The sequence below is a fragment of the Acidovorax sp. GW821-FHT09B03 genome (assembly GCF_059418305.1).
On sequence record NZ_JBWKPP010000001.1, the window covers coordinates 280331 to 337265 of the forward strand.

Consider the following 56935-nt stretch of genomic DNA (forward strand, 5'->3'; position numbering starts at 1 on the left):
TTCGCTCGACCCGAGCCAGCTGCGCGCCATCGACTGGCTCAACCGCTCGCGCACGCTGTTCCCGCAGGAGGTCTTCGAGCGCATGCAGACCCAGGCGATCGACCGCTACCAGCTCACCGACCTGCTCAAGGACCCGGCCGTGCTGCGCTCCATGGACCCCACGCCGGGCCTGGCCAAGGCGCTGCTGGGCATGCGCGGGCGCCTGTCGGGCAGCATGCGCGACGCCGTGCGCGAGGTGATCCAGAAGACGGTGGACGAGATCACCCGCCGGCTGAAGAACGACTTCGTCAACGCCCTGGTGGGCCGGCGCAACCGCCAGCGCCGCTCGCTGATCAAGAATGCGCAGAACTTCGATGCGCGCGCCACCATTGCCGCCAACCTCAAGAACTACAGCGCCGAGCGCCGCCAACTGGTCATCCAGCGCCCGCTGTTCAACGCCCGCGTCAAGCGCAACCTGCCCTGGGACGTGGTGCTGTGCGTGGACCAGAGCGGCTCGATGATGGATTCGGTGATCTACAGCGCCGTGATCGCCGGCATCATGAGCTCGCTGCCCGCCGTGCGCGTGAAGCTCGTGGTGTTCGACACCGCCGTGGTCGACCTCACGCACCTGGCGCACGACCCGGTGGAGGTGCTGCTCACGGTGCAGCTGGGCGGCGGCACCGACATCGGCCGCGCCGTGCACTACTGCGAGTCGCTGATAGCCAACCCGCAGCGCACGGTGTTCACGCTGATCAGCGACTTCGAGGAGGGCGCCGCCCCCGGCCCGCTGCTGTCGGCCGTGGCGCGCATGGCCGAGGCGCGCGTGAAGCTGCTCGGCCTGGCCGCGCTCGACGAGGGCGCCAACCCGGTCTACGACCGCCAGATGGCCCAGCGCCTGGCCAACAAGGGCATGCATGTGGCGGCGCTCACGCCCACCCACTTCGCCCAGTGGCTCGCCGAGGTCATGGAGTGACGATGGCCGCCTGGTTCGATGGCTACCGCGCCTACGACGACGACACCCTCACGGCCCTGGCCAACGCAGGGCTGCTGCGCCGCGCCGCCAAGGACGTGGAGGCGGGCAAGGTGCAATGGGCAGAGCAGGGCACCGAGGGCGGCGTGGTCGAGGCTGATGGCCAGCGCGTGCAGCTCGACGCCCGGGGCCCGCAGAAGGCGCGGTGCGACTGCCCGGCGCCGGGGATCTGCAAGCACATCCTGGGCGCGGCGCTGTGGCTGCGCGCGCTGGAGCCCGTTGCCGGCACCGCCGCGCCGGCGGCAACGCAAGCGCCCGATGCCCCGGCAGAACCAGGCCCGGCAACCACGGCCGACCCGCTGGCTGAAGTGAAAGCCCTGCAGGCCCCGGCCCTGTTCAAGCAGGCCGGCGTGGCCGCCGTGCGCCGCGCCGTGCAGGCGCTGCCCTGCGGCATCGAATGGCGCGTGCAGGGCGGCACGCTGGTGATGGAGCTGCCGGCGCTGAACGCCACCTGCCGCTACGTGGCAGGCGCGGGCTACGAGGGCATGGTGTCCGAAGTGCCGGCGCGCGAGCGCAAGGCCGTGCACCTGATCGCGCTGGCGGCCCTGCGCGAGGCGCTCGGCGAGCCGCTGGCGTGGCCCGAGGGCATGGCGCCCGCCGCGGCGGCAGAGCAGCCCACGGCCGCACTGGGCGAGCGCGAACGCGCCTTTCTCGCCCAGGTGGAGGCCATGCTGCACGAGCTGCTCACCGGCGGCCTGTCGCACGTGAGCGAGCAGGCCTCGGCACGGCTGCTGGCGCTCAACATGTCGGCGCGCGGCGAGGGCCTGCCCCGCCTGGCCGCGCTGCTGCGCAACCTGGGCGGCATGGTGGACGGCCTGGTGCGGCGCGACCACCGCATGCAGGAGCGCGACGCGCTGGCGCTGATGTCCAGCATCCAGGCGCTGTGCGATGCCCTGCGTGCCCCCGCTGAAGGCCCGGAGGCGGCAGAACGCACTGCCGCCCTGCGCGGCCGGCTGCGCCGCGCATTCGACGAGACCACGGCCCTGGAACTGCTGCCCCTGGGCGCCCATTGGTGGCAGACCCTGGGCGGCGCGCGCGGCCTGACCCTGGCCTTCTGGGACCTGGCCGGCCAGCGTCTGCTGCAGGCCGTGCTGGCGCGCCCCGATGGCAACGACACGGGCTTCACGCGCCACAGCGCCTGGAACATCCATGCCGTGTGGCCCGGCGTGGGCGCCGCGCAGTCCCTGTGCCAGGCCCCGCTGCGGCTGGAGCAGCCGCGCCTGGCCGACGACGACCGGCTGGCCCTGGCCGGCACGGCGCGGGCGCAGGCCCTGGCACCCTGGCCCGTGGGCGATGCGCGCCTGGCCACGCTGGGCTGCGGCCGCTGGGCCGAGCTCGCGGCACAGCTCAGCGCGGCCACCGGCCTCTCGGGCGACGGCGCCGAGCTGGTGCTGCTGCGCCCCACCGCCACGCGCGCACCCATCCTCGACGAGGCGCACCAGCAGCTGCTCTGGCCGGTGCAGGACGCCGACGGCCTGTGGCTGCACCTGACCGTGCCCGTGGGTGATGCCAGCATGCTGCGCGTGGACAACCTCGACCGGCTGGCCGCGCGCGGCGCCCCGGTGCACGCCGTGCTGGTGCGCATGGAGCGCACCGGTACCAGCACGCTGCTGGTGCCGCTGTCGCTGCTCAGCAGCGATGCCAGGGGCCAGGTGCATGCCGTGTCGCTCGACTATGCCAACGAGGCCGCGCGCCCCACGCCGCTGGCCCAGCGCATCCTGCGCCTGGTGCAGTGGCGCAAGGAGCAGGCCACGCCGGCGGCCACCCAGCCCACGCGCGCCCAGCGCCTGCTGGGCCCCGTGCTCGACGTGCTGGAGACCCAGGCCGCCACCGGGCGCATGCCGCTCACCGGGACCCAATCGGAGCGCCTTGGTGCCGCGTTGCCGGGCATCGCCTCGGTAGGCCTGCACACCGTGGCATCGGCCCTGCGACACCACCTGAACGCACCGCAGCCCGCGGGCGCGCTGCGCCTGCAGCAGCTGTGCCAGCGCACGGTGGAACTCGACGGGCTGCCATCTATCGCTGCGTAGCGACTTGATGGCCTGGCCGTGCCCCCGCGCGGTGTTACAAGCCATTACCTTGAAAGCGGGCAAATTGCACGCGGGCGCGGCCTGGCGCCACGGTGGCGCCATGGCGCGCTGACAAAATGCGGGGCTCTATTCAGACCACAGGGGATCGTGCATGGGACTGCTGGACAAGATCGTGGGGGTGGTGACGGGCCGCTCGGACAATGATGGCAACGGACTGAACACCGCGCAGAACAACCTGCTGCGCCAGGCCATGGAGCCGCTGGACAAGGCGGCGCCGGGCCTGGCAGACAAGGCCCTGGCCTTTGTGACCCAAGGCACCCACGAAGCCGTGCTGCTGGAGCTGCAGGCCCCCCATGCCCTCGAGCCGGGCCAGTTGCTCGGCGCGCCCGGCCGGCTGCGCTGGGGCTTCAACCTGTACAACGACAAACCCCTGGAGGCCGCGGGCAAGAAGAGCCTGGCCGGCCGTTCCGGGTTCTACGCCAGCATCCCGGCAGACAAGCCGCCGCTGGCCATGCTGGTGCGCCTGGGCAAGCTGCTGGCCGCGGCCGATGCCGGCAAGTCGCTGGAACACCCCGGCGCGCCCGTGCCCGACTGGCTGCAGTACCTGGTCAACGATGCGGTGCACGCCAGCTTCAAGGACGGCAACAGCAGCAAGCACGAGCTGGGCAAGGACCGTGCGGCCTGGACGGTCGACCTCATCGCGCAGTTGCTGGCCGAGGAGGGCCTGGACGAGACCCTGGCACTGCAGCTGGTGTTCGAGCGCAAGGGCCTGGACAGCTACTACCAGGACCGGCTGGACGGCCTGGTCAAGGCACCGGCCCTGGCCGCGTACATGCTGGCGCGCCCCGAGGCCGTGCAGGCCCTGCTGCAGCAACTCTCGGCCTCCGGCCGCGTACAGCTGGCTTCGCGCATCGGGCCCGACAAGGCGCTGCGCGCGGGCTTCGCACCGCTGCTGGTGGCCCTGGCGGCCGATGGCAGCAAGACCGTGCGCGCCGAGGCCGTTCCCCACCTCAAGGGGATCGACGAGGCCGAGCGACTGCGCCTGCTGGCCGCGCTGCTCAGCGATGGCGATACCAGCCAGCGCACCCAGGCGGCCGAACTGCTGGCACGCCTGCCCGCCGAGGCTACGCGCGACCTGCTCGAGGCCGCGCTTGCCAGCGAGGCCAGCAAGCCCGTGCAGCAGGCCATCCGCGCGGCGCTCAACCGCATCGACGCCGCTGGCGGGGCCCAGGAGCAGGACCTGCCCGAGCCCCCGCCCTGGACCCCGTTCGCCGACAGCCCGCTGGGCGAGGATGCGCTGGCCCTGCTGCTGGCCAACCGCACCGAGGTGATCGAGCGCGCGCGCCGCGCCGCCGAGGAAGAGGCCGAGGAAAACAAGACCCAGAAGCACAAGTACACCTGGCGCCAGAAGAGCTACGCCAACCTGGCCAAGCTGACCGAGGACGACGTGCGCCAGGCACTGGCCCTGCTCAACGGCCAGCTCGAGAAGAAGCAGATGGAGAAGCTGCGCAACAGCGAGGTGGCCCAGGTCGTGACGCATGGCAACCGCCTGTTTGCGCTGCCGTCCTTCGGCCCCTCGCACCTGGTCCGCTGGCTGGGCGTGTCGCGCTACAGCCGCAGCTTCTGGTTCGACGACGGCTTCCACAAATGGCTGGGCGGCCAGCCACACGGCAGCGTCGACCTGCGCGCCCTGGGCGACCTGCTGCAGCGCTCGGGAACCCCGCTGATCGAAGTGGCCCGCACGGCCCTGTTCGACTACTGGAACACGCCCAGTGCCACCGACCTGCTGCCACCCGAGCGCGTGTGGCCGTTCTTCGCCGAACACCCCGAGTTCCTCGACCAGGCCCTGGGCCTGGCGGCGCAGCAGAACACCGGCGACCGCTATGCGAGCACGCTGGAGCTCGGGCCGGCCTTGCGCACGCTGGCCACCTTTCCGACCATTCCTGCGCGCTGGCTGCCGCGCGTGATGGAGCTGGCCCTGGGCGAGGGCAAGACCCACCGCCCCATGGCGCAAAAAGCCTTGTCCACGCTGCCGGGCATCGGCCGCCAGGTGGTGGAGTCGCTCACCCACACCAAGAGCGAGGTGCGCATCGAGGCCGCCAACTGGCTGGCCGAGCTGAAGTATGCCGACGCCGTGCCCGCCCTCACCAAGGCGCTCGAAAAGGAAAGCCGCGAGACGGTGCGCGCCGCCTTCCTCACGGCGCTCGAAGGCCTGGGCGAGGACATCTCGCCGCGCCTGGCGCCCGCCATCCTGCTGGCCGAGGCGAAGAAGGGCCTGAAGGCCAAGCCCCCCGCAGGCCTGGCCTGGTTCGCGCTGGATACGCTGCCGGCGGCGCGCTGGGCCGGCAGCACGGCCGTGGAGCCCGAGATCCTGCGCTGGTGGGTGGTGCTGGCCTGCAAGCTCAAGGAGCCCGGCGGCAACGCCCTGCTCACGCGCTACATGGGCCTGCTCGATGCCGCCAGCCGCCAGGCCCTGGGCAGCAGTGTGCTGCGCCAGTTCATCGCGCACGACACGCGCCACCCGCCGCTGGAGGAGGGCATTGCCTACGCCCAGGCCCATGCGCCGCAGCGCTACCAGTCCTACCAGAAGGGCTGGCAGAACGCCAAGCCCGAGTACCGCCAGTACTACGAGGCCGACTACGCCAAGTCCGAGGACCAGGTGTTCGAGGAGTGCAAGCGCGAGAAGATGTCCGAATACCTGGGCAGCGCCATCGGCGAGAAGGGCATCCTCGCGCTGGCCGCCTTTGCGCCGGGCCACGAGATCGTGACCTTGCTGCAGCAGTACATGCGCGACCACTACCAGCGCCGCTCGCAGATCGAGGCCATGCTCGAAGGCGTGGCGCCAGGCAACGACCCGGTGGTGATCCAGCTGATGCTGGGCCTGTCGCGCCGCTACCGCACGGCCTCGGTGCAGACCAAGGCCCGCGCCCTGGTGCAGGAGATCGCCGACCGCAACGGCTGGACCCAGGACCAGCTGGCCGACCGCACCATCCCCACGGCCGGCCTGGACGACAGCGGCACGCTGGCGCTGCCCTATGGCGAGCGCATCTTCACCATGGTGCTCGACGCGGCCATGAAGCCCGAGCTGCGCAACCCGGAGGGCAAGGCCATCAAGACCCTGCCCGAGCCGCGCCAGAACGACGACCCGGCCCAGACCAAGGAGACCAAGGCGCTGCTCTCCACGAGCAAGAAGGAGCTCAAGCAGGTCATCGACCTGCAGACCGCGCGCCTGTTCGAAGCCATGTGCACCGGCCGCCAGTGGCCCGTGGCCGAATGGCGCGAGTACCTGCACCGCCACCCCGTGGCCGGCCGGCTGGTGCAGCGCCTGGTGTGGCTGGAGGTGGACGCCGAAGGCGCCGCACTGCAGAGCTTTCGCCCCACCGAGGACGGCAGCCTGATCAACACCGAGGACGACGAGGTGGAGCTCGGCGACGGCGCCCAGGTGCGCCTGGCCCATGCCTCGCTGGTCGATGCGGCCACGGCCAGCGCGTGGACGAAGCACTTCAAGGACTACAAGCTCGCCCCCCTGTTCCCGCAGATGTCGCGCCAGTCGCCCACCCTGGCCTTCACCGACGACAAGGGCCTGGCCGTCACGGAGATCCGGGACCGCCAGGGCTGGGTCAGCGACAGCTTCACCCTGCGCGGCGCCTTCACCAAGCTCGGCTACCAGCGCGCGCAGGCCGAGGACGGCGGCTTCTTCTACGAATACACCAAGGACTTCTCCAGCGTGGGCGTGCGCGTGTCCATCGAGTTCTCGGGCAACACCCTGCCCGAGGAGAACGTGGCCGCGGCCTTGAAAACCCTGTCCTTCGAGGACAGCCGCTCGCGCAGCTGGAGCGAGAGCACGCTGCCCCTGGCCAGCGTGCCCCCGGTGCTTCTGGCGGAAGCCTATGCCGACTACCTGGCCATCGCGAACGCCTGCACGGGTTTCGATGCGGACTGGGAAAAGAAGATGCCCTGGTAGCACAGGTTGACGGCGCCCGTGCGCCCGCGTTACAACCTCAGCCGATGATGATCCACGGTGCGCTGCCTTGCCTGAAGCCAGGTGGCCGCGGCGTGCAAACACGACAAAGCAGGCGGAGGGAATGCGAATGGGATGGCAGGACATGGCAGGCGATGCGGCGGCCGGCGGCACCGGAATCACCAACGGCCCCCCGGGAACGGATGGCCTGACGCAGGCGCAGCACGGGCTGCTGCGCGAAACCATGGAGCCGCTGGAGATGGCGCGGGCGGGCCTGTCGGACAGGGCGCTTGCCTTCATCACGCAAGGTACCCACGAATCCGTGCTGCAGGAGCTGCAGGCCCTGCAGGCACCGCTTGCGGCCGGCCAGTTGCTGGGGCAACCAGGCCGGCTGTATGCGACCTTCGACGCCGGGGGCGACCCTGCCATGGCGGCGGCTGCGGACAGGAGCCTGGTCCCCCGGGCCGCGTTCTATGCCAGCCTGCCGGACGGCACCACCGCGCTCGCACCGCTGGTGCGCCTGGGCAAGGTCCTTGCGGCCGCCGACCGGGGCCTGTCGCTGCTGCGCCCGGGAGCCCCCGTCCCCGACTGGCTGCAGTACCTGGTCAACGACGCGGTGTTCGCAACCATCCAGTGGCGGTACCCCGAAGTGCGTGGCCTGGCGAAGGACCGCGCGGCATGGACCGTCGAGCTGGTGGCACGCCTGCTGGCCCATGAGGGAATGGACGAGGACCTGGCGCTGCAGCTGGTGTTCGAATGCAAAGCCCTCGAAAGCTACCAGCAGGCGTCGCTGGCCGGACTCGTCCAGTCGCCCGCCGTGGCGGGCGTCCTGCTCGCCCGGCCCGAGTCGGCGCGCACGCTCCCGCGCAAGCTCTCGGCCTCCGGGCGCGTGCAGCTCGCGGCGCGCATCGGCAAGGATGCCCAGTTGCGAACGGGCCTGGCCCACGTCCTGATGGCACTGGCTGCCGACAGCGCCAAGGCTGTGCGCGAGGCGGCGGCGCCCCATCTCGCAGGCATGTCCGAAGCCGAGCACCTGGATGTGTTGCGCTCGCTCCTGCAACACGGTGACACCAAGCAGCGTGGCCAGGCCATCGAACTGCTGGGGCGGCTCTCGGCGCAGGTCTCGCGCGGCATTCTCGCCACGGCCCTGGAGCGGGAAACCAGCAAGCCCCTGCAGCAGGCCCTGCGCGATGCGCTGGCGCGGCTCGATGCGGCGCAGGATGCCCAGGAGATGACCCTGCCCGAGCCGCCCGCGTGGACACCGATTCCCGACACGCTGCTGGGCGGCGATGCCCTGGCGTTGCTGCTGGCCAACCGCGCGCAGTGGATCGAAGACGCGCGCCTTCTGGCGCAGGAAGAGATCGACCAGAACGAGGGCCGCGTCCAGAAGGATTTCTGGTACCAGCAAGCGCTTGCGCGTGCGTCCAGGCTGAGCGAGGACGACATGCACATGGTCCTGGCGGTCTTCAACGGCCAGGCCAGCGCGCAGGACGCAGAGCGTTTGCGCAGCGGTGACGCAGCAAAGGCCCTGGCGCTGGGCCAGCGCATCCATGCCCTGCCCGCTTTCGGGCCACTTCATCTGTTGCGTTGGCGCGGTCCCTGCCCGCATGGGCGCAGTTTCTGGTATGACGAGGCTTTCCAGGACTGGCTCGCCCGCCAGCCGCAGGGCACGGTGGACCTGCGCGCACTGGCCGACGTGGCGCAACGGGCCGGCGTGCCCCTGGTCGAGGTGGCACGCAGTGCACTGATCTCCGACTGGAACCACAGCAGCGCCAGCGAGCTCCTGGCGCCCGGATGCGTGTGGCCGTTCTTCATGGAGCACCCCGGCTTCATCGACGAAGCCCTGGGACTGAGCCACCGGGCCAAGGACGGCGCCCCGTACAAGGAGCTGGAGCCCGGCCGCGCACTCAAGACCCTGGCCCTGTTCCCCTGCATCCCTGCGCGCTGGCTGCCGCGTGCGCTGGAGCTGGCCCTGGGTGATGCCAGGGCCCTTCGCTCCCAGGCGCAGGACGCACTCCGCGGTGCTCCCGGTATCGGCCGCGCCGTTGCCGGAGCGCTGGCGCATACCCAGCATGAAGTGCGCACCGAAGCCGCCGCCTGGCTGGCGCAATTGCAGTACGCCGAAGCCATTCCCGCGCTGCGCACCGCGCTGGACAAGGAAAGCCGCGAAACGGCGCGCGCTGCCTTCCTGAGCGCGCTGGAAGCGCTGGGGGAGGACATCTCGGCCTGGCTCTCTCCCTCCATCCTCCTGGCCGAGGCAAGAAAGGGCCTCAAGGCCAAGCCACCTGCCGGCCTGGCCTGGTTCACCATGGACGCTCTGCCCGCCGCCCGGTGGGAACAGGGAACCCCGGTGGAGCCGGAAATCCTGCAGTGGTGGGTCACGCTGGCCTGCAAGCTCAAGGAACCAGCAGGCAACGCACTGCTGACCCACTATGCGGCCCGCCTGGATCTGCCCAGCCGCCAAGCGCTCGGCAGCTGCGTGCTGCACCAGTTCGTCGGCCACGACACGCGGCGCCCAACGCTCGCACAGGCCACTGCGCATGCGCAGGTCGAAGCGCCCTTGCGCCAGCAGCAATACGCGCGCGCCTACCACGGCGCGGCAGAGCAGAACCGTCCGTTTTACGAAGCCGACTACCGCAGAACCCTGGAGCAGCTGCTGGAGGAATGCAAGCGCGAGAAGCTTGCTGAATACCTGGGTACTGCGATCGGAGAAAAGGGCATGCTGGCCTGGGCAAGCCATGCACCCGGCCACGACATCGTGGACGTGCTGCGCCAGTACATGCGCGATTACCCGCAGCGCCGCGCTCAGATCGAAGCGCTGCTCGAAGCGGCGGCCGCCAGCGACGATCCCGCAGTGCTCCAGCTGCTGCTGGGTGTGTCACGCAGCCACCGCGCTGCATCGATCCAGGAAAAGGCACTGGCCCTGGTGCAGGAAATCGCCCGCCACCGCGGTTGGACACCTGACGAACTGGCCGACCGCACCATTCCCAGTGCCGGGCTCGATGACACCGGAAGCTTGGCACTTCCCTTGGGCGACCGGGTTTTCACCCTGTTGCTCGGCCCCGGCATGGCGCCCGAGCTGCGCAATCCCGATGGCAAGGTCGCCATGGCGCTGCCCGAACCACGCCAGGACGACGACCCGGGACAGGCCAAGGAGACCAGGGCATTGCTGTCCCAAAGCAGGAAGGCCTTGAAGGAGGTGGTCGAGCAACAGACCGCCCGCCTGTTCGAAGCCATGTGCACTGGCCGTTCGTGGCCCGTGGCCGGCTGGAGCGAATACCTGCACCGCCATCCTGTGGCCGGCCGTCTGGTCCAGCGCCTGGTATGGCTGAACATCGACAGCCAGGGTACGGTGCTCCAGAGCTTTCGGCCTGTGGAAGATGGCAGCCTGCTCGATGCCGAAGACCGGCAAGTGGACTTGGCCCGCGGCTCCCTGCTGCGCCTGGGCCATGCGGCACTGGTCGATGCCGCCACTGCAGACGCCTGGCTCCGGCATTTCGAGGACTACCGGGTCAGCCCGCTGTTTGCGCAGATGTCGCGACGCACCCCTGCGGTGGCCCTGGCCGATGCCACAGGCCAGGCCGTCCATGGGATTCGCGATCGCCTGGGCTGGACGAGCGACAGCCTCACGCTGCGCAATGCGTTCACCCGGCGTGGCTACCAGCGCGCACCGGCCGAAGAGGGTGGGCTGTTTACCGCATACACCAGGAATTTCGCGGGCGCCGGAGTACGGGTGGTCATCGACTTCTCCGGCAACGTGCTGCCCGAGAAGAACGTGCCCGCAGCGCTCAAGGGCCTTTGGTTCGAGAACACGCGCGCACGCGGGCGCAGCAACCCGGCCCTGCCCCTGGCCAGCGTGCCGCCCGTGCTGCTGGCCGAGGCCTACGCCGACTATCTGGCCGTGGCCCTGGCCTGCACCGGCTTCGACGCCGATTGGGAAAAGAAGATGCCTTGGTAGCCGGTATGCAGAGCACCTCAGGGGACTGTTCTGCGAAACATCAAGCCGTAACTGTTTGAATCGAGCGACGAAACCGGAACGAATTCACGTTTTTTTGGTGAGGTCTCTCCATTCTCACAATTTGCGACATCTTGCCAGCGCAAGTCCCGCGATGATCCAGCCCTCGCACCGCAAAACAGCCCATGAGCTGGCGGGATTTTTAGTGAATGTGAATGATTGAGGGAGGTATTTTCATGCCGGGTTTTGTCCGAAAGATTCTGATTTTCATCACGGGCTATGCATGGCTCATCCTGCTGGCGGGCCCGGGCCTGGCCGGCCTGGCCATCTGGAGCAGCTGGAAGGCCGATGGCGACCACGCCTACACGGCGCGCGAACAGCTGCAGACAGTGGCCGGCAAGGTCACCGGTGCCAGCGAAGTGACGGTCAAGCGCAAGCGCCGCTCCACCAAGCAGTACTACGAGATCACCGTGGCACCCGACGCCGGCGGTGAAGCCCGCAAGCTGCGCATCGCGCACAGCACGCCCAAGGACACCGTGGGCGGCATCATCGACGAGAAGATCACCGCACTGTACGACAGCAGCGACAGCGACATCGTCTATGAAGTGGTGACCGGCGGCAAGGCCGTCATCAGCTACGAAGACACGCGCAAGCGCATGCAGGCCGAAGCCGCGTCGACGGCACAGTCCTTCAGCGGCGCCGGCATCTGGATCCTGGCCGTCCTTCTGACCCTGGTGGGCGCCGGTGGCGTCTGGTCCAACCGCAAGCTGCGCCGCGCCGACGAACTGGCCGCCGCCTGAGCCAACAACAGATAGAGAGGCAAGGGGCGGCCCACGAGGCCGCTCCTTGTGTGAGAAGTAGCAACCCAACCGAGGAGCATCCTTGTGAATACCAATGTCCTGACCCCTGAAGACCCGTCCGGCTCCCCCATGGAGCGGCGCGAGTTCATCGTCTCCACCTACAAGCACCTGGGCGCGGCCATCCTGGCCTTCGTCGTGCTGTCGACGGTGCTGATGGTGAGCGGCTTTTCCAACACCACGGCCAAGATGCTCATGGCCAGCGGCAACAAGTTCATCTGGCTGGGCGTAATGGGCGCCTTCATGCTCGTGGGCTGGCTGGCCTCGTACCTGGCCGACAACGCCGAGAAGCCCCAGACCCAGCTCATGGGCCTCGGGATCTACGTACTGGCCGAAGGCCTGATCTTCGCGCCGCTGTTCGGCATCGCCCAGATCGTGGCACCGGGCGCCATCGGCGCCGCAGGCTTCATCACGCTGCTGATGGTGGCGGCACTGACCTGGACGGCCTTCACCAGCAAGTCCGACTTCTCGTTCCTGGGCGGCATCCTCAAGGTGGGCGGCCTGGTGGCCCTGGGCACCATCGTGGCCGGCGCGATCTTCGGCTTCAAGCTCGGCATCTGGTTCTCCGGCATCATGGTGCTGTTCGCCGGTGCCTGCGTGCTGTATGACACCTCGCGCATCATCCACGACTACCCGACCGACCGCCCCGCCGGTGCTGCCCTGCACCTGTTCGCGTCGATCGCGCTGATGCTCTGGTACGTGCTGCGCATCCTGATCAGCCTGGCCTCCAGCGACGATTGAGCCGATGGCTGTGGCGGTGCCCCGCGAGGGGCATCCACCAGAAAGAAGAACACCGGGCCATGCCACAGCATGCCCGGTGTTTTTTTTGGGGGAGCAGGCAGCGGGTCAGTCCGCCACGTCCACCGTGACCTGGCCCAGCTCCTTGCTGCCCTGCACGCGTGCCGTGTTGGCCGTGCGGCCCCATTCGAAAGGCACGCGCAGCAGCTCGCGCTCGCCCTGCTCGCGCACCGCCTCCACCACCATCTGGTAGCGCCCTGGAGGCAATTGGGCCAGCGGCCCCTTGCCGCCAGCAAAGTGCAGCGCATGCGTGCCCACGGGCCGCGTGGCACCTGTAATGCCGTCCACGGGCAGCGCGAGCTGCTCGCCACCCATGCGCCACCAGGTGCGCAGGTTGCGCAGCCAGCCCTTGCCCAGGCCGTCCTTGAGGCGCGTGTCGTACCAGACGGCGAGGGTGCCCACCACCGCCTTCTCGTCGGCCTTTTCCACCCAGGCCGCAAGGTAGGGCCGGTAGTAGGAAGCGGTCTTGATCTCGGGCAGCGTGATCTGCAGCGTCAGCGACGCCGCAGCCGCCGGCGCAGCGGCCAGCGCCAGCGCGGCTGCCAGGCAGCTGCGCGATGCTGCAGTCCTGGCCTCAGTCGTCATTGGCGCGGGCCTGGGGCGGGCGCTGCGGGTCGTCCTTGGAGACGATGCCATCGCCGTTGGTGTCGAGGTTCTTGAAGGTCTTGTCGGCGATGGCCGCGTCCTCGGCCGCAGTGAATTGGCCGTCGCGCGCGCGGTTGACGATGGCAAAGCGCACGTGGGCCTGCTTGATGCTGTTCTCGTAGGCCTTGTCGGGCTGCTTGCCTTCGTCGAAATACTGGCGCTTGAGGCGGCCCTCGAACTCGGCCACGTACTCGGCTTCGCTCAGCACGCCATCGCCGTTGGTGTCGGCGGCGCGAAAGCGCTGCAGGCGCACGGCATCGAACTCGGCGCGCGTGACCTGGCCGTCACGGTTCGTGTCGTAGCTGCCCAGGAAGGCCTGCAGGCCGTGGCCACCGGCCGGGCGGGCCGGCTGGCCCGGGGCTGCCGGGGCGCTGGCAGGGCTGCTTGCACAGGCCGACAGCAGGGCGGCTGCGGCGAGTGCCGCCAGCAGGGAAGAGGTCTTGTGGATCGTCATGGTCATCGTTGCCTTTCGTTGGCTCAGGTGGGAAGGAGGGAAAGAATCGCCATCAGAAGTCCACGTTCAGGCCCAGCGCATAGGTGCGCCCGGGTGCCGTGGACAGCGCGATCTGGCGCCGGTCCTGCGCGGACTGCGGCTGCAGGTTGCGGGTGCTGCTGTAGGCCCAGTACTTCTTGTCGGCGATGTTGAAGATGCCGGCGGTCAGGCGCACGTTCTGGCTGACGCGGTAGTAGCCTGCCAGGTCGAAGCGCGCGAAGCCCGGCACGCGGAACAGCTCGGTGGTGGAGTCCGTGAGCGTGGCGCCCGGGTCGTTGCTGAAGGCCAGGCGGTTGGTGGAGATGGCCTGCTTGCCCTTCACGAAGGTGCCGGTGAGGTTCAGGCCCCAAGTCTTCTGCGGCGCATCGAAGCCCAGGCCGATGATGGCCTTGCCCGGTTGCACCGAGTCGAGGTCGACCTTGCGGTCACCCTTGAAGTGGGATTGGGAGCTGCCCTGGCTGTAGCCAACGGCCCAGGTGCTGTACAGGCCCTTTGCGGCCGGCGTCCAGGTGCCGTGCTCCAGGCGGGCGCTGAACTCGGCGCCCGAGATGTGGGCCTCGTCGCGGTTGCTGACCTGGTAGAGGATGCTCAGGCTTTGCTGGATGTGGGTGAACAGCTCGGGGTTGTTGGCCCGTGTGTAGCGGGTGTAGGAGATGAAGTCCTTGTAGCGTGTGTGGAACACCGAGCCGTTGAACACCACGCCCTCGGTGGGCGATCCCTTGAGCCCGAGGTCGAAGGCGTTGCTGGTCTCCTTGCCCAGGTCCTTGTTGCCGACCAGCGCATAGGTGCCGCCGCCGCCGTTCCAGTAGCCGAAGACCTCGCTGTTGGTCGGTGCGCGGCCGCTGCGCTTGTACTGGGCATAGGCGGTGAGCGCGGGGGCCACGTCGTAGAGCACGGCCAGGCTCGGGCTGACGATGGTGGTGGCCGCGGTGCTGCCGTACATGCGGTCGAGCTCGGCCGCCGTGATGCGCTCGTTGGCAAAGCTGGCAGCGTTCTCGATGCGGGGCCGCACGCGGTCCACGCGCAGGCCGGGCACCAGGGCCAGGCGCCTGCCGCCCACCTGCCACTCGATGGTGTCCTCGGCGAACAGGCCCATGCGCACCGTGTTGGTGTCCGGGAAGGGCTGGCGCCCCGCGAGCGGGTCGGTGGAGCTGAACGGGTGCGCGTTGTCCGCCGTGGAGTAGTTCACCCCGAACTTGAGCGCGTGGTTGCCCACGCGCTTGTCGGCCACGCTGGAGAAGCCCAGCTGCCGCGTGGTGTTCTTCGAGATGTCGCGCTCGCTGGCGCGCGTGGCCAGGGTCACCGTGTCGGTGACGTCGTTCATCTCCGTCTCCTGGAAGTGGATGCGCGTGTTGAGCTGGTCCAGCAGGCCACCGCCGATGGGCGCCCAGGTGTGCGCAGCATGCAGGGTGCTGCGCTCGGTCCTGGCGACCTGGTGCGAGTTGCCGGTGACGGCGGTGGCCGCCGTGTTCCAGGCCTCGAAGCGGGTGTCGCCCTCGCGGCGGTACAGGTCGGCGCCCACCTCCAGCTTGTGCTCGGGGTTCACGCGCAGGCTGCCCTTGAGCAGCAGGGCGTCCGAGTGCCAGTCGTCCGGGTAGCTGGGCACGCCCAGGCTGTTGTTCTTCGTCTCCTTGCCGTCGCGGCGCACATAGCTCACCAGCGCGCCGAAATCGCCCGACAGGCCTGCCGCCGTCATGCCCTTGGTCCAGGCGCTGTTGGCCCCGCTGTAGCCCAGCTTGGCGCCCAGGTAAAGGGGTTTGCTGGCGCTCACATAGTCTTCGGGCGACTTGCTGCGAAAGCTCACCGCGCCACCGATACCACCGGCCGTGCGCTGCGCATTGGTGGTGCCCGACTGGATCTCGACCGCCGAATAGATGTCGGGGTCGATGAAGTCGCGGCCCATGCCGAAGGTGCCGTCCTGGGCACGGTTGGTCAACGGGGCGCGGCTCACGGCGTCGGGCATTTCGATGCCATCCACGTCCAGGCCCACGCGGTTGCCTTCGATGCCGCGGATGTTGTAGCCCGTGGTGCCGCTGCGGTCATAGCGGCTGGCACCGCGCGTGGCGCCGCTCACCGTGCCGGGCGCTTCCACCAGCGGCTGGTAGCGGATCACGTCGGCAATGCCCGTGGCACCGGTCTTCTCGACCTCTTCCTGCGTAACCACCACCTTGGCACCGGCCTCGCGGCGCAGCGCCTCGGCGCTCACCTTGACCTCGGGCAACGACTCGCGCTCGCGCGCCTGGGCCAACAGGCCGCTGTCGGCAGGCGTCTGCGCCGCGGCGGGCGCTGCAGGCCACAGCAGGGCCTGGATGGCCAGCGCGATCAGGCTGGCACGCCATGGCGGGGTAGCGAAGAAGACAGCGGGGCGAAGGAAGGCGAGCGCATGGGCGGTATCGCCAGGCACGTGCCTGGCCAGGGCCTTGCGGCCGGACTGGGTCATGGAGGTTTCCTCGGGATTCAAGGGGGTTGCTTGCTGGACCCCTTTGAACTCAAAGAAACATCTGGCTGTGGAGTAGCCAATTGTATCGATGCGAGTGATACGCATTCATCAATCAGTTGCACACCCGCCACGGAGGCTGTGTAAAGCTGGTCCAAAATAGCCCTGAAGGGTGGGGCCCCGCCCCGCCGCCCACTCCCCCAGCCATCCATGAGCACCACCCCACCTTCCGCGAACCAATCCGTGCGCCTGGCGCCCGAGCAACGCTGGGCCGACGAACTGGCCCGCCTGGCCGCGGCAGACAGCCACGCCCGGCCGCCGGGCTGGAAGCTCTCGCCGCGCGCGGTGCGCCAGTTCATCCTGGGCGACGCGAAGCTGCAGGTGACGCAGAAGTTCTTTGGCGACGACCCGATGGTGGACCGCGCCATCGTCACGCTCATGGGCCACCAGGGCCTGATGCTGGTAGGCGAGCCGGGGACGGCCAAGTCGCTGCTGTCCGAGCTGCTCTCGGCGGCCATCAGTGGCGACTCGGGCCTTACGGTGCAGGGCACGGCCGGCACCACCGAGGACCACATCAAGTACAGCTGGAACTACGCGCTGCTGCTGGCCGAGGGCCCGAGCCAGCGCGCACTGGTGCCCTCGCCGCTGTACCAGGCCATGCGCGCGGGCAAGCTGGTGCGCTTCGAGGAGATCACGCGCTGCCCGCCCGAGATCCAGGACGTGCTGATCTCGCTGATGAGCGACAAGCAGCTGATGATCCCGGAGCTTGGCGACGACGCGCGCCTGTTCGCGCAGCGCGGCTTCAACATCATCGCCACGGCCAACCTGCGCGACCGGGGCGTGCACGAGATGTCGTCGGCGCTGAAACGCCGCTTCAACTTCGAGACCGTGCGCCCGATCCGCGACCACCAGTTCGAGGTGGACCTGGTGATGGCCCAGTTGGCGCGCGAGCTGGCTGGCAACGAGGCGCCGGTGAACGTGCCGCGCGACGTGGTCGCGCTGCTGGTCACCACCTTCCAGGAGCTGCGCGCCGGCCAGACGCAGGAGGGCACGGCCATCAAGGGGCTCGATGCCGTGATGTCCACCGCCGAGGCCGTGAACGTGGCCTATGCGGCCGCACTGCAGGCGCGGCATTTCAACGGTGGCGAGCTGACCCCGCGCGAGATCGCCGGCCAGTTGCAGGGCGTGGTGCTCAAGGACAGCGCCGACGACGCCAAGCGCGTGCGCCACTACTTCGACACCGTGGTGCGCGAGCGCGCGCGCCGCGATCCGCAGTGGAAGACTTTTCACGACGCCGCCCGGTCGCTGTGGCAGTGAGCATGGACGCAGCCGTCGCGCAGCCCGCGGGCCTGCCGCCGGAGATCGCGGCCCTGCTGCCGCAGCTGCTCGGTGACGAGGGCATCTTCTTCGTGCCAGTGCGCCACCACAGCCCGGCCTGCGCCTGGGCGCTGCGCCACCTGCTGCGCGAAGTGCGCCCGGCCGCCGTGCTGATCGAGGGGCCGGACGATCTCGACAGCCTGCTGCCCCTGCTGCAGGACCCGAAGACCCGCACCCCGGTGGCCTGGCTGTGCCAGGCCACGCGCGAAGCCCGGGCCGAGCCGGCCCCGCCGGGCGAAGACGGCGCCGAGGCAGAGCCCGAACCGGCCGGGCCGCGCACGGTGACCAGCAGCTCCTTCTACCCCCTGTGCGACTACAGCCCCGAATGGATCGCCGTGCGCGAGGGCGCAGCCCTGGATGCGCAGATCGCGCTGATCGACCTGCCCTGGCGCCACAAGGCCTGGGAGCGCCGCTACGGCGGCGATGGCGATGGCGAAGACGGCACCGAAGCCCCCGACACCGCGCGCAGCCAGATGGAGGAACGCCACTTCGCCCACAGCCGCTACCTGAACGCCATGGCGCGCCAGCTCGGCTGCGTGGACCACCACGACCTGTGGGACCGGCTGTTCGAGCTGCGCACGCCCGAGGCCCTGGCCGACTGGCGCACGCTGTTCGCCGACGTGTTCAGCTGGTGCGCCATGGCCCGGCAGGACTACGAACCCGAGGTGCTCGAGGCCGAGCTGAGCCTGCCACGCGAGCGCCACATGGCGGCGCACATCCGCCGCTGGCGCAACGACGTGAAGGGCCCCATCGTGGTGGTGACAGGGGGCTTTCACACCGCCGAGCTGCTGCGCAGCTGGAAGGCGGCTCCGCCCCTGGCGGCGCCCGCCAAGGCGGCAGTGAAAAAAGGCAAGGCCACCGAGCCCGATGCCTGGCTGATCCGCTACAGCTTCGAGCAGCTCGACGCGCTCAACGGCTACGGCGCGGGCATGCCCTCACCGGGCTACTACCAGCGCACCTGGGAAGCCCTGGAGGCCCAGGACCTGCGCGCTGCGCCCGCGACCGGGGCGGTGCACCCCCTCACGGTGGTGGCGCTGGACCTGCTGGCCCGCTTTGCGCAGCAGACGCGGACACAGGACCAGACGGACGCGGTCTCCACCGCACTGGTGCAGGCCGCCGCGCTGCAGGCCGTGCGCCTGGCCGAACTGCGCGGCAATGCCGGGCCGGGCCGCCAGGACCTGCTGGACGCGATCCGCTCGTGCTTCGTCAAGGGGGCGATGGACGAGGGCACGCGCGGCTTCACGGCCGACCTGCGCGCCTTCCTCGGCGGCACGCGCATCGGCGACGTGCCGCCCTCGGCCGGCTCGCCACCGCTGATCGAGGATGCGCGCCGCCTGGCCCGCGCCGCCGGCGTGCGCCTGGACGACAGCACCGCGCGCACCGTGCGGCTGGACCTGTACCGCAAACCCGCGCACCGCGAGCGCAGCCGCTTCCTGCACGCCATGGCCTACCTCGATGCGGGCCTGGCACAGTGGGTGGCCGGGCCCGATTTCATCGCCGGCAGCAGGCTGAACATGCTGTTCGAAGAATGGCGCGCCGCCTGGTCGCCGATGGTCGAGGCGCGCCTGATCGCGCTGGCCAGTGATGGCGCGAGCGTCGAGGCGGTGTGCCTGGCGCGCCTGCTGCGCGAAGAGGCGGCCCTGTCCGACCAGGGCCGCGGGCGCAGCGCCAGTGCCGCCGTGGCCCTGCTGCAGCGCGCCTGCCTGGTGGGCCTGCACGCGCGGTTGCCGCAGCTCCTGGCCATGCTCTCGGCCCACCTCGACGAGGATGCCTCGCTCGGCTCGGTCGTGGAATGCGGGCACCGCCTGGTCACGCTGTGGCGCGCGCGTGAGCCGCTGGGCGTGCAGCAGAACCCGCAGCTCGCCGGCCTGCTGCAGCGCGTGTGGCCTGCCGCCCTGTACCTGCTGCCGCCCCTAGCGCAGACACCGGTGGACGGGCAGGAGCAGGCCGTGCGCCTGCTGCTCTCGCTGCGCGAGCTGGGGCGCCTGCTCACCAGCCTGGGGGCAGAAGACAACACCAGCACCATCGATGCCGGCCTGCTCGTGGAACACCTCACGCGCTTTGCCACCGGCGCTGGCTGCGCGCCCGGCGTGGCCGGTGCCGCCACCGCGCTGCTCTACCTCGACGGCCACTGGGACGATGCGGCGCTGGACGCGGTGGTGCGCCAGCGCTTCGGCCCCGGCGCCCTGCCGCAGGCGGCGGTGCAGTTCCTGAACGGCATGATGACCGCCGCGCCCGAGCTGCTGCTGCGCCTGCCGGCCCTGCTGCACGGGCTGGACACGCTGGTGCGCCAGTGGGACGACGCGGCCTTCGTGGCCCACCTGCCGGACCTGCGCCAGGCCTTCACCGGCCTGCGCCCACAGGAAACGGCCGACCTGGCCACGCAGGTCGCGCGGCTGCATGGCACGGACGAAGCCACCGCGGCATCACTGGCAGGCATGCACTACGAGACCACCGAAGAGGACCTGCACGCCGGCCTGCGCCTGCAGGCCTTGCTCGAAGCCAGCCTGCAGCGCGACGGGCTGGCGCACTGGATACGCTGACTGGACCTTATTCGGTCGCGCTGGCGATGACCCCGCCGCCCAGGCAGACTTCGCCGTCATAGAGCACGGCCGACTGGCCGGGCGTGACCGCCCATTGCGCATCGGGGAACTGCAGGGACAGGCCCGCGCCATCGGCGGCCAGCACGGTGCAGGGCGCATCCGGCTGGCGGTAGCGTGTCTTGGAGCCATACACGCCCGGCGCAGGCGCATGGCCCGCCGTCCAGCTCACGTCCTGCGCCGTGAGCGCGTGCGACAGCAGCCAGGGATGGTCGTGCCCCTGCACCACGCGCAGGGTGTTCTTGGCAATGTCCTTGCGCGCCACGAACCAGGGCTCGTGCTCGCCACCGCCGCGCTGCGCGCCCTTTTCCTTGATGCCGCCGATGCCCAGGCCCTGGCGCTGGCCCAGGGTGTAGAAACTCAGGCCCACGTGCTTGCCCAGGGTGCGGCCGCGGTCGTCCTGGATGGGGCCGGGTGCATGGCTGATGTAGCGGTTCAGGAACTCACGGAACGGCCGCTCGCCGATGAAGCAGATGCCGGTGGAGTCCTTCTTCTTGGCATTGGGCAGGCCGATCTCCTCGGCAATGCCCCGCACCTCGGTCTTGTGCAGCTCGCCCACGGGGAACAGGGTCTTGGCCAACTGCGCCTGGTTCAGGCGGTGCAGGAAGTAGCTCTGGTCCTTGGCAGGATCGAGCCCCTTGAGCAGCTCGAACAGGCCCGAGCCGGGGTTCTGGCGCACGCGCGCGTAGTGGCCCGTGGCAATCTTCTCGGCACCCAGACGCATGGCATGGTCGAGGAAGGCCTTGAACTTGATCTCGGCATTGCACAGCACGTCGGGGTTGGGCGTGCGGCCGGCCTGGTACTCGCGCAGGAACTCGGCGAACACCCGGTCCTTGTAGTCGGCCGCGAAGTTCACGTGCTCGATCTCGATGCCGATCACGTCGGCCACGGCGGCCGCGTCTACGAAGTCGATGTTGGACGAGCAGTACTCGCTGTCGTCGTCGTCTTCCCAGTTCTTCATGAAGATGCCGACCACCTCATGGCCCTGCTGCTTGAGCAGGTGGGCGGTGACGGCCGAGTCCACGCCGCCGGAGAGGCCGACGACGACGCGGTGCTTTTTGGGTGCTGTCATGGCCTGGATTGTATTTTTTATGGGTTCCGCACGCTGCGCGGGCGCGCAGTACGCGTAGCCACCAGCAGGTCATACAGCTGCTGGGCCGCGGGCGACAGGGAGCGCCCGCGGCGCTTGATGAGCCCCATCTGCCGCGTGACCACCGGGTCCACCAGGGGAATGCTGACCAGCGTGGGGTGGTCCTTGCCCGGCATGGCCAGGCGCGGCACGGCGGCCACGCCCAGGCCGGCCTCGACCAGGCCGAGCAAGGTGGTCACGTGCTTGGCCTCGTACAGGCACTGCGGGCGGTCGGGCACGTTGGCCAGCGCCAGGTCCATCAGCAGGCGGTTGCCCGAGGTCTTGCCCACCGACATGAAGTCGTGCTGGCCCAGCTCCGCCCAGGTGACCTTCTTGCGCCGCGCCAGTACATGGTCGCGCCGGCAGGCGGCGACGAAGCGCTCGGCCAGCACGGGCTTGAACTCGATCTCGGCCTCCTGGCTGCCGATGAAATTGAGGCCGAAATCCGCATCGCCCTGGGCCACGGCCACCAGCACCTCGTTGGCGCTGGCATCGTGCACCTTGACGCGGATCTTCGGAAAGCGCTCGTGGTAGCGCTTGACCACCTGCGGCAAAAAGTAATACACGGCCGAGGGCACGCAGGCGATCGTCACCTCGCCCATGCGCCGCGCCGCCACGTCGCCCAGGCCCATGAGCATGCCGTCCAGGTCGTCGAGCCACAGCCGCGTCTTGCGCGCGAAGTCGCGGCCCACGGCGGTGAGCGTCACGCGGCGCGTGGTGCGATCGAGCAGGCGCACGCCCAGCGCCTCTTCGAGCTTGTCGATGCGGCGGCTGAAGGCCGGCTGCGACAGGTGGATGGATTCCGCCGCGGCGCGAAAGCTCTGCAGCTCGGCCACGGCGGCGAAGGCCTGGATATCGGCCAGATCGAATTTGGTGTGCATGGCGCAAGCCCGGTGAAAGGGACCAAGGGAAGTCGGTGGCGTGCATTGCGTGCGGTGCATCAATGCTTCGCAACATTGCAATTCACAGGCGCCATTTCATCACGTACAAGCGCCGGACATCTATTGCGCCGCATGCATCAATCATTGTCAACAATGCAATTCACAAACAATCCGTGGCGCCGCACCATGCGGTCCCATGAGCTACCACTTACCTTGCGTCCTGATGCGCGGCGGCACCTCCCGGGGCCCCTTCTTCCTGGCCGACTGGCTGCCCACGGATCCCGCAGAGCGTGACCGCACGCTGATCGCGGCCCTCGGCTCGCCGCACGAGTTGCAGATCGACGGCCTGGGCGGCGGCAACTCGCTGACCAGCAAGGTGGCCATCGTCTCGCGCTCGGCGCATGCCGGCTGCGACGTGGACTACCTGTTCGCCCAGGTCAGCGTGGACGAGGCCCGCGTGGACACACGGCCCAACTGCGGCAACATGCTGGCCGGCGTGGGCCCCTTCGCGATCGAGCAGGGCCTGGTGCCCGCCAGCCGCACCGGCGACGTGACGCGGGTGCGCGTCTACAACGTGAACACCCGCTCGCGCATCGACGTGCAGGTGCAGACCCGCGGCGGCCGCGTGCACTACGAGGGCGATGTGCGCATCGACGGCGTGCAGGGCACGGCCGCCCCGGTGCTGATGAATTTCCTCGACGCCTGGGGCGCCGTCACGGGGCAGATCTTCCCCACCGGGCAGCGCATCGACAGAATCCAGGGCCTGCCGGTGACCTGCATCGACGCCGCCCAGGTGATGGTGCTGGTGCGTGCGGCCGACCTGGGCCTGCGCGGCGACGAGAGCCCTGCCGAGCTCGATGCCGACACGGCCTTGCTGGCACGGCTCGAAGCCTTGCGCTGCGAGGCCGGACTGCGCATGGGCATGGGCGATGTCTCGGGCAGCGTGCTGCCCAAGCCGGTGATCGTCTCGCCCGGCACGGCGCCCGGCAGCATCGTCTCGCGCTACTTCACGCCGCGGCGCTGCCACCGCTCGCACGCCGTGACCGGCGCCATCGGCGTGGCCGCCGCCCTGGTGCTGCCCGGCAACGTGGCCAGCGACGCACGCACCCTGCCCAGCGCCGGCATGCGCCGCGTGGAGGTGCTGCACCCGGCCGGCCGCATCCACGTGGATGTCGAACTCGCCCTGGTGGACGGCCAATGCACGCTGGTGCAGGCCGCGCTGGTGCGCACGGCCCGAAAGATCCTGGAAGGCACCTTGTTCGTCGCAGAGGCCGCGGCACAACAGGTCTGACTTCCCTTTTTCTCATCCATTCACAACGACATGACAGGAGACAAGACCATGACCCACCCATCCCCATCGCGCCGCCGCACGCTGGCCGCCGCACTGGCCCTCGCCACGCTGGCCGGCGCACCGCTGGCGGCACACGCCGCCTTTCCCGAGCGCTCCATCACCCTGGTCGTGCCCACGGCCGCCGGCGGTGGCAACGACGGCATGGCGCGCGTGGTGGCGCAGAAGATGTCGCAGCTGCTGGGTCAGTCGGTGATCGTGGAGAACAAGGCCGGCGCCAACGGCGCCATTGCCGCCGAGTACGTGGCGCGCGCCACGCCGGACGGCCACACCATCCTGTTCGGCTACATCGGCACGCACGGCATGAGCCCGGCGCTGCAGAAGCTGCGCTACGACCCCATCACCCAGTTCGAGCCGATCGGCATGGTCTGCTACTCGCCCACGCTGATGGTCATCAACCCCAAGGTGCCCGCGAAGACGGTGGCCGAGTTCGTGGCGCTCACCAAGGCCCATCCGACCTCCTACAACTACGCCTCGGCCGGCAACGGCACGGCGCCGCACTTCTCGGCCGAGATGTTCAAGCTCGAGAGCGGTGCGCAGATGGCGCATGTGCCCTACCGCGGCTCGGCCCCGGCGATGAACGACACCATGGCCAACCAGACGCAGGTCATGTTCCCCAGCCTGTTCTCGGCCTCCTCGCATGTGAAGAACGGCAAGCTGCGCGCGCTGGCGCTGGCCGGCCCCAAGCGCTCCTCGCTGATGCCCGACGTGCCCACGCTCGAAGAGGCCGGCATCAAGGGCGTGGAGATCACCCAGTGGTACGCGCTGTTCGCCCCGGGCAAGACGCCCAAGGCCGTGGTGGACCAGCTCAACAAGGTGCTCAACACCGCCCTGGCCGACAAGGACGTGGCCCGGCGCATCGAGGAGCAGGGCGCCGTGGTCGACAGCAGCACACCCGAGGCCCTGGCTCAGACCGTGCGCCAGGAACTCGCGAAATGGCGCGGCGTGGTGCAGAAGGCCCAGCTGACCGCCGATTGACCCCGTCGAACAAGAACACCCACCGAGGAGACCGCATGAAGAACACGACCGGCGCCCTGTGCGCCTCATTCGCCCTGCTGGCCTGCGCGCCCGCCTTCGCCCAGACCGCATCCACCCAACTCACGCTGTATGGCGTGGTGGACCTGGGCCTGCGCCACGCCAGCGGGCTCACCGCCGCCAACGCCCCCGCGCCCGGCTCGCACCACAGCCTGGGCAGCGGCATCCACACCACCAGCCGCTGGGGGGTCCGCGGCAGCGAAGACCTGGGTGGCGGCGCCCGCGCGCTGTTCAACCTGGAGAGCGGCCTCAATGCCGATACGGGTGCGCCCGCCAACAGTGCGAAGTACTTCGACCGCGCCTCCTGGGTCGGGTTGCAGAACGCCTGGGGCAGCATCGCACTCGGGCGGCAGACCATGCTGCTGGCCGACGCCATCTCGCCCGTCGATCCCTTGGGCATGCGCTTTGCCAGCTTCAACCCCAACATCGGCGTCACGGCGTTGAGCCAGCACGGCCTGGGCATCGAGTACGGCAGCGCGGGCGCCAACACCGGCTCCTACCGGCTGGACAATGCCGTCAAGCTCACGGGCCGCTGGGGCGGCCTCACGGCGCGGGCCATGCTGGGCGTGGGCGAAGTCGCATCCCAATCGTCCGCCTTGTCCTCGCACGGCCTGGGCCTGGCCTATGCCGATGGCGGCCTCACCGTGTCCGGCGCCTGGCAAACCTTCAAGGACAGCAACCTGCGGCCGCTCGATGCCGCCACGCTGGGCGCAGCGTACCAATGGGGCAGCGTGCGCCTGGCCGCGAACGCCGGGCGCAGCAAGGCGAAGACCGGCGCGGCCACGCACACCGAACAGCGGGTATTGTCCACAGGCGCCACCTGGGCAGCGCTGCCGCTGCTGGACCTGACCGCCACCTACTACAAGATCGACCGCACACGCACCGCCGCAGCAGACGATGGCTACGGCCGCATGGTGGCCTTTGCCGAATACAAGCTGTCGCGCCGCACACGGGTGTATGCCGAGCTGGACCATACGCGCTGGCGCAATGGCTACCAGGGCGCGGCCAACAAGCGCACGGCCACCGGTGTCTCCGCCGGTGTCATGCACAGCTTCTGAAGCGGCTACACGAACTTGCCCGTGATGCCGCCATCCACCACCAGCTCCGTGCCGGTCACATAGGCCGATGCATCGCTGGCCAGGAAGGCGCAGGCATGGGCCACGTCCCAGGCCGTGCCCATGCGGCCCATGGGCACCTGGCGGGCGCGCGCGGCGCGTGCTTCGTCCAGGCTGGTGTCCGAGAACATCTTCGCTACCGTGGTCGCGATGCGCGGCGTGTCGATCAGCCCCGGCACCACCGTGTTGGCGCGCACGCCCTGGCCCGCGTACTGCTGTGCCACCATGCGCGTGAAGTGCGTCACCGCGGCCTTGGTCACCCCGTAGGCCAGGTGCGGGTAGCCCAGGTAGCGCATGCCCGCGATGGACGAGATGGTGATGATGGAGCCGCGCCCGCGCTCCACCATGCCGGGCAGCACCTCCTGGCAGGCCAGCAGCAGGCTGCCCACGTTCACGCCGTGGATGCGGTCGAAATCTTCCGCGCTGGTTTCCAGCGGCCCACCGGTCTTGCCGATGCCCACGTTGTGGTGCAGCACGTCGATGGCACCGCCGAAACGCTCGCGCGCCTCGGCGAACAGGCGCTTCACCTCGTCCTGCACAGCCACGTCGCCCACGAAGGTGGCGGCTGTGCCGCCCTCGGCCTCGATCAGCGCCGTGGTCTCCGCGGCCGACGCGGCATCGCGGTCGGCCACACAGACGCTGGCGCCCAGGCGCGCATAGGTCACGCAGGCGGCCCGGCCGATGCTCCAGCCCGGGCCAGCCGATCCGCCGCCGGCCACGAAGACCACGCGGCCCGACAGGTCCAGCGGCAGGGCCGGTGGAGAGCGCTGCGCGCTCATGGTGCCAGCCCCACGGTCATGCCGCCGCACACGTAGATCACCTGGCCCGTGGTGAAGCCCGCGCGCGCATCGAGCAGCGAGGCCACCAGGTGCGCCACCTCTTCGGGCTGGCCCATGCGGCGCACGGGGATGGTGTCCAGGATGCGCTGCGTGGCCGGTGCGCCGGGCGGGTTGACGCGCTCGAACAGCTCGGTGGCAATCGGCCCAGGGCCGATGGCGTTGGCGGTGATGCCGTCGGCGCCCAGCTCCAGCGCCAGGGTGCGCGTGAAGCCGTGCACCGCTGCCTTGCTGGCGGCATAGGCAATGCGTTCGCCCTTGCCCAGTGCCGCGCGGCTCGATATGTTGACGATGCGCCCGAAGCGCGCCGCGCGCATGGCCGGCAGCAGCGCCTGCACGCAGGCCATGGCCGCGGCCAGGTTCACCTCCATCACCGCGTGCAGGTCGGCGCGGGTCGCCGTGTCGATGCCGGCCGGGCGCACGATGCCCGCGTTGTTCACCAGGCGCGTGATGGGCCGCGCGGCCACGGTGCGCGCCAGCGCGTCGCGCAGGGCAGCCTCGTCGGCCAGGTCCACCTGCACGAAGGTCTCCTTCTGCGCAAGGGCTTCGGGCGCGGCGATGTCGACATTGACCACGTCCAGACCGTCGGCCATCAGCCGCGTGGCCACCGCGCGGCCGATGCCCCGGCTGGCACCGGTGACGAGCACCGTGCCTTCCTGGCCGCCGCTCATGCCTGGCCGTCCTTGCCGCCGACGAAGGGAATCGCATGCTCGATGGTGTCCCAGATGAAGCGGCCCGAAGGGCTGTTCTGCTCTTCCACGATGTGCGCCACCAGCCCGGCCGCGCGCGAGATCACGGCAAAGCCGCGCATCACCGCCGTGGGCACGCCGATCTCGCCGAGCAGCGCGGCCACCGCGCCCGTGGCGTTGATGGTGATGGGCCGGCCGGCCACCTCGTCCACGGCCTGGGACAGGGTCTCCAGCGCGCGGATCTTGTCGCCCTGCAGTTCGGCCTCGGCGCGGCCCATCTCCAGCAGCTTGTAGGCACGCGGGTCCACCGGCTTGTGCAGGTGGTGGCCGAAGCCCGGCACGGGGGATTTCAGGCCCTTGTAGTGGCGCGCGATGGCCAGCGCCTCGGCCTTCGGGTCGGCTGCGGCGCTGATGCGGTCGAGCAGGCCGGCACAGTTCTCCATGGTGCCCACAAAGGAGCTGCCCACGGCCAGCAGGCCGGCGGAGACGGCGCCCTGCAGGTTCTCGGGCGCGCTCATGTAGATCAGCCGCGTGGCGATGGCGCTGGGCGTGAGGCCATGCTCCATGAGCACGATGAGCACCACGTCGGTGATGCGCAGGTCCACGCCGCGCGGCGCGCGGCCCAGGATCTGCATGAGCATCACCTCGGTGAAGGTCTTTTGGCCCATCAGGTCCTCGACCAGGTTCGCCTCGCGGTAATGCAGGCTGGTGAGGGTGTGGGTGCACAGGCGGGTGACAGGGGTCTTGGAAGCGGTAGTGGTCATGGGAGTGGTTCCTTCAGGCCGTGGTGGCCAGTGCGGCCAAAGCCGCATCGCGCACGGCGGACTTGAGCACCTTGCCCACGGGCGAACGCGGCAGGCTGTCGTGGAAGTGGATGTGCTTGGGTGTTTGCACCGGGCCCAGGCGTTCGCGCACAAAGGCGATCAGCTCGGCCTCGGTCGCCTGCTCGCCGGGCCGCAGCTGCACGGCGGCCTGCACGGTCTCGCCCCACTTGTCGTCGGGCAGGCCGAACACGGCGCATTCGTGCACGGCCGGGTGCTGGCCCAGGGCGTTCTCCACGTCCACGGGGTAGACGTTGAAGCCGCCGGTGATCACCATGTCCTTGAGCCGGTCCTTGAGGTAGAGGTAGCCGCGCTCATCGATGAGCCCGCGGTCGCCCGTGTGCAGCCAGCCGTCGACCAGGGTCTCGGCGGTCTTCTCGGGCAGGCGCCAGTAGCCGGTCATGAGCAGGTCGCCGCGCGCCACCACCTCGCCCACCTCGCCCGTGGGCAGCAGGCGGCCGTCCGGCGCCATGATGGCCACGTCGCTGAACCAGGTGGTGCGGCCCACGGCCGCCCAGTTGGCCGGGTCCTCGAAGTCCGCGGGCTGCATCACGGTGAGGATCTGCGGTGCCTCGGTCTGGCCATAGGTCGTGCCCAGCACCGGGCCGAAGAAGTCGCGCACCTGGCGGATCTTCTCGGGCGGCATGGGCGCACCACCGTAGATCAACCGGCGCAGGCGCGGAAAGTCCGCGCGCGATACGCCCGGCAGCGCCATCAGCATGTATACCAGCGTGGGCGGCATGAAGCACACCGTGCCGCCGCGCTCGCGAAAGGCCGTGCGCACCGCCTCGGCCCCCGTGCCGCCCAGCACCACGTGGCAGCCGCCCTGCGCCAGGATGGGCAGCAGGTAGGTGGAGGTGCCGTGCGTGATGGGCGCGGCCACGATGTAGCGCTCGTGCTCGTCGAAGCCCCAGGCGTGGATCTGGTTGGTGATGTTGGCCATCCACGCGCGGTAGGGCTGCATCACGCCCTTGGGCGCGCCCGTGGTGCCGCCCGTGAACTTGATGGCCTGGGTCGCGTCGTCCGGCAGGTCGATCACGGGGCGCCGGGCGCCGGCATGTACGGCCGCCAGGTCGGACAGCCCTGCGGTCGGCAGGTGGACACCGGGCGCGCCCTCGAGCAGCTCGGAGCAGGCGTTGTCCAGCACCACGATGGAGGGCTCGGTCGCATCGATGATGCGGCGGATCTCGGGTCGGGTGCTCTTGGGGTTGAGCGGCACCCAGACCTTGCCGCAGGCCAGCACGGCCAGCAGCGCGGCGATGTGGTCGGCGCTGTTGCCCGCGCAGATGCCGACGCGGCTTTGCGGTGCCGAGTCGATGGAGGTGAAGCCGGCCGCCAGCGCCGCCACGCGCGCGGCCAGCGCGTCGTAGCGGAGGGCGCCCTCGGGTGCGTCGATGGCGATGCGGTCGGGCCAGCGCTGGGCGGCGCGCCAGAAGAAGTCGATGGGGAACATGGAGGGCAGGTACTCCTGGGTTGGGATTCGATGAAGAGCGTCACAAGCGGCGGGCAAAGCCCAGCGAAGCGGTCCTGGCTAGGCGTTCCGTCGCAGGCAGTACGGTCAGTACGACAAGACGGAACAACGACGCCAGGAGGGCTTTTCCCGTCGCCTACTCCGCGGTGGCGCCGGAGGCCTTGACGACTTCTCGCCAGCGCTTGATCTCGGCGGCGGCAAAGCTGCGCATCTTGTCGGGCGTGCCCGAATCGGGGGTGGCGGCCAGCTCCTGCAGGCGGCTGCGCACCTCGGGCTGGGCCAGCACCTTGTTGAGTGCGGCGTTGAGCTGCTCGACCACGGGGCGCGGCGTGCCCGTGGGCGCGGCCAGGCCGAACCAGGACTGCACGTCGAAGCCCGCATAGCCCGACTCGGCCAGCGTGGGCACATCGGGCAGCAGGGGCGAGCGCTGGGCGCTGGTGATGGCAATGGCGCGCAGCTTGCCGGCCTGCACATGCGGCAGCGCCGAGGGCGTGTTGTCGAACATCGAATCCACCTGGCCGCCCAGCAGGTCGGTCACGGCCGGGGCGCTGCCGCGGTAGGGCACGTGCAGCATCTTGAGCTGGCTTTGCATCTTGAACATCTCGCCCGAGAGGTGGATGGACGAGCCGCTGCCCGAGGACGCGAAGGTGATGCCGTCCTTGGACTCCTTGGCGTAGCGCACGTAGTCGGCCAGGTTCTTGACGGGCAGCTTGGGGTTGACCACCAGGATGTTGGGGATCTTGGCGATCATGCCGATGGGCTCGAAGTCCTTGACCGGGTCGTAGCCGAGCTTGGGGTACAGCGAGGCATTGATGGTGTTGGCGATGGTGTAGACGTACAGCGTGTAGCCGTCGGCCGGGGCGCGTGCCACGTTCTCGGCGCCCACGTTGCTGTTGGCGCCTGCGCGGTTGTCCACCACCACGGACTGGCCGAGCTGGTCGCCGAGCTTGACGGCCACCAGGCGCGCGATCACGTCGGTGGCGCCGCCGGCTGCATAGCCAACGACGAGCTTGATGGGCTTGGCGGGCCAGCCCGTGGCGCTGGCGGTCTGGGCCTGCAGGGGCAATGCGGTGGTGCAGGCGATGGCAGTGGCGGCCAGGGCCAGCAGGCGCCGGCGCGGCGCGGTGATGGTGGTGTGCGAACTCATGTCTTGTCTCCTTTGTGTGTCGGGAAATCCGTCTTGGCGCCCCGGCGGCGTGGCTCTGCGGCACACTGCGCACTGGTTGCATCGACGGACAAATTCTTTCCCATGCCCTCCCGACCCGCGAATCGAAACGTCCGCCTGCCGGACGTTTCAACATCCACCCCGCTGCCCGAAGAGCCGCTGGACGACCCCGGCAGCCGCACCCTGCGCCGCGGCCTGCAGGTGCTCGACGCCGTGCTCGCCAGCGGGCGAGAAGGCCTGCGCGTGGTCGAGCTGTGCCGCGCCGCGGGGCTGGAACGGGCCACCGTCTACCGCCTGCTGGCCACCCTGCTCGAAGGCGGCCACCTGGCCCGGCGCGGGCGTTTCCACTACGTGGCCGGGCCGCGCCTGGCGGCCGTGGCCGCGCCCGCCGCCCTGCCCAACATGGCCATGCGCCTCACCCCGGTGCTGGAGCGCGTGAGCCGGGCCTGCGGCGATGCGGCCTTCGCCATCGTGCGCGAAGGGCCGGCCTCGCACTGCATTGCGCGCCACGTGGGCACGCACCCGGTGCAGATCCTCGTGATCCAGGTCGGCACGCGCCAGCCGCTGGGTGTGGGCGCGGCCGGGCTGGCGCTGCTGGCGGCCTTGCCCGACGGCGAGGTGGACACCTGCATCGCGGCCAACGCACAAGCCCTGCCGCGCTATGGCGGCATGACGCCTGAGCGCCTGGCCATCCTGGTGCGCGCCACGCGCGAGCGCGGCTGGTCGGTGGTGGGCAACCACGCCACCCAGGGCGTGCTGGCCGCGGGCATGGCCGTGCGCAACGCCGAGGGCGCACCCGTGGCCGCGATCAGCGTGGCCTCGACCCTGGACCGCATGCCGCGCGAACGCCAGCAGCTCATTGCGCGCTGGATGCGCGAGGCCCTGGCCGCACTGCTGCCGAACGGCGTCTGAGCCGCTGCCCGGGGCGGGTGTGCGAACATCCCCACCCATCACACACCATGATGGCTGCGCAACGCCCGCAGCCCGAAGGATCGCCCGATGGAACTGAGACAACTGCGCTATTTCGTGCGCGTCGTGGAGCGCGGCTCCATGAGCCGCGCCGCGCTGGACCTTGACGTGGTGCAGTCCGCACTGAGCCAGCAGATCACCCGGCTCGAAGGGGAGCTGTGCACCCGGCTGCTGCACCGCACGCCGCGCGGCGTGGCACCCACCGAGGCCGGCCTGGCCTTCTTCCGCGAGGCCCAGCTGACCCTGCGCCATGCCGAGCAGGCCGTGCGCGCGGCGCAGCAGGCGCGCCTGTCGGGCACCGCCACCGTGGGCCTGGCGCCCACCACCTCGGCCGTGCTCGGCCTGCCGCTGATGCAGGCCATGCGCGCCCGCTACCCCGACGTGCGGCTGCACATGGTCGAGGGCATGTCGGGCCACCTCACCGACATGCTGCATGCCCGCCAGCTCGACCTGGCCGTGCTGTTCGACACCCGGCTGCACCAGGCGCAGCCATCGGGCGCAGGGCGGCGCTGGCAGGTGCAGCCGCTGCTGGAGGAAGACCTGTTCCTGATCTGTGCGCGCGGCGGCCCGGGCGCGCGCCGCCTGCCCGAGACCATCACCGTGGCCGAGCTCGGCAACGAGCCGCTGATCCTGCCCACCGGCCCGCATGGCCTGCGCAGCACGCTGGACACGGCCTTCGCGCGCGACCGCGTGGCCCCGCACATCGTGCTGGAGGTCGACTCCCTGGCCATGGTCATGGCCGCGGTGGACGCCGGCCTGGGCTCGACCCTGCAGCCCTGGGCGGCCATGGGCCGCTACCCGGATGCGGCCCAGCGCTTTCAATGCGCGCGCCTGACCGACGCGCCCGCGCGCCGCGTGAACCTGCTGTGCAGCCTGTCCGAGGACGAGCTCTCGCCCGCCGCGCTGGCCACCCGCGTGGTGGTGGTCGACTGTGTGCGCGGCCTGGTAGGGGCCGGCCAATGGTTCGGCACCACCCTGATCGAGAGCGCCCCAGGGCATCACGGTTCGTGATACCTGCATGAGCTGAACCTGCTGCACGCCCTGCAGCGGTCTCCCTACAGTGGCACCACCACGACATGCGGCGGCAGCACCGCCCGGAGACCACGATGATGCGCAGGACGAGCCCCCGCGCTCCCCGCCGAGGGGAGCGCTGACCCATGGAGACGAGCACCACCCCCGACGTGCTGGTGATCGGCGGCGGCAATGCCGCCCTGTGCGCCGCGCTGATGGCGCGCGAAGCCGGCGCCAGCGTGCTGCTGCTGGAGGCGGCCCCGCGCGCCTGGCGCGGCGGCAATTCGGCCCACACGCGCAACCTGCGCTGCATGCACGATGCGCCGCAGGACGTGCTGGTGGAGGCCTACCCCGAAGAGGAGTTCTGGCAGGACCTGCTCAAGGTGACCGGCGGCCTGACCGACGAGCACCTGGCGCGCCTGGTGATCCGCGCCTCGGGCACCTGCCGCGACTGGATGCGCCGCCATGGCGTGCACTTCCAGCCTTCGCTGGCGGGTGCGCTGCACACGGCGCGCACCAATGCCTTCTTCATGGGCGGCGGCAAGGCGCTGGTGAACGCCTACTACCGCAGCGCCGAGCGCCTGGGCGTGCAGGTGCGCTATGAAGCCCCCGTGGAGCGCATCGAGACCGAGGGCGGCCGCTTCGTCGCCGCGCACTGCAAGGGCCAGCGCATCCGCGCACGCGCCTGCGTGCTGGCGGCCGGCGGCTTCGAATCCAACCGCGAATGGCTGCGCGAGGCCTGGGGCCAGAACGAGCGCGGCGAATGGCCGTCGGACAACTTCCTGATCCGCGGCACGGCCTACAACCGCGGCGTGCTGCTGCGCCACCTGCTCGATGACCATGGCGCCGACCGCATCGGCGACCCCACGCAGGCGCACATGGTGGCCATCGATGCGCGCGCGCCGCTGTACGACGGCGGCATCTGCACGCGCATCGACTGCGTCTCGCTCGGTGTCGTGGTCAACTGGCAGGCCGAACGCTTCTATGACGAGGGCGAGGACTTCTGGCCCAAGCGCTACGCGATCTGGGGCCGCCTGGTGGCCCAGCAACCCGGGCAGATCGGCTACTCCATCATCGACAGCCAGGCCGTGGGCCGCTTCATGCCCCCCGTGTTCCCGGGCGTGCAGGCCGACAGCCTGCCCGAACTGGCACAGCGGCTGGGTCTGGACGTGGGCCGTTTCACGCACACGCTGAACACCTACAACGCCGCTTGCCGCGTCGGCCGCTTCGACCACACCGCGCTCGACGACTGCCACACCGAGGGCCTCGCGCCCGCCAAGACGCACTGGGCGCGCCCCATCGATACGCCCCCTTTCTACGGCTATGCGCTGCGGCCCGGTGTGACCTTCACCTACCTGGGCCTGCGCACCGATGACAGCGCCGCCGTGCACTTCGGCGGGCAGGCCAGCCCGAATCTCTTCGTGGCCGGCGAGATGATGGCCGGCAACGTGCTGGGCAAGGGCTATACGGCCGGGGTGGGCATGTCCATCGGCACGGCCTTCGGGCGCATCGCGGGCACGAACGCCGCACGCGCAGCGCAACGCCAGGAGGTGGCCCATGCAGTCGCTTGATGCCCTGGTGCAGGATGCGCGGGCCCTGGCCGGTGGCGCCATCGTCTCCTTGTCGGTGCCCGAGACCGAGGTCGCGCGCCAGATGCAGATCTGCAACGCCTGCCGCTACTGCGAAGGTTTTTGTGCCGTGTTCCCGGCCATGACCCGGCGGCTGGAATTCGGCAAGGCCGACATCCACTTCCTGGCCAACCTGTGCCACAACTGCGGCGCCTGCCTGCATGCCTGCCAGTACGCGCCACCGCATGCCTTCGCGGTCAACGTGCCGCAGGCCATGGCCCAGGTGCGCGGCCAGACCTATGCCGACTACGCCTGGCCGCCCGCGCTGGGCGCGCTGTACCAGCGCAACGGGCTCACGCTGGCGCTGGCGCTGGTGGCGGGGCTCACGCTGTTCCTGCTGCTCGCCGTGGTGCTGCAGGGCCAGGGCCTGGCGGCGCTGTGGGGCCAGAACCTGGGCGGCAACTTCTACCGCCTGTTTCCGCACAACCTGCTGGTGGGCCTGTTCGCGCCGGTGTTCCTGTTCGCCACGTTGGCCCTGGGCCTGGGTGTGCGCCGCTTCTGGCGCGACGTGTCGCCCGCGACCAGCGGCGCCCCCGTGAGCGGCCCTGCGGCGGCCGAGGCCACGGACGCCGTGCTGCGCCTCAAGTACCTCGACGGCGGCCACGGCGAGGGCTGCCACGACGCCGACGATGCCTACACCCTGTGGCGCAGGCGCTTCCACCACCTGACCTTCTACGGCTTTGCACTGTGCTTTGCCGCCACCAGCGTGGCCACGCTGTACCACTATGCCCTGGGCTGGGCCGCGCCCTACGACCTGCCCAGCCTGCCCAAGCTGCTGGGCGCCGTGGGCGGCACCGCCCTGGCGCTGGGCACGGCCGGTCTGTGGCAGTTGAACCGCCGGCGCCACCCGCAGCACGGCGACGCCGCCCAGAAGCCCATGGACCGCGCCTTCATCGCCCTGCTGTTCCTCACCAGCACCAGCGGCCTGGCGCTGTGGCTGGCACGCGGCACCCCGGCCCTGGCGCTGCTGCTGTGCCTGCACCTGGGCGCGGTGATGGCGCTCTTTGCCACCATGCCCTACGGCAAGTTCGCGCACGGCATCTTCCGCACCGCGGCCCTGCTGCGCCATGCGGTGGAAAAGCGCCAGCCCAGCCCCATCGGCCTGGGCGACGATTGATTCCCAAAAAAGACCCACAAAGGAGACACCGATGAACAAACGACAATGGTTACTACAGGCGGCGGCACTCACCACCCTGGCCCTGTCCATGCCTGCGCAGGCCCAGGACTTTCCGCCCAGGAAGCCCGTCACCCTGGTCGTGGGTTTTGCAGCCGGCGGCGCCGCCGATGCCGCGGCCCGGCTGATCGCCAAGAAATTGGGCGAGAACATCGGCCAACAGGTGGTGGTGGACAACAAGGGCGGGGCGGGCGGCAACATCGCGCACCAGTTCGTCGCCAACGCGGCGCCCGATGGCACGGTGCTGCTGCTGGGCTCCATCGGCCCGCTGACCATCGCGCCGCACCTCATGAAGCTGCCCTACGACCCGTTCAAGGACCTGGCGCCCATCTCAGGCGGCGTCAACTTCCCCAACGTGCTGGTGGTGCACAAGGCCACCGGCGTGAAGACGCTGGCCGAGTTCGTCCAACTCTCGAAGAAGAAGCCCGGCAGCGTGGACTTCGCCTCCACCGGCGCGGGATCGGCCTCGCACCTGGCAGGCGAGCTGTTCAACCAGCGCGCAGGGATCGACATGGTGCATGTGCCCTACAAGGGTGGGGCGCCTGCGCTGCAGGACCTGCTGGGCGAGCGCGTGGCCTCGTACTTCTCGGCCCCGCCCACGGCCATGCCGCATGTGGAGGCCGGTCGGCTGGTGCCGCTGGCCACGACCGGGCTCACACGGCCGGCCTATCTGCCGGGCATCCCCACGGTGGCGGAGTCGGGCTTTGCGGGCTTCGAGGCGCTGAACTGGTATGCCTTCGTGGCGCCGGGCAAGACGCCCGCGGCGATCCTGGACCGCTGGAACAAGGAGATCGTGGCCGTGCTGGGCGACCCGGCCGTGAAGGAGGCGCTGGACAAGCATGGCCTGACGCCCCAGCCCACGACGCGCGCGGAACTCACGGCCTTCATGCGGAAGGAATCCGCCCAGTGGGCCGCCATCATCAAGGAGCGCAAGCTGACGGCGGAGTAGCAGGGGCCGGCAGGTCGGCACGCACCAGTCCATCGCGCAGCAGCCCGGCCAGCCACTGCGCCAGCAACTCGGGCGCGGGCAACAGGCCCTGGGCCTGCAACCGCGCGCAGGCCTGCTCCACCGAGGCACCCGCCTGCAGATGGCCTACCCAATCGGCCTCCGGCGCCTGCAGTGTGCGAAAGTGCGGCTGGTGGCCTTTTCGCCACACCAGCAAGCTGACCGCCGCCGGCAATGCCATGGCTTCAGGCACCTCTTCGTCGGCATGGATGGCATTCCACAGCGCGACGGCATTGGTGGTCAGCGTGCGCAGCAAGGCGCTGGGGTGCAGCACCCCGGCGCGTGCCAGCCAGGGGCTGGCGCCAGGGGCCGTGGCCGCATCCAGCGCCGGCACGTCCGCCCCATCGAAGCGCGTACGTAGGTCCCAGTCCAGCTGGGCCAGCTCGTGCAACTCGGGGTTGTCGGGGTAGAGCGTGCGCAGGGTATCCGTGAAGCCTTCGCCATAGCGGTTGAGGCTGCGCACCCTGGGCGGGTGCGCCACCGCATAGGCGCGTGCATGGGCCTCGAAGATGTCCGACCCCATGTACAGCCAGGTCTTGGCATAGGTGTCGGCCAGCACCTCGGCCAGCCGCGCGCGGTAGGCATGGTGGTAGATGCCCAGGCGGCCCGTGACCGGGGCATCGGCGTCCAGGGCCTGCATCGGCTCGGCCAGGATGCGGTCCGCCAGATCCTGCTGCAGCGCCTGCAGGGGCCGGGCCGGCACGGGCGTGGCGCCTGGCCAGGACAGTGGCGCAGGGCCCTTTGCGCCGGCCTGCGGCGCATGCAGGGCGGCAATGCGCCGCGCCACGGCCATCTCGTCCAGCAGCTCGGCCAGCGGCGGAATGCGATCGTCGCGCTCGACCATGGTGGCCACGGCGCCGAAGCGTTCGCAGGCCTGCGCGTACAGGTCCCACACCGGCTGGGCCACGGGGTGGTCGTGGGTGTCGATGATGTGGTCGCCCAGGTCCGAGTGGCCGGCCAGGTGGATCTGCTGCACGCGGTGCGCGGGCAGCGCGTCGAGGTAGGTGAGCGGGTCGAAGCCGTGGTTCACGCTGCTCACGTGGATGTTGTTCACATCAACCAGCAGCAGGCAATCGGCCTCGTGCGCGATGTAGGCCAGGAACTGCCATTCGCTCGCGCTGTCGCCCGCATGGCGGATGTAGCTGGAGACGTTCTCCAGCACCAGCCGGCGGCCCAGCACGTCCTGCGCGCGGCGCACCTGGGCGATCACGTGGCGTGCAGCGGCATCGGTGTAGGGCAGCGGGTACAGGTCGTGCAGCTGCTGCCCCGGCCCGGTGCCGATCCAGCACAGGTGGTCCGACACCCACAGCGGCTCGATGCGGTCGGCCAGCGCCTTGACCTGGCGCAGGTAGGCGGTATCCACGCCCTGCGCCGCACCGATGGACATAGCCACGCCGTGCATGGCCATGGGGTAGTCGCGCCGCAGCGCATCGAGCACTGCCAGCGGCTTGCCGCCCGCGACGAGGTAGTTGTCGGTGATGATCTCCAGCCAGTCCAGCGGCTGGGGAGCAGCGAGGAAATCCGCATAGTGCGGTGTGCGCAGGCCCAGGCCGAAGCCGGTGCCGCGCACGGCGATGGGGTCGTGTGCCATGGTGCGCAGGCGGCCGCGCCGTGGCGCAACCGCCAGGGGCCATCACCCCTTGATGTCGCCAATCGTGCCCTTTTCGCTCAGGCATTGTGCGGCCGTCTTGGCCTTGAAGCCATGGCCCTTGCAGGCATTCTGGCCCTTGCAGCTGTGCTCGGCGGTGGAGCAGTCGCTGTTGCCCTTGCAGTCGTGCACGTTGTAGCAGTGCACCTTGTCGTTGGCGGCAACCGCTCCGCCCTTGGAGCCCTTGGGGGCGTCGGCGGCAAAGGCACCGGAGGACAAGGCCAGCAGCGCGGCGGCCAGGGCGAGGGACGCAGCGGAGGGATTCGGGGTGGACAGCATGGTGGAAGACTCCGTAAGGTGAGGGAGGGGTCGAAACAGGGGGTGTTCAGATCGCGCGGCGCCACGCTCTCTGCCTGTTACTTCGCTCCGCCCACCGCGCGGGTTACATGCGGCGCCACAAATAGTTGCAGCGCACCCCGCGCAGGCCTCTTCAACCCGAGGTCTGGGTCACCGAGATATCCGTGTGCACCAGCGACACCGGGTAGCGCTGGCCCGCCAGGTAGTCGGCCAGGCACTGCAGCAGCAAGGGGCTGCGGTGGCGCTCGGGGCAGGCGCGGATCTCCTCGGCCGTCATCCACACCGTGCGCACGATGCCTTCGTCGAGCGTGCGCCAGGCGTGGTGCGTGCCCAGGGTGCCGGCAAAGGCGAAGCGCAGGTAGGTGAGGTCGTCGCCCGTGCGCGTCTTGGTGAAGCGGTTGAGGTAGACCCCGATGATGTGCGTGGGCTCGAAATCGAACGCCGTTTCCTCGAGCACCTCGCGCGCGCAGGCACTGGCGGGCGACTCCCCGGGGTCGAGGTGGCCGGCCGGGTTGTTCAGCTTGAGGCCATCGGTGGTTTCTTCCTCCACCAGCAGGAAGCGGCCATCGCGTTCGATCACGGCGGCCACGGTGACATTGGGTTTCCAGCGGTTCGGCATGTCAGCCATTATGACCACGGCCTGCGACGGATGCCCGGGGCGTGGCGCCGTCAATACAGCGCCGGCGGATGGGTTCAGCGCTGCACAGCCACTGCCCCAGGGACGGCTGCCGGCACGGGCCGCAGCACCAGCCACAGCGCCAGCGCGATCAGCACGCCGCCGGCCGCATGGGCCAGTGTGGCCACCTCGCCCAGCACCAGCCAGCCCCAGGCCACGCCGAACAGGGGGATCAGAAAGGTCACCGTGAGCGCCTTGACCGGCCCCACGTCGGCAATCAGCCGAAAGTACAGCACGTAGGCGAACGAGGTGCACAAGAGGCCCAGCGCCAGCATGGCGCCCCAGACCGTGGGGCCGGCATGCAGCCAGTTGGCCACGGGCTGATGCGCCGCCTCCCACAGCGCGAAGGGCGCGAGGGCCAGCACGGCCCCCCACTGGCTGCCCAGTGCCACGAGCCGGCTGTCCAGCCCGCCGCGCTGGGTGATCCAGCGCCGCGTGAGAAAGCCCGCCAGGCCGTAGCAGGCCGTGGCCACCAGGCAGGCGGCGATGCCGCCGAGCACCGGCGCGCTGAGCGCCACCGGCCCGGCCTGCGCCAGCACCGCCACCCCGGCCATGCCCAGCAGCACGCCCCCCACGCGCGCCGGCGTGATGCGCTCGCCGAAGGCCAGCGCACCGATCACCACGCCCATGAGCGGCGTGGTCGCGTTGAGGATGGCGCTGTACCCCGCCGGCAACACGCGCGCGGCCAGCGCGAACATCAGGAACGGTAGGCCCGAGTTGATGGCGCCCAACACCAGCGCCGCGCCGAGCTTGCCCTGGAACGCCGGCCGCAGCCGCACCACGGCCAGCAGTGCGAGCAGCCCCGCCGCGCCCAGCACCACGCGGCCGAACGCGGTGGGCACGGCGCCCCACACCGGCGCAGCGATGCGCATGAACAGAAAGCTGCCACCCCACAGGGCGGCCAGGGCGAAAAGGCGGATCAGGCTGGCAAGGTTCATGCCCGAATTTTCGGCACACGCAATAGCCTGGGCAAACCATTTATCCTCAACAGCTGTTTAGCCAAGCTATACGATGCACCCATGCGCCTGCCTCCCCTGATCGCCGTCCGCTTCTTCGAGGCCACCGCCCGCCATGCCAGCGTGCGCCGCGCGGCCCAAGAGCTGCACGTCACGCCCGGTGCCGTCTCGCAGCAGGTACGCAAGCTCGAGGACTTCCTCGGCTGCGCGCTGTTCGAGCGCCAACCGCGCGGCCTGGCGCTCACGACCGCCGGGCGCGACTACCAGGTGGCCTGCGCCGAGGGCCTGGCGATGATCGGGCACGCCACCTCGCGCATCGCCTCGGCGAACCGGCGCCAGGTGGTGCTGGTGAGCTGCACGCCGGGCTTTGCCGTGCAGTGGCTGGTGCCGCGCCTGCAAGGCTTTCTGCAACAACACCCCGACATGGACGTGCATGTGGGCAGCACCAACCGCACGGTGGACCTGGCTGCCGAGGGTGTGCACTTTGCCGTGCGCCACGGGCAGGGTGCCTACCCCGGCCTGCAGTCCGAGGTGCTGGTGGCCGATGACCTGGTGCCCGTGTGCAGCCCGCGCCTGCTGGCCCCACGCCGCACGGCGCGCGTGGCCGACATCACCAGCGCCCGGCTGCTGCACGACGAGCACCGCGGCGACTGGCGCCTGTGGTGCCAGGCGCATGGTGTGGCGGATGTGGACTGCGAGGGCGGTGTCGTGTTCGCGCATTCCAACGCTGCCATCGAGGCCGCCGTGGCCGGCCGCGGCTTTGCCCTGGTGCGGCACGCACTGGTGCAGCAGGAACTGCAGGCGCGCGAACTGGTCTCGGTGCACTGCAAGCCCCTTGCGACCCCGCTGGCCTACCACCTAGTGTACCGGCCCGAGGCGCTGATCGACCCCGGTCTGCGCCGCTTCCACGCCTGGATCGTGGCGCAGGGCAGCAACACTGGCTAGAGCCCGCGCACCATGTAGACCGCGCCCTCGCCATAGTCCGCCAGCCGCTCGCGCTGCAGCGCATCGGCGAGAGGCTGCACGGCGTAGCCATGGCGCTCCCAGTAGCCCTGCGAGCCCTGCACCGACACCAGGGCCGTGTGGCGCAGGCCCCAGGCAGCCCCCTGCGCCCACAGAGGTGTGAGCAGCGCCTGCGCCAGGCCCTGGCCCGCACAGGCCGGCAGCACCGCCATGTCGTGCAGGTACAGGGTGTCGGGCGCGCCGGGCGGGCCCTCGAAGTCGCCGTGCAGCGGCGTGACCTTGCCCTGCACCGAGCGGTAGGCCGCGAGGTAGGCACAGACCTGGCCAGCGCGTTCAAGCACCAGCGAGCAGTTCACCGGGCTGGCGAGCCGGCGCGCAAACACCTCGCCGCTTTCAACGAAGCCTTCGCCATAGCAGGCCAGTTGCACCTGCAGCAGGCCGGGCAGGTCGTGCAGCTGCAGCGCGCGCGGCGCACCGGGTACGGGGGAAGGGGGAAGCAATGAATTCGGCATGCAGGGCCCGGATTATCCCGCTGCGCCCCCCGGCGCATGACGCGCCAGGTCATCGACGCAGGCGGGGCCGCCGCGAAGAATGGGCTGCGTGGGATGCCCGTGCATCCGACACGCATTCTTCCACCCCTTGCCTTCAGGAGTTGCCATGAACACCGTTGAATCCTCTGCACCGACCGCCGCCAGCGCCGCCCCCGACATCGCCGCGCGCTACATTGCCGCATGGAATGCCACCGACACGACCGAACGCGGGCGCCTGGTGCGCGGCGTCTTCAGTGCCGACGTGCACTACCTCGACCCCATGATGGAAGGCCGGGGCCATGACGGCCTGGCCGCGCTGATCGCGGGCGCACAGCAGCGTTTTGCCGGCTACCGCTTTGCGCTGCTGGGCACGCCCGAGGGCCACCACAGCGTGGTGCGCTTTTCCTGGGCGCTTGCGGCCCCGGGCGCCGAGCCCGTGGCGCGCGGCACCGATGTGGCCGACGTGGATGCCGACGGGCGCCTGCGCCGCGTCACGGGCTTCCTCGACTACGTCGCCGACTGAGCCTCAGTGGGGAAGCACCGGGGGCTGGACGAAATCCTCCAGCGACAGGCCCTTTTCCTTGAGCAGGGCTTCGAGCACGGGCTGCAGCCGGCCCAGGCTTTCCTGCACAGCCTCGCGCACGGTGTCGACCACCACCTGGGTGCTGCGCTCGATCTCGATGTTGAGCTGGTCGCCGGCCTTCTTGACCTCGAACACCGTGGCGCGGCGCGTCTCGGGGATCAGCCAGACCTCGAACCAGCCCTCGGCACGGTTCACCTCGGCCACGGTGAGGCTGGCGCCATGGATGGCGATGTAGCCCTTGGCGAAGACGTAGCGGCGGAACTCGGGCGGCACGGCCACGCGCCACACCAGGTTGTTGTCGAACTCGCGCACGCTGGCCAGCGTGCCCGAAAAATCGATGTGGCCCGACAGCGGGTGGCCGCCGATCTCGGCGCCGTCCTTGGCCGCGCGCTCCACGTTCACGCGGTCGCCCTGGCCATAGCTGCCCAGCGTGGTGATGTTCAGGCTCTGCTGCATCACATCGAAGTTGGCCTGTGTCGGCGAAAGGATCTCGGTCACCGTGAGGCACACGCCATCGGTGGACACACTGGCACCAATGGCCAGGTCCTGGCAGAAGCCTTCGGGAAAATCGAGCGTGAAGGTGCGCAGGCCTGCGCGGTCATGGATGGCGGCAATGCCTGCCGTGGCTTGAACGATGCCTGTGAACATGGTGGCGCGGCTTTCAGGGTGTGGCTGCCGATTTTGCCACCCGGCCCCGCAACGTGCTGCCCGCCATGCAAAAGGGCTGCCTTCGGGGCAGCCCTTTTGCACAGGGAGCGTGGTGCTTACTTCGCGCGCAACAGCTCACCCACCTCGAGCAGCACCAGCTCGTTGTCGTCGGCCTTGTTCGGCTCGCGGCTGGAGCTGAAGGGCAGGTTGTTGTCGTTGCCGACCACGATGTGCGTGCCGTCCACCACGTCCACGTTCTCGATGGTGAAGAACGGGAAGGTCAGCACGCCGTTGTTCAGCGGCTTCTTGGCCAGGCGCTGCGGGTCCTTTATGGACAGCAGGTCGATGTAGCCCACCTTGCGCAGCGGGCCGCCGACGTTGGCTTCGGTCAGCTCGATCTTGTAGACGCGCTTGAACTTGGCAAGGTCGTGGAAGCAATCCGCGCGCTTGGCGCCTTCGGGGCAGGCCTTGTCGGCCGTGCCTTCGCCGTTGTCGCGCTCGATGATGAGGCCGGTGGTGCCGTCGATCATGTTGAAGTCGCCGATGGCGTGGTGGTTCGCTTCCAGCACGTACTTCCAGTGGCGGCCGGTCCACTGCTCGGCCTTCACGTCGAACTCCAGCACGCGCAGGTACTGCTTGCCGTCCACGGCTTCGTAGGCCTTGCCGGCCTCGTTCCACAGCGGCCCTTCGAGCAGGGCATAGAGCTTGCTGCCGTCCTTGGACGAGGCCATGCCTTCGTAGCCCTTGGAGCGCTTGACCTCGAAGGCCGGGGCCTTAGCATCGGGCGCGCCGGCGGTGGTGATGGCCGGGTGGTCGGGCGAGCGCACGACCTTGCCATCCACCTGGGTTTCGAACACGGCGAGCACGCGGCCCGACAGGTCGGCCTTGATCAGGTAGGGCCCGAACTCCTCGCCGATCCACAGCGCGCCGCCGGCGAACTGGAAGCTCTCGGGGTCGAAGTCCGCGCCCGTGAGGTAGCGCTTGTCCGTGCCTTCGTGGACGATGCGGAACGGCACCTTCTTGTCCGGGTCGTGCAGGAACACCGTGGCCTGGCGCTTGAACTGGCCGGCCTTGAAATCCACCTGGTAGTGGCTCAGGTGCAGCATGAAGTCGGGCGAATTGGCCTTGGCACCGGCGCCGTTGTCGGTGAGGATCCAGAACGAGCCATCGGCCATGCGCTTGATGCCCGAGTGGCCCTGCAGCGGCTGGCCCGCGAAGGGCAGGGAGATGCCGGTGGGGCGGCCGCCCGACAGGCCTTCGACCGAACCCAGGGCCTCCACGCGCTTGCCCGTGGTGAACTTGCCACTGACCTGCAGGTCCTGCGGTGCATCCTTGGGCGCGGGCACCAGGCTCATGGCGGGCATCACGGCATGGCCGGCCAGCGTGGCAGGGTAGGCTTGCTGGGCCTGGGCGGTAAGGGAAGCAGCGGCAGCGCAGGCGAGCAGGGCGCTGGCGGCAATGGTGGAGAGTCGGGACATGGTCGCAGACGGCAGGAAATGTAAACCGGCGACGATGCCCGGTGCGCGTGACGGGCGCGTGACAGAACAGGGCCGCCTCAGGGCACGATGCGCACCGGCGTGCCCACCGCCACCCGCTCGAACAGGTCCATCACATCGGCATTGGCCATGCGCACGCAGCCGTGCGAGGCAGGCACGCCCAGCGGCGTGCCGTCGGGGCAGCCATGCAGGTAGATGTAGCGGCGCAGCGTGTCCACCGCGCCGCCGCGGTTCACGCCCGGCTCGCAGCCCGTGAGCCAGAGGATGCGGCACAGGATCCAGTCGCGCCCCGGGTGCTCGGCAGCGAGCCCGGGCGTGTACCGCTCGCCCGTGGGCCGGCGTCCGACGAACACGGTGGCGGCGTCGCAGCCCGCGCCCACCTTGGCGCGCACCCGGTGCAGGCCGCGCGGCGTGCAGCCGCTGCCGTTCATCTCGCCGACGCCCTGCAGCGCCGTGGACACGGCATAGCTGCGCACCAGGGCATGGCCCGCGTACAGATCCAGCTGCTGGAGCGGCACGCTGATGTGCACGTGCACGCCGCCGGGCTCTGCCTGCGTCATGGCGACGGTGCGGGCGGCAGGTAGGCGCCGGTGGCGAAGAGCTGGGCCTCGGCGCTCTCGATGCGGCCGATGCCAGGCTTGCCCGCGCGGCTGACCAAGAGGCCCAGCAGCGCCTCCGACAGGGCCTGCGCACCCGCGATGGAGGGAAAGAACGACGGGCTGTGCGTGGAGAACAGCAGCACCTCGTTGGCCAGCAGGGCCAGCGGCGAGGCGGGCGAATCGGTCAGTGCCAGCACCTGGCAGCCGGCCTCGCGCGCCTGGCGCGCCACGGCGATGGCCTCGCGCGAGTAGGGGCTGAAGCTGATGACCACCACCGCATCGCCCTTGTGCAGGGCACGCAGCTGCATCTCCAGCGAGCCGCCCATCCCGTCGAGCAGGTGAACGCTGTCACGGAACAGGCGGTACACGTACATCAGCGAATAGGCCACCGGGTGGCAGGCGCGAAAGCCGGCCACGTGCACGGCGCGCGCCTTCTCCAGCAGCGCCGCGGCGCGCGGCAGGGCATCGCCGTTGGCGTGCTCGGTGGCGTCCAGGTTCTGGTGGTGCACCGCGAAGATCTCGCCGGCCAGCCCGCCGCCATCGCGCGCGCGGTCCACCAGGCTGCGCGCCTTGTGCGCATAGGGCTCGGAGCCCAGGCCCATGTCCTGCACCAGCGCCGCTTTGAGCTCGGGCCAGCCGTCGAAGCCCAGCAGCTGCGCAAAGCGCACCAGCGTGGCGGGCGGGATCCCGACGCGCGCGCTGACCGTGCGCATGGAGGCCGTGACCACGTCGTTCGGGTGCTCCAGCACGAAGCGTGCGGCCTTCTGCTGCGTGGCGGTCATGCCGTCGAACCGGTCACGGAGGGTGTCTTTCAGGCCCATGGCGGGTGGCGGTGCATGCGCAGGAGTGGTGGTCGCAGCACTGTAGCGGATCACTTCCCGGTGCAGGTGTTCCACCTGGCACCAGCAACAAAACACATGTTCCATTTAATTTGATTTTACGGTACATTTGTTCCATCTATTGTTTGCACCTGTTCCGGAGACCCTGGCATGACCCACGTTTTTCACCGCCACCTTCTGCACACCCCGCCCGTGGCCGTGGGCGGGCAGGGCATGTACCTGCGCGATGCTGCGGGGCGCGAATACCTCGACGCCTCGGGCGGTGCGGCCGTGTCCTCGTTGGGCCATGCCCACCCCGAAGTGCTGGCCGCCATGCACGCGCAGATCGACCGCCTGGCCTATGCACACACCAGCTTCTTCACCACCGAGGTGGCGGAGCAACTGGCCGGACAGCTGGTGCGCACGGCCCCGGCCGGCACCAGCCACGCCTACTTCGTGAGCGGCGGGTCCGAGGCCGTGGAAGCCGCGCTCAAGATGGCGCGCCAGTACTTCGTGGAGATTGGCCAGCCCCAGCGCACGCACTTCATCGCGCGGCGCCAGAGCTACCACGGCAACACCCTGGGCGCGCTGGCCGTGGGCGGCAATGCCTGGCGGCGCGCCCCCTTCGCGCCCCTCCTGGTGGAGGCCACGCACGTGGCGCCCTGCTACCCCTACCGCGAGCAGCAGGCCGGCGAGACGCCCGAGGCCTATGGCCTGCGCCTGGCACGCGAGCTGGAGGAGGCCATCGTCGCGCGCGGCCCCGATACCGTGCTGGCCTTCGTCGCCGAGACGGTGGGGGGCGCCACGGCCGGCGTGCTCACGCCCGTGCCCGGCTACTTCAAGGCGGTGCGCGAGGTCTGCGACCGCCATGGCGTGCTGCTGATCCTGGACGAGGTGATGTGCGGCATGGGCCGCACCGGCACCCTGCATGCCTGCGAGCAGGAGGGCGTGGTGCCCGACCTCATCACCGTGGCCAAGGGCCTGGGCGGCGGCTACCAGCCCATCGGCGCGGTGCTGGCGCAAAAGCACATCGTGGACGCTATGTCGCAGGGCAGCGGCTTCTTCCAGCACGGCCATACCTACCTGGGCCACCCCGTGGCCTGCGCGGCCGCGCTGGCGGTGCAGCAGGTCATCGAGCGCGACGGCCTGCTGGCCAAGGTGCGCGAGGACGGCGACTTCCTGGGCCAGGCGCTGCGCGATGCGCTGGGCCACCACCCGCACGTGGGCGACATCCGCGGGCGCGGCTTCTTCTGGGGCGTGGAGCTGGTGGCCGACCGGGCCAGCAAGGCCGCGTTCGATCCCGCGCAGAAGGTGCATTCGCGCCTCAAGAAGAAGGCCATGGACCTGGGCCTGCTGTGCTACCCCTTCGGCGGCACGGTGGACGGCAATGTGGGCGACCACGTGCTGCTGGCCCCGCCCTACATCGCCTCGCGCGAGCAGCTCGCGGCCATCGCCGCGCTGCTGGCCCAGGCCATCGACGCCGTGACCCTGAGCGCCGCGCTGCCGCGCCAGCCCAGCCCCTGCTGAGCTTTATCCCCCGAACCCTCCCTGCCCCTCCCCTGACCTGAAAGGTGCTCCCATGCCGATGAAGACCCTGACGACAACGCTGCTCCCCGCCACCCTGGCGCTGGCCATGCTGCTGGCCTGTGGAACCGCCCAGGCCCAGAGCCCGGCGGGCGGCACGCTCAAGAAGATCCGCGACAGCGGCTCCATCACCTACGGCCACCGCGAGGCCTCGTTCGGCTTCTCGTACCTGGACGGCGGCGGCAAGCCGGTGGGCTACAGCATCGACATCTGCAACCGCATCCTGGAGGCGATCAAGGCCGAGCTCCAGCTGCCGCAGATCGCGGTGAAGTACCAGAACGTGACCTCGCAGAATCGCATCCCGCTGGTCGCCAACGGCACGGTGGACATCGAATGCGGCTCCACCACCAACCTGGTCGAGCGCCAGCAGATGGTGGCTTTCTCGCCCGACATCTTCCGCTACAACGTGCGCATGGCCGTGCGCGCCGACTCGGGCATCAAGGGTGTGGCCGACCTGCAGGGCAAGTCGGTGGTGGCCACCAGCGGTACCACCTCGCTGCGCCTGCTGCGCGAGGCCGACAAGGGCAAGAACCTGGAGATCACACAGCTGGCGGGCAAGGACCACACCGACTCCTTCCTGATGGTCGAGACGGGCCGCGCCGCCGCCTTCGTGCTCGACGACATCCTGCTCGCGGGCCTGATCGCAACCCACCGCAGCCCCAAGGACTTTGCCATCGTCGGCGAGGGCCTGCGCACCGAGAACCAGTCGCTGATGTTCCGCAAGGACGACCCGGAGTTCAAGGCGCTGGTGGACCGCGTGGTCACGGGCATGATGAAGTCCGGCGAGATGGAAAAGCTGTACAACCGCTGGTTCATGCAGCCCATTCCGCCCAAGAACGTGAGCATCAACTACCCGCTGAACGCCGAGACGCGCGACGCCTTCGCCAACCCCAGCTCCAAGGGCATCTGATTGCACCGTGCCCCGCCATGACCCGCATCGCCCTCATCCACGCCCTCGCCCATTCGGTGGCGCCGATCAACGACGCCTTCGCACACGACTGGCCCGAGGCCGTGCGCATGAACCTGCTGGACGACAGCCTCTCGGCCGACCTGGCACGCGAGGGCAGGGGGCTGGACGCGGCCATGCACGCGCGCTTCGAGGCCCTGGCGGACTATGCCGTGGGCACGGGGGCCGATGGCATCCTGTTCACCTGCTCGGCCTTCGGCCCGTGCATCGAGCGCGTGGCGGCGCGGCACGCGCAGATCCCGGTGCTCAAACCCAACGAGGCCATGGTCGAAGAAGCCGTGGCCACGGGCCGGCGCATCGGCCTGATCGCCAGCTTTGCGCCCACGCTCCAGTCCATGCCGCCGGAGTTTCCGCCCGGCACACCACTGCAACTGGCCCTGGCCGAAGGGGCCATGGCGGCCCTGAACGCGGGCAACGGCGACCTGCACGACAGCCTGGTCGCCGCGCAGGCCCAGCGCCTGCAGCGCGAGGGCTGCGAGGTGATCGCGCTGGCGCAGTTCAGCATGGCGCGCGCACGCAGCATGTGCGCGGCGGTCACCGGCCTGCCGGTGCTGACCACGGTGGACAGCGCGGTGGCTGCATTGAAGCGCCGCTTGGCCTAGCCTGCTGCCACCAGCCCCGCCGCATGGCCGCGTGTGAAGGCTTCCTCGAACACCGAATACCCCGACCAATCGCTGTGCGCAAACACCAGGCGCGCCGTGGCCGGCGTGGGCAGCACGGCCACGCGCTCGCCGCCCGCCAGGCGCACGCGCTTGTCGGGCGCCCGGTAGCGGCCCGGCTGGTGCAGCCAGCCCAGCAGCCCCGGCGTGGGGATGGACATGGCATGGCCGTAGCGTGTGATGTCCATGCGCGTGGCGCGCTGGGCCAAGTCGGGGTGCGGGCCGGCCAGTGACTGCATGGCCGCCTGCGCCCAGTGGGTCCAGGGCTGGGTGGCCAGCTGCTGGCGGCCATCGGGCAGGTCGCCCAGGGCCTGGTAGTAGGTGAGCACCGTGGGACCGGGGCGCGGGTCCAGGCGCTGGTGGCCGGCGTCCACGTAGCCCAGGCCGCCGGGGTTGGCATCGGCATACAGCACGTTGTCCCACGCAGGGGCAGCGCCCGCACGGTCGGTCAGCGGCGCATCGATGTGGATGTTGGCCACCAGCCAAGGGGCCCAGGACAGGCGCTGCGCCGTCTCGGCAAGGAAGGCGGGCGGGTTGCGCACCACGCGCGCGGCCAGGAACACGGGCAGCGCCACCACGCAGCGCGGTGCCTGCCAGCGCTCGACATTGCCCGAGGCATGGTTGAGCGCATCCACCTCCACGCCATGGCGCCCCTCGGTGATGCGCAGCACGCTGGTGCCCGTGGCCAGTTGCCCGCCGCCCCGCAGCGGCAGCGCCAGGCGCTGGGTGAGCCAGCCATTGCCCTCGGGCCAGGTGAGCACGCCCTCGCGGTCCTCGCTGTCCGCGTCACCCGGCGCATGGAAGCCATGGCGGCTGGCGAAGTAGTGGATGCCGGCCCAGGCCGACACGCGCGCCGTGCCCGCGCCGTAATCGTCCCGGCAGCAGTAGCCCAGGTACCAGCGCAGGTGCGCATCGTCGAGGCCCTCCTGGGTGAGCCAGGCGTCGAACGAGAGGGCATCGAGCGCCTGGTGCGTGGGCGGCAGCGGCCGCCGGCCGTCGAAGGCCTTGAGCATGGGCATGGTGAAGCGCGCCGCCTTGGACAGCGCATCCACCCGCTCGGAGAAACGGCGGTACTGGGCCAGCGTTGCTTCGCCCACGCCCTGCACCGGCAGCAGGCCTTCCTGCCATTCGCCCTCGAAGTACAGCCGCTCCTGCGGGCTGTGGCACAGGTGGCGCTCGTCGTAGCGCCAGCGGCCGGCCACGCGCTGGCGCAGGCCCAGTTCCTCGAGCAGGTCCTGCACCTCGCTGGCGTCGTCCCCGGGCACGGGCAGGTAGTGCGCGCCCATGGGGCAGGCGATGCCGCCGACCATGCCGCCGCGGCTGTTGCCGCCGGCCTGGTCTTCGAGCTCCAGCAGCGCGAAGTCCTCCACCCCCGCCAGGCGCAGCGCGCGCGCCGCCGCCAGGCCGGCCACGCCGCCGCCGGCGATGATGACCTGCGCGCGCCGCACCACGGCGGGCTCGGGCAGGGAGCCCTTTTGCAGCATCTCGCGCAGCGCATGGCCGCGCTGCATGTCGATGCCGGCAAAACCGCCTTCGAGCGTGCGTGGCGCCTTCTCACAGCCGGGCAGCGCGGCCCCCGCGGCCAGCAGGGCACCGGCCTGCAGCAGCTGCCGGCGGCGCGATGAGGGCAGGGAAAGGGGGGACGCAAGGGACATGGGGCCGTACTCTACGTCACCCGCAAGCCCTCCTGGCAAGACAAGGGTCAGTCTTTCCAGCGTGCCTGGATTTCGAGCAGTTGGGGCAGTTGCGCGATGAACACCTCCACCATCGCCGGGTCGAAGTGCTTGCCCGCCTGGGCGCGCAGGTGGGCCACGGTGTCCTCGGTGCTCCAGGGCTCCTTGTAGGGCCTGCGCGCGGTGAGCGCGTCGAACACGTCGGCCAGCGCGACGATGCGCGCCTCCACGGGAATCGCCTCGCCCGCCAGTCCCTTCGGGTAACCGCTGCCGTCCCACTTCTCGTGGTGCGTGAGCGCGATGGCATGGGCCAGGCGCAGCACGCCCCCGGGGTGCTCGCCGATGATCTCGGCGCCGATCTGCGGGTGGCGGCGCATGGTCTCCCATTCGCCCGCATCGAGCGGGCCGGGCTTGCGCAGCACGGCGTCGGGGATGCCGATCTTGCCCACATCGTGCATGGGCGCGGCGTTGAGCAGGTCTTCGGCCCAGGCCGGCGAGTGGCCCAGCGCCAGCGCCAGCACATGGGCGAAGTGGCTCATGCGGATGACGTGCATCCCGGTCTCATTGTCCTTGTACTCGGCCGCACGGCCCAGGCGCTGCACGATCTGCAGCCGGGTCTCGCGCAGCTCCTCGGTGCGCACCAGCGACAGGTGGGTGCGCACACGGGCGCGCACCACCGGGGCGCTCACGGGCTTGGTGATGTAGTCCACACCGCCCACGTCGAAGCCGCGCGCCTCGTCCTGCACGTCGGTGAGCGCGGTGACGAAGATCACCGGGATGTTCGCGGTGGCCCGGTCGGCCTTGAGGGCCTGGCACACGGCGTAGCCGTCCATCTGCGGCATCATCACATCGAGCAGCACCAGGTCGGGCCGCTGCTGCTGGGCGATCTGCAGCGCGCGCGCACCATCTGTGGCGAACAGCAGGCGAAAGTCCTCCTGCAGGATGTGGCGCAGCACCTGCAGGTTGGTGGGTTCGTCGTCCACCAGCAGCAGGCGCGGGCGATGGTCTTCGGGGGCGGCCGTCATGGGGCTTCCTTCGGGTGCCGGGGGCAAAGGGTGCAATTGTCAGACATGCGTTTGCCCCGGCTGCAACGGTGCCTGCAGATGGTGCTGCAGGGCCTGCAGGCAGGTGCGCGCCTCGTCGAAGTCGAAGCGGTCGAGCGCCTCGTGCAGGCCGTTAAGCGTGACCGCGGGCAACTCGCCCTCGAGCACCGCCAGCGGCGCGTCGGCCAGCTCTCCCTGCGCCAGGGCGGCGGCAAGGGCCGCGATGGCGGCCAGCACGCGCTCGCGCTGGGCCTGCTGCAGCGGCGCAGGCGCTGGCGCCGAACCCTGCCGCTGCGCATCGGGCGCCTGGGGGCTGAGCAAGGCACCACCCACGGCATCGAGCGCCGTGGCCAGGGCCAGCAGGGCCACCTGCACCGAGCCGGCATCGCGCTCGCGCGCCGCCTGCTCGATCTGGCCGGAATACTGCTGCACCGCAGGCAGCGCCAGGTTGGCGGCCGCACCGCGCAGGCGGTGGGCACGCGCCGCCAGGCTGTCCCAGTCGTCGGCCTGGTGCGCGGACAGCAGGCCGGCCAGCGCCACGCCGCTCTCCTGCATGAAGCGCTCGATGGCTTCGCGCAGGTAGCGTGCCTGCGTCCACAGCCGCACCCCCCGCTCCCATTCGATGGCGGGTGCCACCGGGGCCGTTGCCGGTTGCCGGGCGGGCGGGGCCAGCAGCCCCTCGCCGGGAGGCAGGGCGCCGAAGATGCTGGCCACGGCAAACACCGGATCACCGCCGTCTTCGCGCACGCCGATCACGCGCGCGATCTCGGCCATGAGCCGCACCGGCTCCACCGGCTTGCTGGCAAAGCCATCCATGCCGGCGGCACGGGCATTGCGGCGGTCCTGTTCGAGCACGCTGGCCGACAGGGCCACGATGGGGGTCGGCTTGCGCCGGCGCGCCTGCTCGAAGCTGCGCAGGTGGCGTGTGGCCTCCAGGCCGTCCATGTCGGGCATCTGCAGGTCCATCAGCACCACGTCGAAGCGCTGCTGCGCGAAGGCCTCGAGCGCCAGCGCGCCGCTGCCCACAGCCGTGAGCTTGTGGCCACCGCGCTGCAGCGTGATCTGCAGCAGCTCCAGGTTGGCGGGCACGTCGTCCACGGCCAGCACGCGCAGCGTGGGCAGGGGGGCGCGCAGCCAGTCGCGGGTCGTCGAAGGGCCGGCATCCGCCGGCGGCTGGCCGGTGCGCAGCGGCAGGCGCACGGTGAAGGTGCTGCCCTGGCCCATCTGGCTGACCACCGCAATGCTGCCGCCCATCAGCTCGGCCAGCTGGCGGGCGATGGTCGTGCCCAGGCCCGTGCCACCGTAGCGGCGCGTGGTCGAGGCATCGGCCTGCGCGAAGGGGTCGAAGATGCGCTCCACACCGGCGGCGTCGATGCCGATGCCGGTGTCCACCACCTGCAGCACGAGCTGCGCATTGGCGCCGGCCACGCGCAGCGTGACCCGGCCCTCGTGCGTGAACTTGATGGCGTTGCCCATCAGGTTGAGCAGCACCTGCTGGATGCGGAAGGCATCGCCCTGCCAGTGGACAGGCACGCCTTCGGGATAGTCGAGCACGACCTCCAGCCCCTTCTTGGCGGCGTTGATGCGCAGCGAGGCCAGAATCTGGTCGCACAGCTCGCGCAGGCTGAAATCGGCGACCTCCAGTTCCACCGCGCCCTTTTCGAGCTTGGCGGTGTCCAGGATGTCGTTGAGCAGGCGCAGCATGGAGCGCGCCGCATGGTGCACCGTGCCCAGGTGGCGGCGCTGGGTGCTTTCGAGCGGCGTATCGAGCAGCGCCTCGGTGAAGCCGATGATGGCGTTCATGGGCGTGCGGATCTCGTGGCTCATGTTCGCCAGAAAGGTGCTGCGTGCCGCGGCCGCATGCTCGGCCTGTTCCTTGGCCGCGCGCAGGTCCGTCTCCATGCGCCGGCGCATGGTCAGGTCGGTGGCGAACTTGACGATCTTGAAGGCCCGCCCCTGCGCGTCGAAGATCGGGTTGTAGGTGGCCTGGATCCAGACCTCGCGCCCGCCCCGGCCCAGGCGCAGGTACTCCCCCGCGTTGAACTCACCCTGGCCCAGGCGCGCCCAGAAGGCCTGGTAGGCCTGGCTCCCGGCGTACTCCGGCGTGCAGAAGATGCGGTGGTGCTGGCCTGCGATCTCGGCGAGCGTGTAGCCCATGAGGTCCAGGAAATTGCGGTTGGCGGTGAGCACCCGGCCCTTGAGATCGAATTCGATCACCGCCTGCGAGCGGCCGATGGCCGTGACCGTGCCCACGAACTCGGCGTTCTGCGCCTTGGAGGCCGTCATGTCGGTGATCACGCCGTCGATCCAGCGGACTTCCCCCTGCGGCCCCGAGACACCGCGGCCCGTTTCGGACACCCAGCGGATACCACCATCGCGCGTGTGCAGCCGGTACTCCAGCACATAGGACGCACCCGCTTCCAGGGCGCGCGCCACCTGGTCCCCGATGCGCGCGGCATCGTCCTCGTGGATGATGCGGCCGAACGAGATGCGCCCGGCCAGGAAGTCCTCGGCCGGCCAGCCCGTGAGGGACTCCACCGCGTCGCTGATGAACAGCATGGACCAGTCGGCGTCGTAGCGGCAGCGAAACGCCACGCCCGGAATGTTGCGCACCAGCGAGCGCAGCTGCTCCTCGCCGCGCCGGCGCTCCTGCTCCATGGCCCGGCGCTCGGTCAGGTCGGTCAGGAAGCCGACGAGCACCGGCGGCCCCGGCAGGTCCACGCGGCCGACCACCAGCCGCACGGGCACCAGGCTGCCATCCTTGCGCACCACGTGGATGTCCTTGTCCTTGCCCACCTGGCGCGCCTCGCCGCGCGACAGGTCGCGCGGCAGGTAGCTGTGCGGCGTGTCGGCATAGGCGGGGTCCACGAGCATGCGCACGGGCCGGCCCACGGCTTCCTCGGCCGTCCAGCCGAGCATGCGCTGCGCCGAACCGTTGAAGGACCGGATGGTGCCGTCCGCATCTGCCATGACGATGGCGTCCATGGCGGTTTCCACCACCGCGCGCAGGCTCGACTCGCTCTGCTCGGACCTGCGCAGCAGCCAGCGGACCCGAAGACCGATGTTGACGGTGGTGACCACCAGCCCCACCAGCACGGCCATCAGCGCGATGGCCAGCGCCATGTAGCGGGCCTGCTCGGGCACCGGCCCCAGGTCTGGCACATTGCCGGAGACACGCACGGCGGCGATGCTGATGAAGTGCATGCCGGCGATCGCCAGCCCCAGGACCAGCCCCCCCAGCAGCGTGCTCAGCCAGGGCCGGCGCGCCCAGGCGCGCAGCATGCCGAAGCGCAGCCACAGCGCCAGGATGGCCATGCCCACCGCGAACACGAGGGAGGCCGCAAAGCCGCCCACGTCGTAGCGGATCATCGGCGCCATGTCGGAGGCCGACATGCCGGCGTAGTGCATGACGCCGATGCCCGCACCCACCAGGGCACCGCCCCAGGCGATGGACAGGCCCGTGGGCTGCCTTTGGGTGAGCACGTGCAGCGCGATCCACGACGCCACCAGGCTGGGCAGAAAGGACAGCGCCGTGACCGAGGGCTCGAAATGGCCGTGTGCGCACAGGTCGAAGGCCAGCATCCCCACGAAGTGCATGGACCAGACCCCGCCGCCCAACGCCAGCGAACCGGAGGCGACGGTCAGGTTGCGGCGCAGCCGGTCCGGCGCACGCTGCGCCAGCGCGGCCAGGTGCAGCGCCATGAGGGAGGAAGCAATCGCCAGCGCGACCGACAGGGCCACGAGCCAGGGGTCGTGCCCCCAGAGATTCTGGGGATCCCGCTGTGCGCCGACAACGAAGAATCTCTCAAGCATCGGGGCGGACAAATGTAAGCGTTGGTTTCCATTCTGCCGGCAACCCCGTGAGCGATTTACCCATAGGGTCTTGAAACCCGCCGCCGCCCCGATTTGTTACATCCGCGCGGCATGGATGCAACAGCGCGGGCTTCCAGAGCTCGCCCGCAGGGGGATGTGCCGAATTCAGTGCGCTGCGACCTTGCCCCACTCCCGCTCATAGGTGTGCACCAGGGCCTGGTTGGACAGACGGTTGACGTCCGCCGGCAGGCGCGCCATGTCGAGCGGAAAGTCGAACAGCAGGGGCAGCGTGCCCGCGCTCAGGAAGCGCAGGTCGGGCGGCAGCGCCTCGGGCATGCGCCAGGGCCGGCGGCTGGCCACCACGAAGCCCCACTCCCCGAAGCTCGGCACATGGGCGTGGTAGGGCGCCGTCTGCAGGCCCACCGATTCCATGGTCTGCACCACCGTCCAGTAGCTCTGGCGCGCCACCAGCGGCGAGGTGGTCTGCACCACGGCGTAGCCGCTGGCGGCCAGGCGCTTGTCCAGCAGCGCATAGAAGCTGTTGGTGTAGAGCTTGCCGATGGAAAAATTGGTCGGGTCGGGAAAGTCCACCACGATCACGTCGAAGACATCCTCCGCCGCGTCACAGCCCGGGGCCTTGCACTGCTGCAGCCATTGGAAGGCATCGGTGTTGACCACCTGCACCTTGGGCGAGCGCAGCGCCTCGCCATTGAGCCGGGCGAGCGTGGGGTTGTCGGTGAACAGGCGCGTCATGGCCGGGTCCAGCTCCACCAGGGTGACGGACTTGACCGAGGGGTACTTGAGGATCTCGCGCACGGCCATGCCGTCGCCGCCGCCGAGCACGGCCACGCGCCGGGGCGCGCCGTGCGCCGCCATCGCGGGGTGGACCAGCGCCTCGTGGTAGCGGTACTCGTCGCGCTCGGCGAACTGCAGGTTGCCGTTGAGGTACAGCCGGTGGCCCAGCTTGCCGTTGGTGACGACGATGCGCTGGTAGGGCGATGCGGTGCTGAAGACGATGCGGTCCTGGTAGAACTTGTCCTCGGCGAAGCTGGTGATGTGGTCGGCCCCGAGCAGGCCTGCGAACAGCAGCGCCAGCACGGCGACGCAGGCCAGGGCATGCGCGCGCAGGCGGCGCAGCTCGTCGCGGAACAACCACACCGCCCACAGCGCCACCGCGGCATTCATGAGGCCGAACAGCAGGCCCGTGCGGATCAGCCCCAGGTGCGGCACCAGCAGCAGCGGGAAGGCCATGGACACGGCCAGCGCGCCCAGGTAGTCGAAGGTCAGCACCTGCGAGACCAGGTCTTTAAGCGCCACGTTGCGCTTGAGGATGCGCATGACCAGCGGAATCTCCAGACCCACCAGCGTGCCCACCATGAACACCATGCCGTACAGCAGCAGGCGAAAGGCCCCGGGCGCGTAGGCATTGGCCAGGAACAGCGTGGCCGGCAGCGCGCCGCCGATCAAGGCCACCAGCAGCTCGATGCGCAGGAAGTGCGCCGGCAGCTGGCGCTCGAAATAGCGCGACAGCCACGAGCCCAC

Annotated in this window: 44 protein-coding genes (2 of these 44 cut by a window edge); 21 read left to right on the plus strand and 23 right to left on the minus strand. The window is 70.0% G+C overall.

What is annotated here, in order from left to right:
• The 6 genes from AC07PA_RS01305 to AC07PA_RS01330 all read left to right on the plus strand — a co-directional run.
• On the plus strand, positions 1-952 hold the 3' portion of the coding sequence (locus AC07PA_RS01305; RefSeq protein ID WP_494603785.1) for a VWA domain-containing protein. It extends 209 nt beyond the left edge of the window; 952 of the gene's 1161 nt are visible here — the last part of the coding sequence; the start codon falls outside the window, past its left edge; its stop codon occupies positions 950-952.
• A 2-nt stretch (positions 953-954) separates the two neighbouring features.
• Positions 955-3039 (plus strand): YehQ family protein, encoded by a 2085-nt coding sequence (locus tag AC07PA_RS01310; RefSeq protein ID WP_494603783.1) that lies wholly within the window; start codon positions 955-957, stop codon positions 3037-3039.
• Between the two features lie 151 nt (positions 3040-3190).
• Positions 3191-7003 (plus strand): DUF4132 domain-containing protein, encoded by a 3813-nt coding sequence (locus AC07PA_RS01315; RefSeq protein ID WP_494603781.1) that lies wholly within the window; start codon positions 3191-3193, stop codon positions 7001-7003.
• A 127-nt stretch (positions 7004-7130) separates the two neighbouring features.
• Entirely contained in the window at positions 7131-10958 is a 3828-nt protein-coding gene (locus tag AC07PA_RS01320) for a DUF4132 domain-containing protein (protein WP_494603779.1), read from the plus strand.
• A gap of 233 nt (positions 10959-11191) precedes the next feature.
• Complete coding sequence (locus AC07PA_RS01325) at positions 11192-11755, plus strand: hypothetical protein (protein ID WP_145694009.1); 564 nt, start codon at positions 11192-11194, stop codon at positions 11753-11755.
• A gap of 84 nt (positions 11756-11839) precedes the next feature.
• Positions 11840-12553, plus strand: a complete 714-nt coding sequence (locus AC07PA_RS01330; protein ID WP_184855384.1) for a Bax inhibitor-1/YccA family protein — start codon at positions 11840-11842, stop codon at positions 12551-12553.
• A gap of 105 nt (positions 12554-12658) precedes the next feature.
• On the opposite strand, the gene AC07PA_RS01335 is transcribed toward AC07PA_RS01330, so the two are convergent.
• From AC07PA_RS01335 to AC07PA_RS01345, 3 genes are read right to left on the minus strand one after another with little or no spacing between them, the layout of a single operon-like run.
• Positions 12659-13195 carry a DUF2271 domain-containing protein gene (locus tag AC07PA_RS01335; protein WP_494603778.1) on the minus strand — a complete coding sequence of 179 codons (537 nt, stop codon included), beginning with the start codon at positions 13193-13195 and terminating at the stop codon, positions 12659-12661.
• Positions 13185-13709, minus strand: coding sequence for an EF-hand domain-containing protein (locus AC07PA_RS01340; RefSeq protein WP_494603776.1), 525 nt, complete (start codon positions 13707-13709; stop codon positions 13185-13187). Before AC07PA_RS01340 ends, AC07PA_RS01335 begins: the two co-directional genes overlap by 11 nt.
• Positions 13710-13761: 52 nt before the next feature.
• Complete coding sequence (locus AC07PA_RS01345) at positions 13762-16188, minus strand: TonB-dependent hemoglobin/transferrin/lactoferrin family receptor (RefSeq protein WP_494603774.1); 2427 nt, start codon at positions 16186-16188, stop codon at positions 13762-13764.
• A 207-nt stretch (positions 16189-16395) separates the two neighbouring features.
• Between AC07PA_RS01345 and AC07PA_RS01350 the strand changes: the two genes are divergently transcribed.
• Together AC07PA_RS01350 and AC07PA_RS01355 are read left to right on the plus strand one after the other, a co-directional pair.
• Complete coding sequence (locus AC07PA_RS01350) at positions 16396-17502, plus strand: ATP-binding protein (RefSeq protein WP_494603772.1); 1107 nt, start codon at positions 16396-16398, stop codon at positions 17500-17502.
• 2 nt (positions 17503-17504) lie between these two features.
• The gene (locus tag AC07PA_RS01355; RefSeq protein WP_494603770.1) at positions 17505-20105 is read left to right on the plus strand and encodes a DUF5682 family protein; all 2601 of its coding nucleotides are present in this window, start codon (positions 17505-17507) and stop codon (positions 20103-20105) included.
• A 7-nt stretch (positions 20106-20112) separates the two neighbouring features.
• Here AC07PA_RS01355 and mnmA read toward each other — a convergent pair whose 3' ends face one another.
• Both mnmA and AC07PA_RS01365 read right to left on the minus strand, forming a co-directional pair.
• A complete protein-coding gene (gene mnmA / locus AC07PA_RS01360) occupies positions 20113-21234 on the minus strand; it encodes a tRNA 2-thiouridine(34) synthase MnmA (protein ID WP_494603768.1) in 1122 nt (373 codons plus the stop codon).
• Between the two features lie 17 nt (positions 21235-21251).
• Positions 21252-22172: a LysR family transcriptional regulator gene (locus AC07PA_RS01365; protein WP_145694016.1), complete on the minus strand. Its 921-nt coding sequence runs from the start codon at positions 22170-22172 to the stop codon at positions 21252-21254.
• Positions 22173-22368: 196 nt separating this feature from the next.
• Between AC07PA_RS01365 and AC07PA_RS01370 the strand changes: the two genes are divergently transcribed.
• From AC07PA_RS01370 to AC07PA_RS01380, 3 genes are read left to right on the plus strand one after another with little or no spacing between them, the layout of a single operon-like run.
• On the plus strand, positions 22369-23463 hold the full coding sequence (locus AC07PA_RS01370) for a 4-oxalomesaconate tautomerase (protein ID WP_494603766.1): 1095 nt from the start codon (positions 22369-22371) through the stop codon (positions 23461-23463).
• Positions 23464-23511: 48 nt separating this feature from the next.
• On the plus strand, positions 23512-24498 hold the full coding sequence (locus tag AC07PA_RS01375; protein WP_494603764.1) for a Bug family tripartite tricarboxylate transporter substrate binding protein: 987 nt from the start codon (positions 23512-23514) through the stop codon (positions 24496-24498).
• A gap of 35 nt (positions 24499-24533) precedes the next feature.
• On the plus strand, positions 24534-25613 hold the full coding sequence (locus AC07PA_RS01380; protein ID WP_494603762.1) for a porin: 1080 nt from the start codon (positions 24534-24536) through the stop codon (positions 25611-25613).
• 5 nt (positions 25614-25618) lie between these two features.
• Here the strand turns inward: AC07PA_RS01380 and AC07PA_RS01385 are convergent, their stop codons facing one another.
• The 5 genes from AC07PA_RS01385 to AC07PA_RS01405 form a co-directional block, all read right to left on the minus strand.
• Entirely contained in the window at positions 25619-26449 is an 831-nt protein-coding gene (locus tag AC07PA_RS01385; protein ID WP_494603760.1) for an SDR family NAD(P)-dependent oxidoreductase, read from the minus strand.
• Positions 26446-27177: an SDR family NAD(P)-dependent oxidoreductase gene (locus tag AC07PA_RS01390; RefSeq protein ID WP_494603758.1), complete on the minus strand. Its 732-nt coding sequence runs from the start codon at positions 27175-27177 to the stop codon at positions 26446-26448. Before AC07PA_RS01390 ends, AC07PA_RS01385 begins: the two co-directional genes overlap by 4 nt.
• Positions 27174-27959, minus strand: a complete 786-nt coding sequence (locus tag AC07PA_RS01395) for a citryl-CoA lyase (protein ID WP_494603756.1) — start codon at positions 27957-27959, stop codon at positions 27174-27176. Before AC07PA_RS01395 ends, AC07PA_RS01390 begins: the two co-directional genes overlap by 4 nt.
• A 13-nt stretch (positions 27960-27972) precedes the next feature.
• Positions 27973-29469 carry a class I adenylate-forming enzyme family protein gene (locus AC07PA_RS01400; protein WP_494603754.1) on the minus strand — a complete coding sequence of 499 codons (1497 nt, stop codon included), beginning with the start codon at positions 29467-29469 and terminating at the stop codon, positions 27973-27975.
• 154 nt (positions 29470-29623) lie between these two features.
• A complete protein-coding gene (locus AC07PA_RS01405; protein WP_494603752.1) occupies positions 29624-30634 on the minus strand; it encodes a Bug family tripartite tricarboxylate transporter substrate binding protein in 1011 nt (336 codons plus the stop codon).
• A 102-nt stretch (positions 30635-30736) separates the two neighbouring features.
• On the opposite strand from AC07PA_RS01405, the gene AC07PA_RS01410 reads away from it, so the two are divergent.
• From AC07PA_RS01410 to AC07PA_RS01430, 5 genes are all read left to right on the plus strand, one after another.
• Entirely contained in the window at positions 30737-31564 is an 828-nt protein-coding gene (locus tag AC07PA_RS01410; RefSeq protein WP_494603750.1) for an IclR family transcriptional regulator, read from the plus strand.
• Positions 31565-31651: 87 nt separating this feature from the next.
• Complete coding sequence (locus AC07PA_RS01415) at positions 31652-32632, plus strand: LysR family transcriptional regulator (protein WP_494603749.1); 981 nt, start codon at positions 31652-31654, stop codon at positions 32630-32632.
• Positions 32633-32778: 146 nt separating this feature from the next.
• A complete protein-coding gene (gene tcuA, locus AC07PA_RS01420; RefSeq protein WP_494603748.1) occupies positions 32779-34203 on the plus strand; it encodes an FAD-dependent tricarballylate dehydrogenase TcuA in 1425 nt (474 codons plus the stop codon).
• On the plus strand, positions 34190-35377 hold the full coding sequence (tcuB, locus tag AC07PA_RS01425) for a tricarballylate utilization 4Fe-4S protein TcuB (RefSeq protein WP_494603746.1): 1188 nt from the start codon (positions 34190-34192) through the stop codon (positions 35375-35377). The genes tcuA and tcuB overlap by 14 nt, the downstream gene beginning before the upstream one ends.
• Before the next feature lie 31 nt (positions 35378-35408).
• Positions 35409-36383, plus strand: coding sequence for a Bug family tripartite tricarboxylate transporter substrate binding protein (locus AC07PA_RS01430; protein WP_494603744.1), 975 nt, complete (start codon positions 35409-35411; stop codon positions 36381-36383).
• Here AC07PA_RS01430 and bufB read toward each other — a convergent pair.
• The 4 genes from bufB to AC07PA_RS01450 all read right to left on the minus strand — a co-directional run bounded on the left by bufB (position 36355) and on the right by AC07PA_RS01450 (position 39999).
• Entirely contained in the window at positions 36355-38031 is a 1677-nt protein-coding gene (bufB, locus tag AC07PA_RS01435) for an MNIO family bufferin maturase (RefSeq protein ID WP_494603742.1), read from the minus strand. The genes AC07PA_RS01430 and bufB overlap by 29 nt on opposite strands.
• 42 nt (positions 38032-38073) lie before the next feature.
• Positions 38074-38367 (minus strand): BufA2 family periplasmic bufferin-type metallophore, encoded by a 294-nt coding sequence (bufA2, locus tag AC07PA_RS01440; protein WP_494603740.1) that lies wholly within the window; start codon positions 38365-38367, stop codon positions 38074-38076.
• Positions 38368-38518: 151 nt separating this feature from the next.
• Positions 38519-39004: an NUDIX hydrolase gene (locus AC07PA_RS01445; RefSeq protein WP_035202437.1), complete on the minus strand. Its 486-nt coding sequence runs from the start codon at positions 39002-39004 to the stop codon at positions 38519-38521.
• 74 nt (positions 39005-39078) lie between these two features.
• Positions 39079-39999, minus strand: coding sequence for a DMT family transporter (locus tag AC07PA_RS01450; protein ID WP_007850742.1), 921 nt, complete (start codon positions 39997-39999; stop codon positions 39079-39081).
• Positions 40000-40080: 81 nt separating this feature from the next.
• Between AC07PA_RS01450 and gcvA the strand changes: the two genes are divergently transcribed.
• On the plus strand, positions 40081-40962 hold the full coding sequence (gcvA, locus tag AC07PA_RS01455; RefSeq protein ID WP_494603737.1) for a transcriptional regulator GcvA: 882 nt from the start codon (positions 40081-40083) through the stop codon (positions 40960-40962).
• Here gcvA and AC07PA_RS01460 read toward each other — a convergent pair.
• Positions 40959-41492: a GNAT family N-acetyltransferase gene (locus tag AC07PA_RS01460; protein ID WP_494603735.1), complete on the minus strand. Its 534-nt coding sequence runs from the start codon at positions 41490-41492 to the stop codon at positions 40959-40961. The two genes, gcvA and AC07PA_RS01460, sit on opposite strands and share 4 nt — an antisense overlap.
• 145 nt (positions 41493-41637) lie before the next feature.
• On the opposite strand from AC07PA_RS01460, the gene AC07PA_RS01465 reads away from it, so the two are divergent.
• Positions 41638-42033 (plus strand): nuclear transport factor 2 family protein, encoded by a 396-nt coding sequence (locus AC07PA_RS01465; RefSeq protein ID WP_494603733.1) that lies wholly within the window; start codon positions 41638-41640, stop codon positions 42031-42033.
• Between the two features lie 3 nt (positions 42034-42036).
• Here AC07PA_RS01465 and AC07PA_RS01470 read toward each other — a convergent pair whose 3' ends face one another.
• The 4 genes from AC07PA_RS01470 to AC07PA_RS01485 form a co-directional block, all read right to left on the minus strand.
• Positions 42037-42741, minus strand: a complete 705-nt coding sequence (locus AC07PA_RS01470; RefSeq protein WP_494603731.1) for a riboflavin synthase subunit alpha — start codon at positions 42739-42741, stop codon at positions 42037-42039.
• A gap of 116 nt (positions 42742-42857) precedes the next feature.
• Positions 42858-44219: an esterase-like activity of phytase family protein gene (locus tag AC07PA_RS01475; RefSeq protein WP_494603729.1), complete on the minus strand. Its 1362-nt coding sequence runs from the start codon at positions 44217-44219 to the stop codon at positions 42858-42860.
• A 77-nt stretch (positions 44220-44296) separates the two neighbouring features.
• Positions 44297-44797 (minus strand): L,D-transpeptidase family protein, encoded by a 501-nt coding sequence (locus AC07PA_RS01480; RefSeq protein ID WP_494603727.1) that lies wholly within the window; start codon positions 44795-44797, stop codon positions 44297-44299.
• A complete protein-coding gene (locus AC07PA_RS01485; protein WP_494603725.1) occupies positions 44794-45657 on the minus strand; it encodes a MurR/RpiR family transcriptional regulator in 864 nt (287 codons plus the stop codon). The genes AC07PA_RS01480 and AC07PA_RS01485 overlap by 4 nt, the downstream gene beginning before the upstream one ends.
• Positions 45658-45825: 168 nt before the next feature.
• On the opposite strand from AC07PA_RS01485, the gene AC07PA_RS01490 reads away from it, so the two are divergent.
• The 3 genes from AC07PA_RS01490 to AC07PA_RS01500 all read left to right on the plus strand — a co-directional run bounded on the left by AC07PA_RS01490 (position 45826) and on the right by AC07PA_RS01500 (position 48807).
• The gene (locus AC07PA_RS01490; protein ID WP_494603723.1) at positions 45826-47181 is read left to right on the plus strand and encodes an aspartate aminotransferase family protein; all 1356 of its coding nucleotides are present in this window, start codon (positions 45826-45828) and stop codon (positions 47179-47181) included.
• A 106-nt stretch (positions 47182-47287) separates the two neighbouring features.
• The gene (locus AC07PA_RS01495; protein ID WP_494604128.1) at positions 47288-48148 is read left to right on the plus strand and encodes a transporter substrate-binding domain-containing protein; all 861 of its coding nucleotides are present in this window, start codon (positions 47288-47290) and stop codon (positions 48146-48148) included.
• Positions 48149-48165: 17 nt separating this feature from the next.
• Positions 48166-48807 carry an aspartate/glutamate racemase family protein gene (locus AC07PA_RS01500; protein ID WP_494603721.1) on the plus strand — a complete coding sequence of 214 codons (642 nt, stop codon included), beginning with the start codon at positions 48166-48168 and terminating at the stop codon, positions 48805-48807.
• Here AC07PA_RS01500 and AC07PA_RS01505 read toward each other — a convergent pair.
• The 4 genes from AC07PA_RS01505 to AC07PA_RS01520 all read right to left on the minus strand — a co-directional run.
• Positions 48804-50519, minus strand: coding sequence for an FAD-dependent oxidoreductase (locus tag AC07PA_RS01505; RefSeq protein ID WP_494603719.1), 1716 nt, complete (start codon positions 50517-50519; stop codon positions 48804-48806). The genes AC07PA_RS01500 and AC07PA_RS01505 overlap by 4 nt on opposite strands.
• A 47-nt stretch (positions 50520-50566) precedes the next feature.
• Entirely contained in the window at positions 50567-51562 is a 996-nt protein-coding gene (locus AC07PA_RS01510) for a response regulator (RefSeq protein WP_494603717.1), read from the minus strand.
• Between the two features lie 39 nt (positions 51563-51601).
• Positions 51602-55393 carry a PAS domain S-box protein gene (locus AC07PA_RS01515; RefSeq protein ID WP_494603715.1) on the minus strand — a complete coding sequence of 1264 codons (3792 nt, stop codon included), beginning with the start codon at positions 55391-55393 and terminating at the stop codon, positions 51602-51604.
• A 165-nt stretch (positions 55394-55558) separates the two neighbouring features.
• Positions 55559-56935, minus strand: the 3' portion of a protein-coding gene (locus AC07PA_RS01520; RefSeq protein WP_494603713.1) for a polyamine aminopropyltransferase. It continues 207 nt past the right edge of the window; 1377 of the gene's 1584 nt are visible here — the last part of the coding sequence; the start codon falls outside the window, past its right edge; it ends in the stop codon at positions 55559-55561.

What these genes read in the sequence shown, in the direction of transcription:
- AC07PA_RS01320 (WP_494603779.1), top strand. Translation starts at nt 7,131, where the DNA reads ATGGGATGGCAGGACATGGCAGGCGATGCGGCGGCCGGCGGCACCGGA.
- tcuB (WP_494603746.1), top strand. Translation starts at nt 34,190, where the DNA reads ATGCAGTCGCTTGATGCCCTGGTGCAGGATGCGCGGGCCCTGGCCGGT.
- AC07PA_RS01315 (WP_494603781.1), top strand. Translation starts at nt 3,191, where the DNA reads ATGGGACTGCTGGACAAGATCGTGGGGGTGGTGACGGGCCGCTCGGAC.
- bufA2 (WP_494603740.1), bottom strand. Translation starts at nt 38,367, where the DNA reads ATGCTGTCCACCCCGAATCCCTCCGCTGCGTCCCTCGCCCTGGCCGCC.
- AC07PA_RS01500 (WP_494603721.1), top strand. Translation starts at nt 48,166, where the DNA reads ATGACCCGCATCGCCCTCATCCACGCCCTCGCCCATTCGGTGGCGCCG.
- AC07PA_RS01445 (WP_035202437.1), bottom strand. Translation starts at nt 39,004, where the DNA reads ATGCCGAACCGCTGGAAACCCAATGTCACCGTGGCCGCCGTGATCGAA.
- tcuA (WP_494603748.1), top strand. Translation starts at nt 32,779, where the DNA reads ATGGAGACGAGCACCACCCCCGACGTGCTGGTGATCGGCGGCGGCAAT.
- AC07PA_RS01475 (WP_494603729.1), bottom strand. Translation starts at nt 44,219, where the DNA reads ATGTCCCGACTCTCCACCATTGCCGCCAGCGCCCTGCTCGCCTGCGCT.
- AC07PA_RS01510 (WP_494603717.1), bottom strand. Translation starts at nt 51,562, where the DNA reads ATGACGGCCGCCCCCGAAGACCATCGCCCGCGCCTGCTGCTGGTGGAC.
- AC07PA_RS01375 (WP_494603764.1), top strand. Translation starts at nt 23,512, where the DNA reads ATGACCCACCCATCCCCATCGCGCCGCCGCACGCTGGCCGCCGCACTG.
- AC07PA_RS01505 (WP_494603719.1), bottom strand. Translation starts at nt 50,519, where the DNA reads ATGTCCCTTGCGTCCCCCCTTTCCCTGCCCTCATCGCGCCGCCGGCAG.
- AC07PA_RS01460 (WP_494603735.1), bottom strand. Translation starts at nt 41,492, where the DNA reads ATGCCGAATTCATTGCTTCCCCCTTCCCCCGTACCCGGTGCGCCGCGC.
- AC07PA_RS01515 (WP_494603715.1), bottom strand. Translation starts at nt 55,393, where the DNA reads ATGCTTGAGAGATTCTTCGTTGTCGGCGCACAGCGGGATCCCCAGAAT.
- AC07PA_RS01480 (WP_494603727.1), bottom strand. Translation starts at nt 44,797, where the DNA reads ATGACGCAGGCAGAGCCCGGCGGCGTGCACGTGCACATCAGCGTGCCG.
- AC07PA_RS01490 (WP_494603723.1), top strand. Translation starts at nt 45,826, where the DNA reads ATGACCCACGTTTTTCACCGCCACCTTCTGCACACCCCGCCCGTGGCC.
- AC07PA_RS01470 (WP_494603731.1), bottom strand. Translation starts at nt 42,741, where the DNA reads ATGTTCACAGGCATCGTTCAAGCCACGGCAGGCATTGCCGCCATCCAT.
- gcvA (WP_494603737.1), top strand. Translation starts at nt 40,081, where the DNA reads ATGCGCCTGCCTCCCCTGATCGCCGTCCGCTTCTTCGAGGCCACCGCC.
- mnmA (WP_494603768.1), bottom strand. Translation starts at nt 21,234, where the DNA reads ATGACAGCACCCAAAAAGCACCGCGTCGTCGTCGGCCTCTCCGGCGGC.
- AC07PA_RS01385 (WP_494603760.1), bottom strand. Translation starts at nt 26,449, where the DNA reads ATGAGCGCGCAGCGCTCTCCACCGGCCCTGCCGCTGGACCTGTCGGGC.
- AC07PA_RS01415 (WP_494603749.1), top strand. Translation starts at nt 31,652, where the DNA reads ATGGAACTGAGACAACTGCGCTATTTCGTGCGCGTCGTGGAGCGCGGC.
- AC07PA_RS01465 (WP_494603733.1), top strand. Translation starts at nt 41,638, where the DNA reads ATGAACACCGTTGAATCCTCTGCACCGACCGCCGCCAGCGCCGCCCCC.
- AC07PA_RS01390 (WP_494603758.1), bottom strand. Translation starts at nt 27,177, where the DNA reads ATGAGCGGCGGCCAGGAAGGCACGGTGCTCGTCACCGGTGCCAGCCGG.
- AC07PA_RS01380 (WP_494603762.1), top strand. Translation starts at nt 24,534, where the DNA reads ATGAAGAACACGACCGGCGCCCTGTGCGCCTCATTCGCCCTGCTGGCC.
- AC07PA_RS01430 (WP_494603744.1), top strand. Translation starts at nt 35,409, where the DNA reads ATGAACAAACGACAATGGTTACTACAGGCGGCGGCACTCACCACCCTG.
- AC07PA_RS01495 (WP_494604128.1), top strand. Translation starts at nt 47,288, where the DNA reads ATGCTGCTGGCCTGTGGAACCGCCCAGGCCCAGAGCCCGGCGGGCGGC.
- AC07PA_RS01370 (WP_494603766.1), top strand. Translation starts at nt 22,369, where the DNA reads ATGAGCTACCACTTACCTTGCGTCCTGATGCGCGGCGGCACCTCCCGG.
- AC07PA_RS01325 (WP_145694009.1), top strand. Translation starts at nt 11,192, where the DNA reads ATGCCGGGTTTTGTCCGAAAGATTCTGATTTTCATCACGGGCTATGCA.
- AC07PA_RS01340 (WP_494603776.1), bottom strand. Translation starts at nt 13,709, where the DNA reads ATGACGATCCACAAGACCTCTTCCCTGCTGGCGGCACTCGCCGCAGCC.
- AC07PA_RS01355 (WP_494603770.1), top strand. Translation starts at nt 17,505, where the DNA reads ATGGACGCAGCCGTCGCGCAGCCCGCGGGCCTGCCGCCGGAGATCGCG.
- AC07PA_RS01395 (WP_494603756.1), bottom strand. Translation starts at nt 27,959, where the DNA reads ATGACCACTACCGCTTCCAAGACCCCTGTCACCCGCCTGTGCACCCAC.
- AC07PA_RS01450 (WP_007850742.1), bottom strand. Translation starts at nt 39,999, where the DNA reads ATGAACCTTGCCAGCCTGATCCGCCTTTTCGCCCTGGCCGCCCTGTGG.
- AC07PA_RS01310 (WP_494603783.1), top strand. Translation starts at nt 955, where the DNA reads ATGGCCGCCTGGTTCGATGGCTACCGCGCCTACGACGACGACACCCTC.
- AC07PA_RS01485 (WP_494603725.1), bottom strand. Translation starts at nt 45,657, where the DNA reads ATGGGCCTGAAAGACACCCTCCGTGACCGGTTCGACGGCATGACCGCC.
- AC07PA_RS01410 (WP_494603750.1), top strand. Translation starts at nt 30,737, where the DNA reads ATGCCCTCCCGACCCGCGAATCGAAACGTCCGCCTGCCGGACGTTTCA.
- AC07PA_RS01405 (WP_494603752.1), bottom strand. Translation starts at nt 30,634, where the DNA reads ATGAGTTCGCACACCACCATCACCGCGCCGCGCCGGCGCCTGCTGGCC.
- AC07PA_RS01345 (WP_494603774.1), bottom strand. Translation starts at nt 16,188, where the DNA reads ATGACCCAGTCCGGCCGCAAGGCCCTGGCCAGGCACGTGCCTGGCGAT.
- bufB (WP_494603742.1), bottom strand. Translation starts at nt 38,031, where the DNA reads ATGGCACACGACCCCATCGCCGTGCGCGGCACCGGCTTCGGCCTGGGC.
- AC07PA_RS01350 (WP_494603772.1), top strand. Translation starts at nt 16,396, where the DNA reads ATGAGCACCACCCCACCTTCCGCGAACCAATCCGTGCGCCTGGCGCCC.
- AC07PA_RS01400 (WP_494603754.1), bottom strand. Translation starts at nt 29,469, where the DNA reads ATGTTCCCCATCGACTTCTTCTGGCGCGCCGCCCAGCGCTGGCCCGAC.
- AC07PA_RS01335 (WP_494603778.1), bottom strand. Translation starts at nt 13,195, where the DNA reads ATGACGACTGAGGCCAGGACTGCAGCATCGCGCAGCTGCCTGGCAGCC.
- AC07PA_RS01365 (WP_145694016.1), bottom strand. Translation starts at nt 22,172, where the DNA reads ATGCACACCAAATTCGATCTGGCCGATATCCAGGCCTTCGCCGCCGTG.